General features: G+C 69.9%; 42 protein-coding genes and 1 riboswitch. Of the genes, 33 read left to right on the top strand and 9 right to left on the bottom strand.

Features of this window, described 5'->3' with window-relative positions; all coding sequences use genetic code 11:
- Positions 1 to 131 precede the first annotated feature (131 nt).
- Entirely contained in the window at positions 132 to 1,376 is a 1,245-nt protein-coding gene (locus ACIOJD_RS20380; protein ID WP_401915365.1) for a trypsin-like serine peptidase, read from the bottom strand.
- 361 nt (positions 1,377 to 1,737) lie between these two features.
- Between ACIOJD_RS20380 and ACIOJD_RS20375 the strand changes: the two genes are divergently transcribed.
- The 5 genes from ACIOJD_RS20375 to ACIOJD_RS20355 all read left to right on the top strand — a co-directional run bounded on the left by ACIOJD_RS20375 (position 1,738) and on the right by ACIOJD_RS20355 (position 10,022).
- On the top strand, positions 1,738 to 3,123 hold the full coding sequence (locus ACIOJD_RS20375; protein WP_401915362.1) for a diaminobutyrate--2-oxoglutarate transaminase family protein: 1,386 nt from the start codon (positions 1,738 to 1,740) through the stop codon (positions 3,121 to 3,123).
- Between the two features lie 32 nt (positions 3,124 to 3,155).
- Positions 3,156 to 5,078 (top strand): IucA/IucC family protein, encoded by a 1,923-nt coding sequence (locus ACIOJD_RS20370; protein WP_401915360.1) that lies wholly within the window; start codon positions 3,156 to 3,158, stop codon positions 5,076 to 5,078.
- A 41-nt stretch (positions 5,079 to 5,119) separates the two neighbouring features.
- The gene (locus ACIOJD_RS20365; RefSeq protein ID WP_401915359.1) at positions 5,120 to 5,935 is read left to right on the top strand and encodes a GNAT family N-acetyltransferase; all 816 of its coding nucleotides are present in this window, start codon (positions 5,120 to 5,122) and stop codon (positions 5,933 to 5,935) included.
- Between the two features lie 302 nt (positions 5,936 to 6,237).
- On the top strand, positions 6,238 to 8,013 hold the full coding sequence (locus ACIOJD_RS20360; protein WP_401915583.1) for an IucA/IucC family protein: 1,776 nt from the start codon (positions 6,238 to 6,240) through the stop codon (positions 8,011 to 8,013).
- 38 nt (positions 8,014 to 8,051) lie between these two features.
- The gene (locus ACIOJD_RS20355; RefSeq protein WP_401915356.1) at positions 8,052 to 10,022 is read left to right on the top strand and encodes an ATP-dependent DNA helicase; all 1,971 of its coding nucleotides are present in this window, start codon (positions 8,052 to 8,054) and stop codon (positions 10,020 to 10,022) included.
- Between the two features lie 154 nt (positions 10,023 to 10,176).
- Here ACIOJD_RS20355 and lexA read toward each other — a convergent pair whose 3' ends face one another.
- Positions 10,177 to 10,962, bottom strand: coding sequence for a transcriptional repressor LexA (gene lexA / locus ACIOJD_RS20350; RefSeq protein ID WP_401884364.1), 786 nt, complete (start codon positions 10,960 to 10,962; stop codon positions 10,177 to 10,179).
- Positions 10,963 to 11,458: 496 nt separating this feature from the next.
- Here lexA and nrdR point away from each other — a divergent pair, with 496 nt between their 5' ends.
- Entirely contained in the window at positions 11,459 to 11,968 is a 510-nt protein-coding gene (gene nrdR / locus ACIOJD_RS20345; protein ID WP_401915353.1) for a transcriptional regulator NrdR, read from the top strand.
- A 143-nt stretch (positions 11,969 to 12,111) separates the two neighbouring features.
- Entirely contained in the window at positions 12,112 to 15,021 is a 2,910-nt protein-coding gene (locus ACIOJD_RS20340; RefSeq protein WP_401915351.1) for a vitamin B12-dependent ribonucleotide reductase, read from the top strand.
- 113 nt (positions 15,022 to 15,134) lie between these two features.
- On the opposite strand, the gene ACIOJD_RS20335 is transcribed toward ACIOJD_RS20340, so the two are convergent.
- Positions 15,135 to 15,662 carry a TerD family protein gene (locus ACIOJD_RS20335; RefSeq protein ID WP_401915348.1) on the bottom strand — a complete coding sequence of 176 codons (528 nt, stop codon included), beginning with the start codon at positions 15,660 to 15,662 and terminating at the stop codon, positions 15,135 to 15,137.
- A gap of 245 nt (positions 15,663 to 15,907) precedes the next feature.
- Between ACIOJD_RS20335 and ACIOJD_RS20330 the strand changes: the two genes are divergently transcribed.
- The 5 genes from ACIOJD_RS20330 to ACIOJD_RS20310 all read left to right on the top strand — a co-directional run bounded on the left by ACIOJD_RS20330 (position 15,908) and on the right by ACIOJD_RS20310 (position 19,881).
- Complete coding sequence (locus ACIOJD_RS20330) at positions 15,908 to 16,513, top strand: YdbC family protein (RefSeq protein ID WP_401915347.1); 606 nt, start codon at positions 15,908 to 15,910, stop codon at positions 16,511 to 16,513.
- 33 nt (positions 16,514 to 16,546) lie between these two features.
- A complete protein-coding gene (locus ACIOJD_RS20325) occupies positions 16,547 to 17,209 on the top strand; it encodes a histidine phosphatase family protein (RefSeq protein WP_401915344.1) in 663 nt (220 codons plus the stop codon).
- Positions 17,210 to 17,320: 111 nt separating this feature from the next.
- Positions 17,321 to 18,187 carry an ADP-ribosylglycohydrolase family protein gene (locus ACIOJD_RS20320; protein ID WP_401915581.1) on the top strand — a complete coding sequence of 289 codons (867 nt, stop codon included), beginning with the start codon at positions 17,321 to 17,323 and terminating at the stop codon, positions 18,185 to 18,187.
- A gap of 226 nt (positions 18,188 to 18,413) precedes the next feature.
- A complete protein-coding gene (locus ACIOJD_RS20315; protein WP_401915341.1) occupies positions 18,414 to 19,124 on the top strand; it encodes a ribonuclease HII in 711 nt (236 codons plus the stop codon).
- Positions 19,125 to 19,242: 118 nt separating this feature from the next.
- Positions 19,243 to 19,881, top strand: coding sequence for a hypothetical protein (locus tag ACIOJD_RS20310; protein WP_401915338.1), 639 nt, complete (start codon positions 19,243 to 19,245; stop codon positions 19,879 to 19,881).
- Positions 19,882 to 20,004: 123 nt separating this feature from the next.
- Here ACIOJD_RS20310 and ACIOJD_RS20305 read toward each other — a convergent pair whose 3' ends face one another.
- Positions 20,005 to 20,634: a hypothetical protein gene (locus tag ACIOJD_RS20305; protein WP_401915335.1), complete on the bottom strand. Its 630-nt coding sequence runs from the start codon at positions 20,632 to 20,634 to the stop codon at positions 20,005 to 20,007.
- A 429-nt stretch (positions 20,635 to 21,063) separates the two neighbouring features.
- Here ACIOJD_RS20305 and ACIOJD_RS20300 point away from each other — a divergent pair, with 429 nt between their 5' ends.
- The 7 genes from ACIOJD_RS20300 (at position 21,064) to ACIOJD_RS20270 (ending at position 31,731) form a co-directional block, all read left to right on the top strand.
- On the top strand, positions 21,064 to 23,223 hold the full coding sequence (locus ACIOJD_RS20300; protein WP_401915332.1) for a RecQ family ATP-dependent DNA helicase: 2,160 nt from the start codon (positions 21,064 to 21,066) through the stop codon (positions 23,221 to 23,223).
- A 269-nt stretch (positions 23,224 to 23,492) separates the two neighbouring features.
- Positions 23,493 to 24,767, top strand: coding sequence for a DUF4192 domain-containing protein (locus ACIOJD_RS20295; RefSeq protein ID WP_401915329.1), 1,275 nt, complete (start codon positions 23,493 to 23,495; stop codon positions 24,765 to 24,767).
- A 182-nt stretch (positions 24,768 to 24,949) separates the two neighbouring features.
- Positions 24,950 to 25,714, top strand: coding sequence for an NUDIX domain-containing protein (locus ACIOJD_RS20290; protein WP_401915326.1), 765 nt, complete (start codon positions 24,950 to 24,952; stop codon positions 25,712 to 25,714).
- 234 nt (positions 25,715 to 25,948) lie between these two features.
- A complete protein-coding gene (locus tag ACIOJD_RS20285; RefSeq protein WP_401915323.1) occupies positions 25,949 to 27,727 on the top strand; it encodes an ATP-binding cassette domain-containing protein in 1,779 nt (592 codons plus the stop codon).
- Positions 27,728 to 27,887: 160 nt separating this feature from the next.
- Positions 27,888 to 28,775 carry a FadR/GntR family transcriptional regulator gene (locus ACIOJD_RS20280; protein WP_401915320.1) on the top strand — a complete coding sequence of 296 codons (888 nt, stop codon included), beginning with the start codon at positions 27,888 to 27,890 and terminating at the stop codon, positions 28,773 to 28,775.
- A 340-nt stretch (positions 28,776 to 29,115) separates the two neighbouring features.
- Positions 29,116 to 30,666, top strand: coding sequence for an RNA polymerase sigma factor (locus ACIOJD_RS20275; protein ID WP_401915318.1), 1,551 nt, complete (start codon positions 29,116 to 29,118; stop codon positions 30,664 to 30,666).
- Positions 30,667 to 30,882: 216 nt separating this feature from the next.
- Positions 30,883 to 31,731 carry a S1 family peptidase gene (locus ACIOJD_RS20270; RefSeq protein WP_401915316.1) on the top strand — a complete coding sequence of 283 codons (849 nt, stop codon included), beginning with the start codon at positions 30,883 to 30,885 and terminating at the stop codon, positions 31,729 to 31,731.
- A gap of 86 nt (positions 31,732 to 31,817) precedes the next feature.
- On the opposite strand, the gene ACIOJD_RS20265 is transcribed toward ACIOJD_RS20270, so the two are convergent.
- Entirely contained in the window at positions 31,818 to 32,048 is a 231-nt protein-coding gene (locus tag ACIOJD_RS20265; RefSeq protein ID WP_401884342.1) for a hypothetical protein, read from the bottom strand.
- Between the two features lie 448 nt (positions 32,049 to 32,496).
- Here ACIOJD_RS20265 and ACIOJD_RS20260 point away from each other — a divergent pair, with 448 nt between their 5' ends.
- The 3 genes from ACIOJD_RS20260 (at position 32,497) to ACIOJD_RS20250 (ending at position 36,967) form a co-directional block, all read left to right on the top strand.
- Positions 32,497 to 34,623: a type IIA DNA topoisomerase subunit B gene (locus ACIOJD_RS20260; RefSeq protein ID WP_401915313.1), complete on the top strand. Its 2,127-nt coding sequence runs from the start codon at positions 32,497 to 32,499 to the stop codon at positions 34,621 to 34,623.
- A 209-nt stretch (positions 34,624 to 34,832) separates the two neighbouring features.
- Positions 34,833 to 35,378 (top strand): DUF485 domain-containing protein, encoded by a 546-nt coding sequence (locus ACIOJD_RS20255; RefSeq protein ID WP_401915311.1) that lies wholly within the window; start codon positions 34,833 to 34,835, stop codon positions 35,376 to 35,378.
- The gene (locus ACIOJD_RS20250) at positions 35,375 to 36,967 is read left to right on the top strand and encodes a cation acetate symporter (RefSeq protein WP_401915578.1); all 1,593 of its coding nucleotides are present in this window, start codon (positions 35,375 to 35,377) and stop codon (positions 36,965 to 36,967) included. The genes ACIOJD_RS20255 and ACIOJD_RS20250 overlap by 4 nt, the downstream gene beginning before the upstream one ends.
- Positions 36,968 to 37,070: 103 nt before the next feature.
- On the opposite strand, the gene ACIOJD_RS20245 is transcribed toward ACIOJD_RS20250, so the two are convergent.
- Both ACIOJD_RS20245 and ACIOJD_RS20240 read right to left on the bottom strand, forming a co-directional pair.
- Positions 37,071 to 37,748 carry a response regulator gene (locus ACIOJD_RS20245; RefSeq protein WP_401884336.1) on the bottom strand — a complete coding sequence of 226 codons (678 nt, stop codon included), beginning with the start codon at positions 37,746 to 37,748 and terminating at the stop codon, positions 37,071 to 37,073.
- Positions 37,745 to 39,571, bottom strand: a complete 1,827-nt coding sequence (locus ACIOJD_RS20240) for an ATP-binding protein (protein ID WP_401915308.1) — start codon at positions 39,569 to 39,571, stop codon at positions 37,745 to 37,747. Before ACIOJD_RS20240 ends, ACIOJD_RS20245 begins: the two co-directional genes overlap by 4 nt.
- Positions 39,572 to 39,738: 167 nt before the next feature.
- On the opposite strand from ACIOJD_RS20240, the gene ACIOJD_RS20235 reads away from it, so the two are divergent.
- The 5 genes from ACIOJD_RS20235 (at position 39,739) to ACIOJD_RS20215 (ending at position 45,968) form a co-directional block, all read left to right on the top strand.
- The gene (locus tag ACIOJD_RS20235; RefSeq protein WP_401915305.1) at positions 39,739 to 40,749 is read left to right on the top strand and encodes a LacI family DNA-binding transcriptional regulator; all 1,011 of its coding nucleotides are present in this window, start codon (positions 39,739 to 39,741) and stop codon (positions 40,747 to 40,749) included.
- A 224-nt stretch (positions 40,750 to 40,973) separates the two neighbouring features.
- Positions 40,974 to 42,323 carry an ABC transporter substrate-binding protein gene (locus tag ACIOJD_RS20230; protein WP_401915303.1) on the top strand — a complete coding sequence of 450 codons (1,350 nt, stop codon included), beginning with the start codon at positions 40,974 to 40,976 and terminating at the stop codon, positions 42,321 to 42,323.
- Between the two features lie 7 nt (positions 42,324 to 42,330).
- Positions 42,331 to 43,326: a carbohydrate ABC transporter permease gene (locus ACIOJD_RS20225; protein ID WP_401915301.1), complete on the top strand. Its 996-nt coding sequence runs from the start codon at positions 42,331 to 42,333 to the stop codon at positions 43,324 to 43,326.
- 18 nt (positions 43,327 to 43,344) lie between these two features.
- Positions 43,345 to 44,322: a carbohydrate ABC transporter permease gene (locus ACIOJD_RS20220; protein ID WP_401915299.1), complete on the top strand. Its 978-nt coding sequence runs from the start codon at positions 43,345 to 43,347 to the stop codon at positions 44,320 to 44,322.
- A 38-nt stretch (positions 44,323 to 44,360) separates the two neighbouring features.
- Positions 44,361 to 45,968 carry a glycoside hydrolase family 13 protein gene (locus ACIOJD_RS20215; protein WP_401915297.1) on the top strand — a complete coding sequence of 536 codons (1,608 nt, stop codon included), beginning with the start codon at positions 44,361 to 44,363 and terminating at the stop codon, positions 45,966 to 45,968.
- A 50-nt stretch (positions 45,969 to 46,018) separates the two neighbouring features.
- On the opposite strand, the gene ACIOJD_RS20210 is transcribed toward ACIOJD_RS20215, so the two are convergent.
- Positions 46,019 to 47,254 carry a citrate synthase gene (locus ACIOJD_RS20210; RefSeq protein WP_401915294.1) on the bottom strand — a complete coding sequence of 412 codons (1,236 nt, stop codon included), beginning with the start codon at positions 47,252 to 47,254 and terminating at the stop codon, positions 46,019 to 46,021.
- A gap of 87 nt (positions 47,255 to 47,341) precedes the next feature.
- Between ACIOJD_RS20210 and ACIOJD_RS20205 the strand changes: the two genes are divergently transcribed.
- Together ACIOJD_RS20205 and ACIOJD_RS20200 are read left to right on the top strand one after the other, a co-directional pair.
- On the top strand, positions 47,342 to 48,556 hold the full coding sequence (locus ACIOJD_RS20205; protein ID WP_401915292.1) for a citrate synthase: 1,215 nt from the start codon (positions 47,342 to 47,344) through the stop codon (positions 48,554 to 48,556).
- A 41-nt stretch (positions 48,557 to 48,597) separates the two neighbouring features.
- Positions 48,598 to 49,764, top strand: coding sequence for a CobW family GTP-binding protein (locus tag ACIOJD_RS20200; RefSeq protein ID WP_401915288.1), 1,167 nt, complete (start codon positions 48,598 to 48,600; stop codon positions 49,762 to 49,764).
- A gap of 10 nt (positions 49,765 to 49,774) precedes the next feature.
- Here ACIOJD_RS20200 and ACIOJD_RS20195 read toward each other — a convergent pair whose 3' ends face one another.
- Positions 49,775 to 52,225: a DNA topoisomerase (ATP-hydrolyzing) subunit A gene (locus ACIOJD_RS20195; RefSeq protein ID WP_401915286.1), complete on the bottom strand. Its 2,451-nt coding sequence runs from the start codon at positions 52,223 to 52,225 to the stop codon at positions 49,775 to 49,777.
- A gap of 273 nt (positions 52,226 to 52,498) precedes the next feature.
- Here ACIOJD_RS20195 and ACIOJD_RS20190 point away from each other — a divergent pair, with 273 nt between their 5' ends.
- The 4 genes from ACIOJD_RS20190 to ACIOJD_RS20175 all read left to right on the top strand — a co-directional run bounded on the left by ACIOJD_RS20190 (position 52,499) and on the right by ACIOJD_RS20175 (position 57,421).
- Positions 52,499 to 53,854, top strand: coding sequence for a M16 family metallopeptidase (locus ACIOJD_RS20190; protein ID WP_401915576.1), 1,356 nt, complete (start codon positions 52,499 to 52,501; stop codon positions 53,852 to 53,854).
- A gap of 17 nt (positions 53,855 to 53,871) precedes the next feature.
- Positions 53,872 to 55,254, top strand: coding sequence for a M16 family metallopeptidase (locus ACIOJD_RS20185; RefSeq protein WP_401915574.1), 1,383 nt, complete (start codon positions 53,872 to 53,874; stop codon positions 55,252 to 55,254).
- Positions 55,255 to 55,441: 187 nt separating this feature from the next.
- Positions 55,442 to 55,607, top strand: a riboswitch (cyclic di-AMP (ydaO/yuaA leader).
- A gap of 13 nt (positions 55,608 to 55,620) precedes the next feature.
- On the top strand, positions 55,621 to 56,397 hold the full coding sequence (locus ACIOJD_RS20180) for a M23 family metallopeptidase (RefSeq protein WP_401915283.1): 777 nt from the start codon (positions 55,621 to 55,623) through the stop codon (positions 56,395 to 56,397).
- A gap of 334 nt (positions 56,398 to 56,731) precedes the next feature.
- Complete coding sequence (locus tag ACIOJD_RS20175) at positions 56,732 to 57,421, top strand: GntR family transcriptional regulator (RefSeq protein WP_401915281.1); 690 nt, start codon at positions 56,732 to 56,734, stop codon at positions 57,419 to 57,421.
- The last annotated feature ends 250 nt before the right edge of the window (positions 57,422 to 57,671 follow it).

The following is a 57,671-nucleotide window of genomic DNA, read 5'->3' as shown; positions in this document are numbered from 1 at the left end:
GAATTTCTATCACACGTGCAAAGGATCGGAGAGCCTTCGACGGGCCTCGCGGCATGGCCGGGCCGTACGGGATTCTCGGGCGACGGCCGTGCGGGGGGTCTTCGGCTGTCGCGCCGAAGACCCCCGACAAGTCACCGGCCCGCGAACTTCTTGCTGACGCCGTCGTAGACACCCTTGGCCACATCGCCGAGACGCGGTCCGGCCAGCCAGCCGGCCGTGACCGGGCCGATCGAGGTGTTCGACACCAGGGCGGGCTTGCCGTCCTGTCCGTTCGCGACCCAGCCACCACCGGACGAACCGCCCGTCATGGTGCAGCCGACGCGGTACATCGACGGATCGCCGGCGGTCACCGACAGCCGGCCCGGCTTGTCCTGGCACTGATAGAGCTTCTGCCCGTCGAACGGGGCCGCCGCCGGGTAGCCGGTCGCCGTCATGCTGTCGATCTTCGGGGTGGCCGGAGCGTTGAACTCCACCGGAAGCGCCGAACCGACCGTCTCCTCCAGCGACTTGCCGTTGCCGCCCTTCTCCGGGGTGACATGGATGACCGCGAAGTCGTACGGAGCGCCCTGGCCGCCGGTCGAGGCGCCCTGGCTGATCCACTGCTGCGAGGTCTGTCCCCAGTCGGCCCACCAGACGCCGTGCGGGGCGATCTGCTCCTGGGGAGCCTTCTCCGACTCGGCCATCGACAGGCCTTCGTTGTTGTACGACGGCACGAAGGCGAGGTTGCGGTACCAGCCGCCCTTCTTGCCGGCGTGCACGCAGTGGCCCGCGGTCCACACCATGTTGGACTTGCCGGGGTTGGCCGGGTCCGTGACCACGGTCGCCGAGCAGACCATCGAGCCCTCGGGCCCGTCGAAGAACAACTTGCCCGACTCGGCGGCGCTCTCGCTGTACGGCGTCTTCACCGCCTGGGCATCGACGGGGGCGGGCGTCGGGTCACTGACGCCCGCGTCGTCCCAGTTCTGCTCGTCGTCCGCGGGCTTCTCGGGCGGCTGTTCAGCGTCCCGCATCCGGTCCTGGTCCCAGAGGCCCGCGATGATCGGATTGACGAAGTCCTTGGCCTCGCGCAGCCACTTGTCCCGGTCCCAGTTCTTCCACTCGCCGTCGCGCCACTTGTCCAGATCGAACCCGCGCTCCTTGAGCTTGTCCTTGAGCTCGTCGGGTATGACGATCTTGCCGTCCGAGGAGATGCCACCGCCGGACGCGGGGTCGGCGGAGTCGCTCGCCTGAGCCGCCGCGCCGTCCTCCTCCGGACCGCAGGCGGTCGCCGTCAGCGCGAGGACCGTGGCCAAGGAGGCCGCGGCGAGTGCGGGGGAGACTCTGCGCCGCGCGCTCCCCCTGCGGCGTGCGGCAAGCGTCGGGCGAATGGGTCGCATGGCGTGATCCCCCTGGGACTTCGGAACGATTCGGAACAAAGAGCGAGATGGTGCGTCCAGGTCCCGGAGCCGGGCCGGGACGCGGTCCCCCACTATGCCGGTGTGGTGGGGGACGGCGCGCGGCAGGGCCGCGGTTCCGTGCCCAGGGCGCCGAGTCCGTAATGCCCCAGCGGCCGGAGAGCAGGGCCCCGAACACCGGGCCCCCGGCGCCTTGTTCCAACGATCTTCGCACTGCCCGTGATCCCCGGCGGTCCGCGTCGTTGGTACGTACGGGGTCGGGGCAGCGTCCACCGTCGAACATTCGCCGGTCGGGCGCCGTACTGACATGCGACCGAACCGTGACAGCGGGAGGACCGAAGCCGTGGCCGTTACCGAACAAGCTCCGGCGGCGCCGACCGTCGCACATGAGGGCATCCTCCGGCGCCAGACCCAGCGCGAATCCGCCGCCCGTACGTACGCGAGGTCGCTGCCCATCGTGCCGGTGCGCGCCCGGGGCCTGACGATCGAAGGCGCCGACGGGCGGCGGTACTTGGACTGTCTCTCCGGGGCGGGCTCGCTGGCCCTCGGGCACAATCACCCGGTGGTTCTGGAGGCGATCAGAAAGGTGCTCGACTCCGGCGCCCCGCTCCAGGTCCTCGACCTCGCGACCCCCGTCAAGGACGCCTTCACCACCGAGCTGTTCGCCACGCTGCCGCGGCGGTTCGCCGAACACGCCCGCGTGCAGTTCTGCGGTCCGGCCGGTACGGACGCGGTCGAGGCCGCCGTCAAACTCGTCCGTACCGCCACCGGCCGGGGCGGCCTCCTCGCCTTCACCGGGGCGTACCACGGGATGACGGAGGGAGCCCTCGCCGCCTCCGGTGGCGCCCAGGACGTACGGGTGACCCGGCTGCCCTATCCGTACGACTACCGCTGCCCGTTCGGCGTCGGCGGGGAGCGCGGCGCCGAACTCGCCGCCCGCTGGACGGAGAATCTGCTCGACGACGCCAAGGGCGGCGCGCCCGCCCCCGCCGGGATGATCCTCGAACCGGTGCAGGGCGAGGGCGGGGTGATCCCCGCGCCGGACGACTGGCTGCGCGCCATGCGCCGGATCACCGCGGACCGGTCCATCCCGCTCATCGCCGACGAGGTACAGACGGGAGTGGGACGGACCGGTACATTCTGGGCCGTGGAGCACAGTGGGATCACGCCCGACGTCATGGTGCTCTCCAAGGCGATCGGCGGCTCGCTGCCACTGGCCGTGATCGTCTACCACGAGGACCTCGACTGCTGGCGGCCCGGGGCCCACGCGGGTACGTTCCGGGGCAATCAGCTCGCGATGGCGGCGGGCGCGGCCACGCTCGCGTACGTACGGGAGAACAAGCTCGCCGACCGCGCCGCCGTCCTCGGCGCGCGCATGCTCGGACAGCTCCAGGGTCTCGCCGTGAACCACCCGTGCGTCGGGGACGTCCGCGGTCGTGGTCTCATGATCGGTGTGGAACTCGTCGCCCCGGCCACCGGCGACCCTGCGCCGCCGGCCCCCGCCCTCGCCGCTGCCGTGCGGCGGGAGTGCCTCAGCCGCGGCCTGATCGTCGAACTCGGCGGGCGCCAGGGCTCGGTCGTACGGCTGCTCCCTCCGCTCACCCTCACCGACGAACAGGCGGTCGCGGTCCTCGACCGCTTCGCCGACGCGCTGGCCGCCGCCGAGCGTGCCGCGCTCCGGACGGGCGGGACCAGCTCGTCGTACGGGGAAAAAACCGGCGTGTCGTAACCCTCCCGCCCCCTCACAAGGAAGCCCCCTCCGTGAATCCCACTCCCTCACCCGATGTTCCCGAGACCGACGGCCGTCCGACCGCCGAGTCGGTGACGGTGCCACGGCAGCAGGCGGGCGGTCACGACGAACACCTACCCGCCGCCGCGGGCTCGTCGGCGGGCCCGGCCACGTCGTCCAACAGCTCTTCCGCCGGATCGCACGCGGGGCTTCGGGAGGCCGGACAGCCCGGACAGGCCGACCACCTCGACCACTCCGACCCGCAGAAGGCGGCCGACGCGGCGGCCACCGAGAATCTGCTGCGCTGCTGGGTCAGGGAGACCAACCTGCCCCGTCCCGACGGGAATGTGCTGCGCATCCCCCTGGACGCCAGCGGCACCGCCCTCCTCGTCCCGGTCCGGTACTGGTCGGACACCGGCTGGCACCGCTTCGGCACGCCGTTCCTGGAAGGTGCCCCCGACGACGCCCCCGCCGCGGAAGCCGTCACCGTCGCCGCGCTCCTCGGCCGCGAGTCGGGCCGCTACCAGGGTGCCGATCTGGTCGGCCGAGTCGCCAACTCCCTGGGCCACACAGCCGAATTCCTCGCCGACCGCCGCCACCGTCCGCAGGCGGACGCCGACGCGGACCTGTTCCTCACGGCCGAGCAGTCGCTGGTCCTCGGGCACCCCCTGCACCCCACCCCCAAGAGCAGGGACGGGCTCTCCGAAGCCGAAGCCCGGCTGTACTCACCCGAGTTGCGCGGCTCCTTCCCGCTCCACTGGATGGCCGTCGACCGGTCCGTGCTCGCGACCGACTCGGCCTGGACCGAGCAGGGGCGCCTCGTACCCGCCCATGTGCTCACGACCCGCCTCCTCGGCGACCTGCCCCTACCCGACGGCACCGTCCCGCTGCCCCTCCACCCCTGGCAGGCACGGGAGTTGCGGCACCGCCCCGCCGTCGCCGCGCTTCTCGACGCCGGTCTTCTCCATGACCTGGGGCCGCACGGAAGCCGCTGGCACCCCACCTCCTCGATCCGTACGGTGTACCGGCCCGGCGCCGCCGCCATGCTCAAGCTCTCGCTCGGCGTGCGTATCACCAACTCCCGCCGCGAGAACCTCCGTAAGGAACTCCACCGGGGCGTCGAGATCCACCGGCTGCTGCGCAGCGGCCTCGCCAAGGAGTGGCAGGCCGCGCACCCCGGCTTCGACATCATCCGCGACCCGGCCTGGCTCGCCGTCGACACCCAGGACGGCGAAGAGATCGGCGGACTGGATGTGATGCTGCGCCACAATCCGTTCGGCCCCGAGGACGACGCCGTCTGCATCGCGGGACTGACCGCTCAGCGCCCCTATCCCGGCCGTACGGGCACGTATTCGCGCCTCGCCGAGATCATCTCCGGGCTGGCCGCCCGTACCGGCCGCTCCGGAGGGGCCGTGGCCGCCGAGTGGTTCCTGCGCTACCTCGACCAGGTCGTACGGCCGGTGCTCTGGCTGGACGGCACGGCCGGCATCGCCCTCGAAGCCCATCAGCAGAACACGCTGGTGCTCCTGGACACCGACGGCTGGCCCGTCGGCGGCCGCTACCGCGACAATCAGGGCTACTACCTCCGCGAATCCCACCGCGCCTCCCTGGACCGCCGCCTTCCCGGCATCAGCTCGGTCAGCGACACCTTCGTCGCCGACGAGGTCACCGACGAGCGCTTCGCCTACTACCTCGGCATCAACAACGTCCTCGGTCTGATCGGGGCGTTCGGCGCCCAGGGCCTCGCCGACGAGCGGGTGCTCATCGCGGCGTTCCGCCAGTTCCTCGCCGGGGCGACCGCTCTCGGCTCGCCGCTGCCCGGCCAGCTCCTGGACACGCCCACCCTGCGCAGCAAGGCCAACCTGCTCACCCGGCTGCACGGCCTCGACGAACTCGTCGGCCCGGTCGACACCCAGTCCGTCTACGTCACCATCACCAACCCTCTTCGCCACTGAAGGATCGTGACCTGTCCGAACTGCTGAGAGGAGAGCGCCCGATGCCTCCCACCGACGCGAACACCGATGCTGATGCGGCTGCCGATGCGGATGCCGACTCCGACTCCGGCGCTGGATCAGACCCTGGCCCCGGATCGGACGCCTCAGCCGACTCCCCCTCGTACGGTGGCGCAAGCGCCGAGGACACCCTCGATCTGCCCCTGACCGAGGAGTTGGCCGCACTGTTCGCGGAGGGAGACCCGACGGCCGATCCCAGGGCCTGCGACGACGACCCCGAGCAGGCCGGTGAGCTGCTCGACGCCCCGGCCGGCTGGGGGCCGGTCACCACCCCCGCAGGTGTTTTCCAACTCGTCCCCGTCCGCGTCGAGCGCGATCTGACCCTGATCAGCCGGTGGATGAACGATCCGGCGGTGGACGCCTTCTGGGCGCTGGCGGGTCCGGAATCCGTCACCGCGCAACACCTGCGGCCTCAACTCGACGGCGACGGGCGCAGTGTTCCCTGTCTCGGCGTGCTGGACGGGGCCCCCATGAGCTATTGGGAGATCTACCGCGCGGATCTCGACCCGCTGGCGCGCCACTATCCGGCGCGCCCGCACGACACCGGGATCCATCTCCTTCTGGGAGGCGTCGCCAACCGGGGGCGCGGTGTAGGGACCACCCTGCTCAGGGCCGTCGCCGATCTGATCCTCGACCACCGTCCTCGCTGCGGCCGTGTCCTCGCCGAACCCGATCTGCGGAACACCCCTTCCGTGTCCGCCTTCCTCAGCGCCGGTTTCCGCTTCGCGGCGGAGGTCGACCTGCCCGACAAAAGAGCCGCCCTCATGATCCGCGAACGTGCCCTTCGCGATCTGCTGTGAGCGGTCCGCAGCAGCGCGCGCGCCACGTTCCCTCCGGTTCGCCGAATCCACCGCATTCACCTCCGTGTTCACCGCTCGACCATCATCGGTTCCCTCCCCGAGGAGTCCCTGTGCCGAAGTCCCCTGCCATATCCGGCTCCACCAGCTCCGCCGACGGCACCAGCCCCGTCACCGGCCCCGCCGACTCCAGCAGTCCCGCCACTTCCCTCAGTCCCGCCACTTCCGTCAGTCCCGCCACCTCCACCGGTCCCACCACCTCCGCTGGTCCCGCCGGTCCCAGCGGTTCCGCCGGGGCGGATGCCCTGTTCTGCCCGCCCGAGCTGAACGCGCGGACCTGGAACCGGTCCGCCGCCCGCCTCCTCGCCAAACTGCTCGGGGAGTTCGCGTACGAAGAGATCATCGAGCCGGTCCCGGGGACCGACGACGGCCACTACTCCCTCACGCTCGACGCCGACGAGACACTCACCTTCCGGGCCGGACGCGGTTCGTACGGCAGCTGGCGCGTCGATCCCGAGTCCCTCCGGTGCCAGGACGAGCCCTTCACCGACCCGCTGGACTTCCTGCTGCGGTCCCGTCGGCTGCTCGCACTCGACGGCCAGACCCTCGGCCATCTCGTCCGCGAACTCACCACTACGCTCGCCGCCGACGCCAGGCTCGACCACACCGCCCTCACCGCGGCGCGTCTCGCCGACCTGGACTACGCCGAACTCGAAGGGCACCAGACCGGCCACCCCTGGATCGTCCTCAACAAGGGCCGGGTCGGCTTCTCCGGCACCGACGCCGCGCGTTGGTCGCCCGAGGCCCGCACGCCCGCCAGGCTGCCCTGGATCGCCGTCAGCACCTCCCTCGCCGCCTACCGCGGCGTCGCCGCGCTGGACACCCCCGACCACCTGTACGCACTCGAACTCGACGCCGAGGTCCGCGAGCGCTTCGACTCCGTACTGCGCGACCGGGGCCTCGATCCGGCCGCCTACCTCTACCTCCCGGTGCATCCCTGGCAGTGGGACGAAGTGCTGGTGCAGCTCTACGCGCCCGCGATAGCCGAGGGAGCGATAGTCCCGCTCCCCACCGATGGTGACCTCCGGCTGCCGCAGCAGTCCATCCGTACGTTCCTCAACACCGCACGGCCCGACCGGCACACGGTCAAACTGCCCCTGTCGATCCTCAACACCCTGGTCTGGCGCGGGCTGCCCACCGAGCGCACACTCGCGGCCCCCGCCGTCACCGCGTGGGTCCACGCGCTGCGTGACGCCGACCCCTTCCTGCGCGAGGAGTGCGGGGTGATCCTGCTCGGCGAAGTCGCCTCCGTCACCGTCGAGCACCCGCTGTACGACCGCCTCCCGGAAGTTCCGTACCAATACAAGGAACTGCTCGGAGCCATCTGGCGCGAGCCCCTCCAGACCCGGCTGGCCCCCGGCGAGCGCGCCCGCACGCTCGCCTCGCTGATTCATACGGACCCGCGGGGGCGCGCGTTCACGGCGGAACTCGTCGAGCGGTCCGGACTCACTCCGTCCGACTGGCTCCAGCGGCTCTTCGCCGCGATGCTCCCGCCGCTGCTGCACTTCCTCTACCGCTACGGGACCGTCTTCTCGCCGCACGGAGAGAACGCGATCGTCGTCTTCGACGACCAGGACGTTCCGGTACGGCTGGCGGTCAAGGACTTCGTCGACGATGTGAACGTCAGCGCCCGTCCGCTGCCGGAGCACGATTCGATGCCCGAGGACGTGAAGGACATCCTCCTTACAGAGGAGCCCGCCTTCCTCACCCAGTTCATCCATTCAGGGCTCTTCGTCGGCGTCTTCCGCTACCTGGCGCCCCTGTGCCAGGAGCAACTGGGCGTGACGGAGGACGAGTTCTGGTCCCTCGTACGGGCGGAGATTCTGCGGTACCAGGCGCGCTTCCCGGAGCTCAAGGAGCGCTTCGAGACCTTCGACCTGCTCACGCCCCGCATCGAGCGCCTCTGCCTCAATCGCAACCGGCTCCATCTCGACGGATACCGGGACCGGTCCGAGCGGCCGCACGCCGCTGTGCACGGTACGGTCCCCAACCCGATCGCCGCCGTGCGGTCGAGCGAGTGACCATCGCTGTCAGTGCTGCCCCTTAGGCTGGTCGGGCTATGACGAAGCCATCACTTCCCGAGCTCCTCCACGCCGCCGTCAGCTCTGTCGGCGGCGTGGAGCGGCCAGGCCAGGTCGCGATGGCCGAGGCCGTCGCCGAGGCCATCGACACCCCGTCCCATCTGCTCGCCCAGGCCGGTACGGGCACCGGTAAGTCCCTGGGCTATCTGGTGCCTGCCCTGGCGCACGGAGAGCGGGTCGTGGTGGCCACGGCGACCCTGGCGTTGCAGCGCCAGCTCGTGGAGCGGGACCTTCCGCGTACGGTCGACGCCCTGCACCCCCTGCTGCGCAGGCGTCCTGAGTACGCCATGCTCAAGGGCCGGTCCAACTACCTGTGTCTGCACCGGCTGCACGAGGGCGTGCCGCAGGACGAGGAGGACGGTCTCTTCGACCAGTTCGAGGCGGCGGCGCCGACCAGCCGGCTGGGCCAGGACCTGCTGCGGATGCGGGACTGGTCGGACGACACGGAGACCGGCGACCGCGACGACCTGACACCCGGTGTCTCCGACCGGGCCTGGTCCCAGGTCTCCGTCTCGTCCCGGGAGTGCCTCGGGGCGTCGAAGTGCGCTTACGGAGCGGAGTGCTTCGCCGAGATGGCGCGCGAGCGCGCCAAGCTCGCGGATGTCGTGGTGACCAACCACGCGCTCCTCGCGATCGACGCGATCGAGGGCGCCCCGGTGCTTCCGCAGCACGAGGTGCTGATCGTGGACGAGGCCCATGAGCTGGTCTCACGGGTCACGGGGGTCGCCACCGGCGAGCTCACCCCCGGGCAGGTCCACCGCGCCGTGCGCCGCTCGGCGAAGCTGGTGAACGAGAAGGCGGCGGACGGTCTCCAGAGCGCCGCCGAGACCTTCGAGCGGCTGATGGAGCTGGCCCTTCCCGGGCGGCTCGAAGAGATCCCCGAGGATCTCGGCTATGCCCTGATGGCGCTGCGTGACGCGGCCCGTACGGTCATCTCGGCGCTGGGCTCGACCCGCGACAAGTCCGTGCAGGACGAGGACGTCGTACGGAAGCAGGCGCTCGCCTCCGTCGAGTCCATCCACGGCGTGGCCGAGCGGATCGCCAACGGTTCCGAGTACGACGTGGTCTGGTACGAGCGGCACGACCGGTTCGGGGCGTCCCTCCGTGTGGCCCCGCTCTCCGTGTCGGGGCTGCTGCGCGAGAAGCTCTTTGCCGACCGCTCCGTCGTGCTGACCTCGGCCACGCTCAAGCTCGGCGGGGATTTCAACGGTGTGGGAGCGTCGCTCGGTCTGGCGCCGGAGGGCACGGAGGGCGATGACGTCCCCCAGTGGAAGGGCATCGACGTCGGCTCTCCCTTCGACTACCGCAAGCAGGGCATCCTCTATGTCGCCCGCCATCTGGCCACACCCGGCAGGGAGGGCTCGCGCGACGACATGATGGACGAGCTGGCGGAGCTGGTGGAGGCGGCCGGCGGGCGTACGCTCGGTCTCTTCTCCTCGATGCGGGCGGCCCAGGCCGCCGCGGAGGAGCTGCGCGGCAGGCTGGACCTGCCGATCCTGCTCCAGGGCGAGGAGACGCTCGGCGAGCTGATCAAGTCTTTCGCCGCCGATCCGAAGACATGCCTGTTCGGCACGCTCTCGCTGTGGCAGGGCGTTGATGTGCCGGGGCCGAGTTCCCAGCTGGTGGTGATGGACCGGATCCCGTTCCCCCGTCCGGACGACCCGCTGATGAGCGCGCGCCAGAAGGCGGTGGAGCAGGCGGGCGGCAATGGCTTCATGGCAGTGGCCGCGACGCATGCGGCTCTGCTGATGGCCCAGGGCGCCGGACGGCTGGTGCGGGCGAGCGGCGACCGGGGGGTCGTGGCCGTACTGGACCCGAGGCTGGCCACCGCTCGGTACGGCGGCTTTCTGCGGACCTCACTGCCTGATTTCTGGTACACGACGGACCGTAATCAGGTACGTCGGTCTCTCGCGGCGATCGACGCCAAGGCGCAGGCCGACGGCCAGTAGCCCTCGACACGGTCTGTGGTCCCACGCACGCTCGGGGGTGCCACACGCGGTCAAGGGGCAGTGGCATCACAGGCAGTCAGCGCCCCCTACGCAAAAAGTCGCGGTACACGGAATTCCGGTGTGTACCGCAACTGTCTGCCAGGGGGACCGCTCTTCAGACGCGGCGCAGAACCGCCACCACCTTGCCGAGGATCGTCGCCTCGTCGCCGGGGATCGGCTGGTACGCGGAGTTGTGCGGGAGCAGCCAGACATGGCCGTCCTCGCGCCGGAATCGCTTGACGGTGGCCTCGCCGTCCAGCATCGCGGCCACGATGTCACCGTTCTCCGCGACGGGCTGGCGGCGGACGGTGACCCAGTCACCGTCACAGATCGCGGCCTCGATCATCGAGTCACCCACGACCTTCAGGACGAACAGCTCTCCGTCACCCACCAGTTGGCGGGGGAGCGGGAAGACGTCCTCGACGGACTCCTCCGCCAGGATCGGCCCACCGGCCGCGATCCGGCCGACCAGCGGGACGTAGGAGGCGGCGGGCTTCCCGGTCGTGTCCGTCTGCTGGGTGCTGGGCTGGTCCGAACCCCGGACCTCGTATGCCCTCGGCCGGTGCGGGTCCCGGCGCAGGAAGCCCTTGCGCTCCAGGGCCATCAGTTGGTGGGCGACCGACGAGGTGCTGGACAGGCCCACGGCCTGGCCGATCTCCCGCATGGACGGCGGGTACCCACGCCGCTGGACGGAATCGCGGATGACCTCGATGACCCTCCGCTGCCGGTCCGTGAGGCCCGAACTGTCCGCCCTGATTCCAGGAGGTCGGCCGGGCAGCGAGCGGCCGGGCTTGGGCCCCTCCGGGTTCGTGGCTGCGTCATTCATGGCATGCACCGGCTCGAGTCGGCTCTGGGAGCGGTCCTGGGCAGTGATGGTGGCGCTGTCTGCGGTGGTGGTCACGTCGGGCCCCTCTCGAAATGTTCTCCCTGGCTGGACAACGGTAGTAGCTTTCGAAAGGTTGCGCCAAACACACGTTCGAGTGAAAAATCGTAGAGTGTCTGCCGCAAGCGGCTGGCTGGGTGTATGGGCAGGAGCCGGGAGAGCGGGGCGGGAGTGGCCCGTCGCGGTACGGTCCGGGCGTCGCGCCACGGCGTTGTGGTGCCGGGTCCAGTCTTCCACCGGTCGGCCCGTGATCCCGGCCGCCGCGCCCTTCCCGTACCCTCGTGGCCGGTCCCCGCGGCCCTGCCGGCCACCTCCCCGACATGCGACACGCGTCGGGGCTTAGGATGCAGCCAAACCCCAGATCTAGTGGTTGGATTGCCGCAGCCTCCCAGAAGTTGTGGTCCCCGGTCTCTGGTGACCCAAGCCATCGCCTATGCTGGGGAGTGCTTCGAGGGGTTCTTTCCGGGCCCTGACGAGGCTATTTCGTCGCGCTGTGAAGGAGGGGTTGGGAACCATGCACTGTCCCTTCTGCAGGCACCCCGACAGCCGTGTCGTCGACAGTCGTACCACCGACGACGGAACGTCGATCCGCCGCCGTCGGCAGTGCCCCGACTGTGCCCGCCGTTTCACAACGGTGGAGACGGCCTCGCTGATGGTGATCAAGCGCAGCGGCGTGACCGAACCCTTCAGCCGTACCAAGGTCATCTCCGGTGTGCGCAAGGCGTGCCAGGGACGGCCGGTCACCGAGGACGCCCTCGCCAAGCTCGGCCAGCGGGTCGAGGAGGCGGTGCGCGCCACCGGGAGCGCCGAGCTGACCACCCACGACGTGGGGCTGGCCATACTCGGCCCACTGCAGGAACTCGACCTCGTCGCGTACCTGCGCTTCGCATCCGTGTACCGGGCGTTCGACTCGCTCGAAGACTTCGAGGCCGCCATCGCGGAACTGCGCGAGCGGCCCCCCTCAGAGGAATGCGGCGCCGACGGGACCCAAGGGGTCCCCGTGCCCGCCACCACCGCGGACTGACCGGCCGCCCCGGCCCGGCCGCTCCGCGGTGATCAAGACCTGTCACGGGCGCCTTCGGCGCGCCCGGGGCATCAGACACACACCCTGTGCCACGGGAAGAACATGGCACTTCAGGGCGTTTTTGTACGTATATGGGAGGCGGCATGACAGAGACGGCGAGCGGTCCGGCACGAGGTTCCCGAGCCAAGGGGACCAAGGCCAGCAAGGGGCTGCGCATCGAGCGGATCCACACCTCCCCCGGCGTGCATCCGTACGACGAGGTGGCCTGGGAGCTCCGTGACGTCGTCATGACCAATTGGCGCGACGGCTCGGTCAACTTCGAGCAGCGTGGCGTCGAGTTCCCCGACTTCTGGTCGCTGAACGCGGTCAACATCGTTACCAGCAAGTACTTCCGTGGTGCGGTCGGCACTCCGCAGCGCGAGACCGGTCTGAAGCAGCTCATCGACCGGATCGTGAAGACCTACCGCAAGGCCGGCGAGGACCACCACTACTTCGCCTCGCCCGCCGACGCCGAGATCTTCGAGCACGAGCTGGCGTACGCCCTCCTGCACCAGGTCTTCAGCTTCAACTCGCCGGTGTGGTTCAACGTCGGCACGCCCCAGCCGCAGCAGGTCTCGGCCTGCTTCATCCTGGCCGTCGACGACTCGATGGACTCGATCCTCGACTGGTACAAGGAAGAGGGCATGATCTTCAAGGGCGGGTCGGGCGCGGGCCTGAACCTCTCCCGGATCCGCTCCTCCAAGGAGCTGCTCTCCTCCGGAGGCAACGCCTCCGGACCGGTCTCCTTCATGCGCGGTGCCGACGCCTCCGCCGGAACCATCAAGTCGGGTGGCGCCACGCGCCGCGCGGCGAAGATGGTCATCCTCGATGTCGATCACCCCGACATCGAGGACTTCATCCAGACCAAGGTGAAGGAAGAGGAGAAGATCCGCGCCCTGCGCGACGCGGGCTTCGACATGGACCTGGGCGGCGACGACATCACGTCCGTCCAGTACCAGAACGCCAACAACTCGGTCCGGGTGAACGACGAGTTCATGAAGGCCGTCGAGGCCGGCGGCAAGTTCGGGCTGCGCGCCCGGATGACCGGCGACGTCATCGAAGAGGTCGAGGCCAAGTCCCTCTTCCGCAAGATGGCCGAGGCGGCCTGGGCCTGCGCCGACCCGGGCATCCAGTACGACGACACCATCAACCGCTGGCACACCTGCCCCGAGTCCGGCCGGATCAACGGCTCGAACCCGTGCAGTGAGTACATGCACCTGGACAACACCTCGTGCAACCTTGCCTCCCTGAACCTGATGAAGTTCCTCAAGGACGACGACAAGGGCAACCAGTCCTTCGAGGCCGAGCGCTTCGCCAAGGTCGTCGAGCTGGTCATCACGGCGATGGACATCTCCATCTGCTTCGCGGACTTCCCGACGCGGAAGATCGGTGAGAACACCCGCGCCTTCCGCCAGCTCGGCATCGGCTACGCCAACCTCGGCGCCCTGCTGATGGCCACGGGGCACGCGTACGACTCCGACGGCGGCCGCAGCCTCGCCGGCGCCATCACCTCGCTGATGACGGGCACGTCGTACCGCCGCTCCGCCGAACTGGCCGCGGTGGTCGGCCCGTACGACGGCTACGCCCGCAACGCCGAGCCGCACAAGCGCGTCATGAAGCAGCACTCCGACGCCAACGGCACGGCCGTCCGCGTCGACGACCTGGACAGCCCGGTGTGGGCCGCCGCCACGGAGACCTGGCAGGACGTTCTCCGCCTCGGTGAGAAGAACGGATTCCGCAACGCCCAGGCATCGGTCATCGCGCCCACCGGCACCATCGGTCTCGCGATGTCCTGCGACACCACCGGCCTGGAGCCCGACCTCGCCCTGGTCAAGTTCAAGAAGCTGGTCGGCGGCGGCTCGATGCAGATCGTCAACGGCACGGTTCCGCAGGCGCTGCGCCGCCTCGGCTACCAGGCGGAGCAGGTCGAGGCGATCGTCGAGCACATCGCCGAGCACGGCAATGTGGTGGACGCCCCCGCGCTGAAGACCGAGCACTACGAGGTCTTCGACTGCGCGATGGGTGACCGCTCCATCTCCGCCATGGGCCATGTCCGCATGATGGCGGCCATCCAGCCCTGGATCAGCGGTGCGCTGTCCAAGACCGTGAACCTCCCGGAGAGCGCCACGGTCGAGGACGTCGAAGAGGTCTACTTCGAGGCGTGGAAGCTGGGCGTCAAGGCGCTCGCCATCTACCGCGACAACTGCAAGGTCGGCCAGCCCCTCTCGGCCAAGAAGAAGGACGGGGAGAAGGTCGCGGAAAAGGTCGCGGAGAAGGCCGAGGAGGCCATCCGCGAGGCGGTCGAGAAGGTCATCGAGTACCGACCGGTCCGCAAGCGCCTGCCCAAGGGGCGTCCCGGTCTGACCACTTCGTTCACGGTGGGCGGCGCCGAGGGCTACATGACCGCCAATTCCTACCCCGACGACGGTCTCGGCGAGGTCTTCCTCAAGATGTCCAAGCAGGGTTCGACCCTCGCGGGGATGATGGACGCCTTCTCGATCGCCGTCTCGGTCGGGCTCCAGTACGGGGTTCCCCTGGAGACCTACGTCTCCAAGTTCACCAACATGCGCTTCGAGCCGGCCGGTATGACGGACGACCCGGACGTACGGATGGCGCAGTCGATCGTCGACTACATCTTCCGCCGTCTCGCGCTGGACTTCCTGCCCTTCGAGACCCGCTCCGCCCTTGGGATCCACTCCGCGGAGGAGCGCCAGCGTCACCTGGACACCGGTTCGTACGAGCCGTCCCCGGGTGATGACGGTCTGGACGCCGGGAACCTGGCGGCCCAGTCCGCGGCGAGCAGGCCGGAGACGCTCAAGCCGGTGTCCTCGGCCGGCACCAAGGCGAGCGTGATCCCGGCGCCCAAGGAGGCGCGCACCTCGGCCGAGCTGGTCGAGATGCAGCTCGGCATCAGCGCCGACGCACCGCTCTGCTTCTCCTGCGGTACGAAGATGCAGCGGGCCGGGTCCTGCTACATCTGCGAGGGATGCGGCTCCACGAGCGGCTGCAGCTGACCCGTTCCACGATGACGGACGCCCGAGGGGCGGTGAGCCGAGGTGGCTCGCCGTCCCTCGGGGCGTACCGCGCTGCTTCGCGACAGGCCCCGGGGCCGCGGGCGGCCCCGGGGTCAGGCGCCGCCCATCAGGGCACCGAAGGCCTGCGGGTCGGTGTCGAATCCCCGGACGGACGTGTGGAACCGCCACGCCCCCGACGAGGGGTCCCGGGTGAACTCCGCGACGGTGGCCGCCGTGGAGCCGGAGACGCCGTCGAAGTTGACCTCCGCCAGCTCCGTGTATCCCTCCAGGATGCGGATCCCGGGATTGGTTATGTCCCCGAACGTCCGCCGGCCGTCCCGCTGCTGAATGGCCACGCCCACCACCACGCGGGTGTAGACGGGCGCCAGCCGCTCCAGCTCCAGCGTCATCTCCTCGTCGGAGCCGAACCCCTGGCCGGTCCGGCTCTGCCGGTCCAGCGTGATGGTGCCGTCCGGCGACCGACTGTCGAAATGGACCAGATAGGCGGGCTTGCCGCTCGCGTCGTCCGCTGTGTAGGTCGCGGCGACGAGGTCGAGATCATGCGGGGTCGCGCCCAGTGGACTGGGGTCCCATTTGAGCGTGACCTCGATCTTCGCCACTCCTCTGTTGAGACTGCTCACCGGTCTTCCCCCTCTTCATAACCCTTCATGACCGGCCCGGATCTCCGAGCCTCGGACCCAAGGCTAGACCGGAGCACCGACAACACGCTCCGTGGTCGCCCCAGTTGATGTCACCTTGGCCGATAGTCGCCTTGGCCCGTGACGCGTTCGGTGCCGTCGTGGCGATCATCGTGCGGGCTGATCCGGGGCTGATCCGGGCTGTTGGAGCGTGACCGGCGCCAGGTCGGGCGCCGTACGATGGCGCGGTGCTGGTCAAGTGGATTCGCTGCACCGTGGTCGACCGTCGAGGGTTCGAACGCGGACAGCGGAAATGGGCGGGGTTGCTCGGTGAGCCGGGATTCCGGGGGCAGAGCGGGGGATGGAGCAGGGCGAGGCCGGGCGTGGCGCATGTTTTCACGTTCTGGGAGAGCCGTGCGTTCTACGACTCGTTCATGGCCCGCTCCCACGACCGGCTGGCCGCCTCGCAGTCGGGGACGTTCAAGGACAGTCAGGTCAAGCTGTTCGACTACCGCTTCGATGTGAAGACCGGCTTCGAGCCGCGGTTCACCGACGCGGATGTGGTCAGGGTCGCGCACTGCAAAGTGCGTGAGGACCGGGTCGAGCACTTCGCGCTGATGCAGGAGAAGGTGTGGAATCCCGCGATGGCGGGGTCGCCCGGGATGGTGCGCGGGCTGTTCGGTGAGGCGCCGGGAAACGAGTTCATCGTCTTGTCGATGTGGCAGTCTGCCGCCGAGCACGGAAAGTACCGGGTCGAACGGGTGGAGCGGCTGACCCTACGAGCCCAGACCGCCGCGGATGTGGCGGCGCTGGCCGGGGCAGTCGTCGATCTTGAACCGTCCTGGACGGTCTGAAACCGTTCTTCCGAACTGTTCTAGGGTCGTGGCATGGCAGCACGACCGCGGCGCATTGTCCTTGTCCGGCACGGCGAGTCGGAAGGGAACGCAGACGACACGGTGTACGAGCGGGAACCCGACCACGCCCTGGGGCTCACGAAGACCGGCTACCGGCAGGCCGAGGAGACCGGGGTACGGCTGCGCGAGCTGTTCGACCGTGAGCCGGTCAGCGTCTTCGTGTCCCCGTACCGCCGCACCCATGAGACGTTCCGCGCCTTCGGCCTCGACCCGGATCTCGTACGGATACGGGAGGAGCCGCGGCTGCGCGAGCAGGACTGGGGCAACTGGCAGGACCGGGAGGACGTACGGCTCCAGAAGGCCTACCGCGACGCGTACGGGCACTTCTTCTACCGCTTCGCGCAGGGGGAGTCGGGCGCGGACGTGTACGACCGGGTCGGCGCGTTTCTGGAGTCGCTGCACCGGAGCTTCCAGGCGCCCGACTCTCCGGAGAACGTACTGATCGTGACCCACGGACTGACCATGCGGCTGTTCTGCATGCGGTGGTTCCACTGGTCGGTCGCGGAGTTCGAATCGCTGTCGAATCCCGGCAACGCGGAGACACGGACTCTGCTGCTCGGTCCGGACGGCCGGTACACCCTGGACAGACCGTTCGAGCGCTGGCGTACCCCCGAGCCGTACGGCCGTACCGGATAAGCTGATAAGGCGATGACCGCTGACTCCACACCTGACCGGTATCTCCAGGCAGTCGACCGGACGCTCGATCGAAACCCCGACCGAGAGGTCGACCGTCGTTTCGAACGTGCCATGGCCAGCCTGCGCGGACTGGCCGTGGGGGACGCCCTGGGCTCCCAGTTCTTCGTACCGTCGAATTATCCGCTGCTGAAGCGCCGAGAGCTGCCGCCCGTCCCCTGGCAGTGGACCGACGACACCGAGATGGCCGCGTCGGTCGTGGCCGTACTGGCCGCGCACGGGCGTATCGATCAGGACGCGCTCGCGTCTTCCTTCTCCGAGCGCCATGACTTCGACCGGGGCTACGGCCCCGCCGTGAACCGGATGCTCCGGCTGATCCGGGAGGGTGGCGACTGGCGTGAGCTGGCCGCCGGGCTCTTCAACGGCCAGGGCTCCTGGGGCAACGGAGCCGCGATGCGGATCGCACCGCTCGGCGCCTGGTACGCCTCCGATCCGGAGCAGGCAACGCACCAGGCAGAGATCTCCGCGTACACCACCCATCAGCACCGCGAGGCCGTGGTGGGCGCCATGGCCGTGGCGGCGGCCGCCGCCCTGGTCGCGGCCCCGGCGGGGCCGCCCACTCCCGAGGCCTTGATCGAGGGAGTCCTGGCGCTGGTGCCGAGCAGCGCGGTGGGTGCCGGGCTGCGGCGGGCGGGGGACATGCTCGACTACGACGACGCGGGCACGGTCGCCGCCGTGCTCGGCTGCGGGCGCCGGACCAGCGCGCACGACACCGTGCCGTTCGCTCTCTGGTCGGCGGCGCGTGCGCTCGGTGACTTCGAGCGGGGCTTCTGGGCCACGGCCCGGGTGGGTGGCGATGTCGACACGACCTGTGCCATCGCCGGGGGAGTGGTCGCCGCGTCCGAGGCAGGGGCGCCGCCGGCGCACTGGCTGGAGCGGACGGAAGCGCTGCCGGACTGGCTGCCGACGACTGCTCCGTAGCCAGCTGATCGGTTCAGCCCTTCAGAGGCTCAACGGTTCAGAAGCTCAACGGCTCCTCGGTTCAACTGTTCTCCGGCTGAACTGTTCTGCGGCTCAGCCGCTCTCCTTCTCAACAGATCATCCGCTGAAAAGGAGAGCGGCCGGGACGACCGATCGGGCCGGTGTGAGAGAGCGCCGGTACCCGGTCTGTCGGGCCGCGTCCGGGCGGCGTAACCTTGCTGATGCCATGCCGTACGAACCACCCACGCACACCGTCGAGCGCTCGCTCCGTGCTACTACCGACGCCAGAATCATTGCCGGTGTCGACGAAGTCGGGCGCGGAGCGTGGGCCGGTCCGGTCACGGTCTGCGCCGCCGTCACCGGACTGCGCAGACCCCCGGCGGGGCTCACCGACTCCAAGCTGATCAGCCCCAAGCGCCGTACGGAGCTGGCCGGTGAGCTTGAGGGGTGGGTCACCTCGTACGCTCTCGGGCACGCCTCCCCGGAGGAGATCGACATCCTCGGGATGACAGCGGCGCTCAGACTCGCCGCCGTACGTGCCCTGGAGGCGCTGCCGGTACGGCCCGACGCGGTGATCCTGGACGGCAAGCACGACTATCTCGGGGAGCCCTGGCAGGTGCGTACGGTCATCAAGGGCGACCAGTCCTGCGTTTCGGTGGCGGCCGCCTCGGTGCTCGCCAAGGTGCGCAGGGACGCGATGATGGCCCAACTGGGCGTGGACACCGAGGAGTACGTTCCGTTCGCCTTCGGCGCCAATGCCGGCTATCCCTCGCCGGTGCACAAGGCGGCGCTCAAGGAGTGGGGACCGACAGCGCATCACCGGCTCTCGTGGTCCTATCTCGACGCGCTGCCCCAGTGGCGGCACCTCAAGAAGGTCCGCGTCTCCCCGGAGGCCGCCGAGATGGAAAGCGGGGGCCAGCTCGGCTTCGATTTCTGACCCGTCCGACCCCTGGATCCCCGATGACCTCCGCCTGTCCGCCCCCGGGCGCGGGCGAGGGCGCGAAGGCGCCCACCCGCCGATGCTTTTCGCACCGGTGTTTGATAGACAGTCAGTCATGCCTCTCATCCCTCAGGAGCCTCAGATTCACGAGAGAGCCCAGGGTCCCAGCGCCGCGCCGGCCACCGGCCGTACCGCGCCGACCCCTCGTCCTGTACCCGGTCCGCGCCCCGTCCCCGGGCCGCGCTCCGCGTCAGCACCGCGTCCCGGTCGTCCGGGTCCCGGTCCCGCGAGGCCCGCGCCGCCGGCGCAGCGCTCGCAGAGCCCCGCCGGGAAGCCCCAGGCTCCCCGGTCCACCACTCCTCCCGTCCCTCAGATACAGCTGATCCCGGCTTCGGCGGACGGGGCGCTCGACGCCGCCGATGAGGCGATCGACCTGCTGCTCGACGCGGGCCGGGCGCCGGGCGACATCCTGGTGCTCACCACCGGTGAGCAGCACCCCTGGGCGGCCCATGAGCTGTCCTTCGGCGAGAGCGCGTACTGGGCTCAGCACGACGCCGGCGACGATGTGTTCTTCGCCGACGCCGACGCTGTCGCCCGTGCGCGGTCCCGGCCCATCGTGGTCGTCGTCGTCAACGGCGGCGACGACGACGCCGTCGCCCGCGCACTGCCCCTGGCCCGGGAGCGGGCCGCCACGCTGCTTGTCGTGTGCGGTGACTCCGAGCGGGTCGACGCCGTGCTCGGCGCGGGCGTCTGAACCGTGCGACAGCCATAGGGCAGTCGCACATGCGAAAGCGTGTGTGCGTCGGATCCCGGCCGTGACCCGGCTGCCCCTCAGGGGGGTGGCCGGGCCGCTGTGGTCCTCCGGCTGTTCAGCCGCTCACCGGGCGGCCGTGCGGCGCAGTACCTCCACCGCGCCGCCACCACTGCGCAGCGGTGACGGGTCGGTGTCGGCCACCGTCTCCGACAGAGTCGCGGGCGGGGACGAGGAACTGGGACGACGGCCCCCGCGGCCTTCCCCCAGCACCTGCCAGCCACCGCGCGTGAGCGTGATGTACGCGCCGCACCGCAGTCCGTGCAGGGTGCACGCGTCCCGAAGCCCCCACATCCAGGCCCCGTCCTCCTGCGTCCAGCGTTCGTCGCCGTCGCGGCAGTAGAGCAGCACCGCTGTGCGTACGGGCGTGCGGCGGCGCAGATCGTGCGGGACGACGCGGCGCAGATGTGCCAGCAGCGCGTTACGGAACTCCCAGCCGTCCACCGGCACCGCACGCGGGACGAAGGAGGCGCTGGCGGAGAGCCGTTCCTCATGATCGAGTACGGCCACCACGGCGGTCCCCGGTGCCGGCCGGTGCCGGCTGTGCAGACCGCTGACGACTTCGCGGGGATCGCGCAGCAGCGGTATGCCCGCGGCCGCCCATTCGGCGGGTTCGAGCATCCTGGCGAGGTGGCTGACGGAGTCGGCCGGGGTAGTGATCGAAGTGGCTGCGGACGGAGCGAATCCGAAGGTCACGGTCCTCCCTTCGCATACGCGCCCACAGTGCGGGCAAGGTCGGATGGGGGCGCGCCGCGGCACAGCCTTCGCGGACCATTGTCGGACCGTGCGGGGGCAGTTCCAATTCTCGCTGCCGTACGGGCGTGCGGCAACGAGCAATTGACGTGGTCGGGCGGAATGCGCGGATATGACACTCATATCCCTGCCCAAAAGGGCTCGGCTGATGCCTCGTGTCACGCCTGAACGCCAAGGACCAGGGGAAACATCCCCGCTGCGCTCGAGTTGGGGCCGGCCGCACGAGGTCGCGGCGACGACTGCGACCGGCCACGGCGAGCCCGGTCGGCCATCTCCGTGCGCGGCTCGGCGCGTGGCCGGCGAACTGTCCGCGACCTGCGGTGACGTTGAGTGAAGTAGCTTATTGTCAGTGCTATCGGGTTGCATGGAGACATGGACAACCTGGAGCTCCGCGCTGAAGCCGATGCCATCCTCGCTGAGCTCGTCGGTGCCCCCGGCGGTTCGGCGCGGCTGCGGGAGGACCAGTGGCAGGCGGTGGCGGCTCTGGTGCGGGAGCGCCGACGTGCGCTGGTGGTGCAGCGGACCGGCTGGGGCAAGTCGGCGGTGTACTTCGTCGCCACCGCCCTGCTGCGGCGCCGTGGCTCCGGCCCGACGGTGATCATCTCTCCGCTGCTGGCGCTGATGCGCAACCAGGTCGAGTCGGCGGCGCGCGCCGGTATCCGGGCGCGCACCATCAACTCGGCCAACCCGGAGGAGTGGGACACCATCTACGAGGAGGTCGAGCGCGGCGAGACCGACGTTCTCCTCGTCAGTCCGGAACGCCTCAACTCCGTGGACTTTCGCGATCAGGTGCTGCCCAAGCTCGCGGCCACGACCGGTCTGCTCGTGGTGGACGAGGCGCACTGCATTTCCGACTGGGGTCATGACTTCCGGCCGGACTACCGCCGGTTGCGGGCGATGCTGGCCGAGCTTCCCGCCGGTGTGCCGGTGCTGGCCACCACCGCGACCGCCAACGCGCGCGTCACCGCCGATGTGGCCGAGCAGTTGGGTACCGGCGCCGGCGAGGCCCTGGTGCTGCGCGGCCCGCTGGAGCGGGAAAGCCTGCGGCTTGGAGTGGTCCAACTGCCGGATGCCGCGCACCGCCTGGCCTGGCTCGCCGAGCACCTGGACGAGTTGCCGGGCTCCGGGATCATCTACACCCTCACTGTCGCCGCGGCCGAGGAGGCCACCGCCTTTCTGCGGCAGCGCGGCTTCCGCGTGGCCTCGTACACGGGAAAGACGGAGAACGCCGACCGGCTGCAGGCCGAGATCGACCTGCAGGAGAACAAGGTCAAGGCGCTGGTCGCCACTTCGGCGCTGGGCATGGGCTACGACAAGCCGGACCTGGGCTTCGTGGTGCATCTCGGCTCGCCGTCCTCGCCGATCGCCTACTACCAGCAGGTGGGCCGTGCGGGGCGCGGTGTGGCCCACGCCGATGTGCTGCTGCTGCCGGGCAAGGAGGACGAGGCGATCTGGCGTTACTTCGCCGATACCGCTTTCCCGCCCGAGACACAGGTCCGCCAGACCCTCTCGGCTCTCACGGACGCGGGTCGGGCGCTGTCCGTACCGGCTCTGGAGGCGGCGGTGGATCTCCGGCGCAGCCGACTGGAGTCGATGCTGAAGGTGCTGGACGTCGACGGCGCGGTCAAGCGCGTGAAAGGCGGCTGGACGGCCACGGGAGCCGAGTGGGTGTACGAGGCTGAACGCTACGCGTGGGTGGCGCGGCAGCGGGCGGCCGAGCAGCAGGCCATGCGCGATTACGTGAGCACGTCCCAGTGCCGGATGGAGTTCCTGCGGCGGCAGTTGGACGACGAGGGTGCGGCCCCCTGCGGCCGTTGCGACAACTGCGCGGGAGCCTGGACCGATTCCGCGGTCTCGGCGGAGACGCTGACAGGTGCGACGAAGGAACTGGACCGCCCGGGAGTGGAGATCGAGCCCCGCCGGATGTGGCCGACCGGGATGCCCGCACTGGGCATCGACCTCAAGGGGCGTATCCCGGCCAAGGACCAGTGCTCCACCGGGCGCGCCCTGGGACGGCTCTCGGACATCGGCTGGGGCAACCGACTGCGCCCACTGCTGGCCGACAACGCGCCCGACGGGCCAGTCCCCGACGATGTCCTGCAAGCCGCGGTGGCGGTGCTCGCCGACTGGGCCCGCTCTCCGGGGGGCTGGGCGACGAATGCCCCAGATGCCTCTGCCCGGCCGGTAGGAGTCGTCGCCGTACCGTCCCTGGCCCGCCCGCAATTGGTCGGTTCCCTCGCCCAGGGAATCGCGGCCGTCGGCCGCCTCCCCTTCCTGGGCACACTGACGTACACCGGGCCGAGCGGCGCCCACGCGGCACGACGCAGCAACTCCGCCCAACGCCTCAAGGCACTGTCCGGCACCTTCACCGTCCCAGAGGAACTGGCAGCCGCCCTGGCCGCCTCTCCCGGGCCCGTACTGCTCGTGGACGACTCCACCGACTCCGGCTGGACCCTCGCGGTCGCTGCCCGACTGCTCCGTCAGGCAGGGAGCGAACGGGTGCTTCCGTTGGTCCTCGCCGCGGCCGGCTGAGCGCGGGTCCCGCGGGGGCGTCGCCGCGCGGACACCATGGGGCCGTAAGCCATGGTGGTCGGCGCGGATGCCGTTCACCGATTGACGGAGGGAACCCGAGGCGGGCGAGGACGAATGTCGGTCGATGCCCGGAGTCCCGGCGCGGTCTTCGTTGGTCATGCCCCCATGCAAGCCGATGGCTCCGACAATGCGTGAAGACGGCCGTCGACCTGTGGATAACGTTATCCACAGGGGTCGCGGGATCGGTCTCGGCGCGGGACGGTCGAGTCATGAACAAGCATCACGAACCGACCGGATCCGCCGACGAGCAGCAGATCACCCTGCGCAGTCCCGCGGAACTCGCCGACGCTCTCCCGTACTTGCTCGGGTTCCACCCCACCGACTCCGTCGTCATGGTCGCGCTCCACGGCGACCGAGGACGTTTCGGCGGGCGGCTCAGGCTGGGAATCCCGAGTTCGCCGCGGGAGTGGCCACCGGTGGCCGAGCAACTCGCCGAGTGTCTGATCGAAGGGAGCGAGAGGCGCGGCTCCCGGCCCGACGGCATCGTCGCCTTCCTCTGCCAGGACCCGGCGGACGGGGAGACGGGCCGACAGGTGATGGAGCGGCTGCGTCCGCTCGCGCAGCGGCTGCGCACCGCGTGCGGGAGTCTCGACGTGCCCGTGCATGAAGTGCTCTGTATCTCCGACGGCCGATTCTGGTCCTACTGCTGTCCCGACGTCCGCTGCTGTCCGCCGGAGGGGACCGGGCTGGCCATGGCCGGGACGTCGGTGATGGCCGCGGCTGCCACCTACGCGGGTGTCCGGGTGCGGGGATCGCTACGGGAGATGGAGGCACGGCTGGAGCCCTGGCGGAGCCCGGCCGCGGACGAGCAGGCGCGGGCCCTGGACGACGCGGGAGCCGCCCTCGTGCCCAGGATCCTGGCCGGCGGAAGCCGGGAGCAGGTCGGCAGGGAGACCCTGCGGCTCGCGCGCGAGCTCATCAAACGGCTGGGTGACGCATCGGGCGCGGGCGACCCCGACACGGACACCGAGGACGACCGGCTCATCGGCCATGACGAGGCGGCCGCCGTCATCCTCGGCCTCCAGGACAGGGAGACACGGGATCGCGCGGCGGAGTGGATGGAAGGCCCGGTGGCGGCACCGGCGTTACGGCTGTGGCGTGCCCTTTCACGGCGCTGCGTCGGCCCGTACGCGGAGCACGCCACGGCTCCGCTGACCCTGGCCGGCTGGGTGGCCTGGTCCACGGGTGACGAGCCCAGTGCCCGGGTTGCCCTGGGACTCGCCCTGCGGCTCGACCCTCAGTACGTCTTCGCTCAGCTGCTCCACCAGGCCTGCAACGAAGGACTGGACCCCGAGACGCTGCGCCACTGTCTGCGCAAGGAGCGTGGCGCCCGGGAACCGGGCGGGCGGCCCAAGCCCCGCGCGGTGCGCCCGCCCACAGGCCGCAAGGCCCTGCCGCCGAAAGTGCCGCGCCCCGGTACGACGGCCGCGCGCGATCGGGGCGTCCGGCGGACCGGCCGGCGCGGCACCAGGAGCGGGCGATGACGTCCGTGCCCCGGTCACTCGCGTAACGGACGGCCGACCCGCCCACCCCGACCGGGGCGCGGGACCCACGGGGAATCCGGGTCGGCGGACCGGCGCGCGAAGATCACGACGATGGCCGAGAAGTGGATGGCGAGGATGACGGAAGGAGTGTTTATCGTCAGGCAGACGACTATGATCACGGCATGTCGCCCTACGACCCGTCGGCCTACCCGGCTTTTGCTGTCACCGTCGATCTGGTCGTGCTGACCGTGCGCCGCCACGCGCTCTGCGCGCTGGTCGTACGACGGGGGGAGCCACCGTTCCAGGGGCGGTGGGCGCTGCCCGGCGGCTTCGTCCGGGGCGACGAGGATCTCGCCGGCGCGGCCGCGCGTGAGCTCACCGAGGAGACCGGACTCTGCGCGCACGATCCGCGTTCCCCGGCGCCGGGGAACGCGGCCCACCTCGAACAGCTCGCCACCTACGGAGATCCCGGGCGCGATCCCCGGATGCGGGTGGTCAGCGTGGCTCATCTGGCGCTCTCGCCCGACCTTCCCGCGCCCCGGGCGGGAGGCGACGCGAACAGTGCCCGCTGGGCCTCCGTCGTGGACCTGCTCCATCAGGAGGGCGGTTTCGCCAGGGAGGACGAGCAGCCCGCCCCGCTCGCGTTCGACCATGCGCGGATCCTCGCGGACGGGGTGGAGCGGGCCCGGTCCAAGATCGAGTACTCCTCGCTCGCCACGGCCTTCTGCCCGTCCGAGTTCACCGTCGGTGAACTGCGCAGGGTGTACGAGGCGGTGTGGGGCGTGGTACTCGATCCCCGTAACTTCCACCGCAAGGTGACGGGCACTCCGGGATTTCTGGTTCCGTCCGGGGGGACCACCACCCGGCAGGGCGGCCGGCCCGCCCAGTTGTTCCGGGCGGGCGGGGCGACCGTGCTCAATCCGCCGATGCTGCGGCCCGAGGTCTGACCGGTCTCCACGCCGGACGAACTCCCCGACGCCGGAAGCACCGGAGGAATTGGAGGAATCAGAAGGCCGGAAGGATCGGCGGGACCGAAGAATCAGAAGGCCGGAAGCACTCGGGACGTCCGGACATCCAACACCCAGACGTCCGACCCTCCCTTGCAAGTCCGACATGTCGCGTTATCTTGCTGCGGTACCCGCCCGGCCGCCGAGCGGTCTCACCTCCCCGCGAGAGAAGCGATGCTCCAGGCCATCGGACTGACCAGCACCCCCCGTCGAGACCTCACACCCGCCGTGGACGATCTGACCTTCGAGGCCCGGCCGGGTTCTGTCACGGCGCTGCTCGGTGCCGAGGGCGCGGGCAAGACCACCGTGCTCCGGCTGATGCTCGAACTCGAACCCGGCCGTGGTGTCACGTACTTCCGTGGCCGCCAACTCCATCGTCTCTCCCATCCGGCCCGCGAGATCGGGGTGCTCCTCGGCGATGTGCCCGGCCATCCCGCGCGCACCGCCCGGGGGCAGCTCCGGATGCTCTGCGCAGCCGCGGGCGTCCCCGCCGCCCGCGCCGACGAACTCCTCGACATCGTGGGCCTGAGCAGTATCCGCGGTGAGCGCCTCGGTGCGCTCTCGGCCGGTATGGACCGCAGACTCGGGCTCGCCGCCGCGCTGTTGGGCGACCCGCACACTCTCCTGCTCGACGCACCCTCCGCGGGGCTCTCGTCCCGCGAGAACAGCTGGCTGTTCGGGCTGCTGCGTACCCATGCCGATCATGGCGGCACAGTCCTGTACACCACCACCGATCCCAAGGAGGCCGCCAGGACCGCCGACCATGTCGTCACCATCGACGCGGGCCGCCTCGTCGCCGACCAGGACGGATTCGAGTTTGCCCGGACCAGGCTGCGCCCCCGCGTCGCGGTCAGGACGCCACACGCCGCACGCCTCGCCGACGCGCTGAGCCGCGAGGCCAGGGCGGGCAGGCGCTCCGTCGAAGTGGTCGCCGAGGCGGGCAGCAGGCTCACGGTCTACGGCAGCAGCTGCCCGGAGATCGGCGAAACCGCCTTCCGGCACGGCGTGCTGGTCCATCAACTCGCCGATGAGGTCGGCGATGCCGGCCCCGTCTGCGCGCAGGCGCCCGCGCCTGGCCTCGTGCCCGCCCCAGCCGCGGCTCCCGAGGCGAAGCCCCGGCCGGTCCGGGCAATGGCCCACGACCGGAGGCCGCTCGCGTCGCCGCCCTTGTCGCGTCCGGTCAGCAGCCCGTACTGGCCGGTGCGTTACGAACTCCGCCGCATGCTCGGCGTCCCCGTGACGTCACTGGTCGTGGCCGCCGTCCTGATCGCCTCGGTGGCTCTCGCCGTGCCCCTCGCCCGTACCGGCAGGACCCCGCTGCCCGAACTGCTCGCTGCCTGGCCCGCGCTCCTGCCCCTGCCGCCCGCTGCCCTCGGTGCGGGACTGCTCGGCGCGCTCTCGTTCGGCGACGAGTTCCGTTATCCCGCTCTCGCCGGGGCGCGGGGAACGGTTCCTCGTCGCCTCGGCCTCCTGCTCGCCAAGCTCACCGTGACGGCGGGCGCGGCCCTGCTGCTCGCGCTCCTGGCGGTGGCGGCGGACGCCGCCGCGCTGCGTCTTGTGTACGGTGCCGCCGCCGTCCCCGTACCGGCCAACTGGTCCGAGCTGACAGCAGGTTGGGCCGGGCTCGCCATCGGTTGCGCCTGGGCCGGGCTGCTGGGCGCCGGGGTCTTCCGGATCACCGTCGCCGGAATGGCCGCGGTCGTCGCCGTACCGACCCTGGTCGTACCCCTTCTGCAGAAGGGGCTTGCCGGTCCGTCCGCGCGTTCGGTCGTCGGACTCCCGGGCAGGCTCCGCGAGCTGGCCTGGCTGGAGTGGCCCCATCAGGCCGATCGCTGGCTGCTGGCCACGGCCAGACTCGTCGCCCAACCGGTCGCCGCGGCCCTGACGTTGTCACTGTCGGTCCTGCTCTGCGCATATCTGTTCACCGGCCTTCGCCGTAGGGCTCGTTGGTGACCGGGGAACGACCGGAGCGTGCCATCCTGTCCGCAACTCCCCTGAAAAAGCCCGCTTCTTTCCGATAAGGCGTCAATCGAGGGGTGAGCGCCGATCACCCTTTCGTGTGCTTTTCACCAAAGACCTCAAGGGTGATGGAAGCAACGCCGACAAAGGATGCGTGAGTACCCTTGCGCACACCATGATGACCGCCGCCCGCTCCGTCGAGAACGGCCTCGCCGACTCGGGCGAACTCGACCGCTACCCCTTCGCGGAGGCGCCCGTCGCCGACCGCATGGCCGCCCCCGTCTGGGACGGCGCAGACACCGATCTGGGCCGGGTGGGGCGGCGTACGACAAGCAGCCGTGGCCGCGGGCTCCACGGCCAACTCGTCCAACAGCTCGGTCAGATGATCGTCTCCGGAGACCTGGGTGCCGACCGGCCGCTCGTGCCCGAGGAGATCGGTCAGCGCTTCGAGGTCTCCCGCACGGTGGTGCGGGAGTCGTTGCGGGTGCTCGAGGCCAAGGGCCTCGTGAGTGCCCGGCCCAATGTCGGTACCCGGGTCCGTCCGGTGAGCGACTGGAATCTGCTGGACCCGGACATCATCGAATGGCGTGCTTTCGGGCCGCAGCGCGACGACCAGCGCCGCGAGCTGAGCGAGCTGCGCTGGACGATCGAGCCCCTCGCCGCGCGCCTGGCCGCCGGCCATGGCCGGGCGGACGCTCAGCAGCGACTTTCGGACATGGTGGGGATCATGGGGCATGCCCTTACGCAGGGTGACGCGATCACCTTTGCGAGGGCGGACGTCGAATATCACTCCCTGCTGATCCAGCTCGCGGGCAATCGCATGCTGGAGCACCTTTCGGGGATCGTCTCGGCGGCCCTCCAGGTCTCCGGCGGTCCGGTCACCGGATGCGACCGTCCCACCGATGCCTCGCTGGCCCACCATGCACGGATCGTCGACGCCCTTGCCACGGGCGACGCGCCCGCCGCGGAATCGGCCATGCGTCAATTGCTCACCGTGCAGCCGGAAGTGGAGCGCGTCGTCCCCGCACCGCGCGAGCACTGAACGCTGTCCCATGTCAGGGCGTACGGGGATGTACGCATCGTGTGTCGCCGGGCCCGCCGGGTCCGGCGACACGATTGTGGGCCTTTAGGGCCCACTCTGTAGGCTTTGCCGCATATGGGGTGTGACTCGGGCCACGTGGATTGGGCGTAACACTCTTCGAGGCAGTGCGATGACCTAAGAGGTGACAGCCGAGGAGGGAATACGACCGCCGCACGTGGCGCTGTATTCATCCCCGAGGTCCAACCCGCGCCGTCGGCGACATCCCCAGCCGCCGGTCGTCGGCTCAGGCCCGATCATGGGCGGAGCCGGAAGCCGTTTCCATCGTTCCGAGAGGTTGTTCGTGTCGGCCAGCACATCCCGTACGCTCCCGCCGGAGATCGCCGAGTCCGAGTCTGTGATGGCGCTCATCGAGCGGGGAAAGGCTGATGGGCAGATCGCCGGCGATGACGTGCGTCGAGCCTTCGAGGCCGACCAGATTCCGCCAACCCAGTGGAAGAATGTTCTGCGCAGCCTCAACCAGATCCTCGAGGAAGAGGGTGTGACGCTGATGGTCAGTGCCGCGGAGTCGCCGAAGCGCACCCGCAAGAGCGTCGCAGCGAAGAGCCCGGTAAAGCGCACCGCCACCAAGACTGTCGCGGCCAAGACGACCACGACCAAGACCGTCGCGGCCGCCACGGCCGCTCCGACGGCAGAGACCGTGGACGCCGCGGCCGACGATTCCGTCGCGCCCGCGAAGAAGGCGGCCGCGAAGAAGACCGTCGCCAAGAAGGCGGCGGTCAAGAAGACGGTCGCCAAGAAGGCGACGGCCAAGAAGACCGTGGGCAAGAAGGACGCCGACGAGATCATCGAAGGCGAAGAGCCGGCGGACGAGGTCCAGGGCGTCAAGGGTGACGAGGAGGAGCCCGAGGGCGAGAACAAGGGCTTCGTCCTCTCCGACGACGACGAGGACGACGCGCCGGCCCAGCAGGTCGCCGTCGCCGGTGCCACCGCCGACCCGGTCAAGGACTACCTGAAGCAGATCGGCAAGGTCCCGCTCCTCAACGCCGAGCAGGAGGTCGAGCTCGCCAAGCGCATCGAGGCCGGTCTCTTCGCCGAGGACAAGCTGTCCAACTCGGACAAGCTCGCGCCCAAGCTCAAACGCGAGCTGGAGATCATCGCCGAGGACGGCCGCCGCGCCAAGAACCACCTGCTGGAGGCCAACCTCCGTCTGGTCGTCTCGCTGGCCAAGCGCTACACCGGGCGCGGCATGCTCTTCCTGGACCTGATCCAGGAGGGCAACCTCGGTCTGATCCGCGCGGTCGAGAAGTTCGACTACACCAAGGGCTACAAGTTCTCCACGTACGCCACCTGGTGGATCCGTCAGGCGATCACCCGCGCCATGGCCGACCAGGCCCGCACCATCCGTATCCCGGTGCACATGGTCGAGGTCATCAACAAGCTCGCGCGCGTGCAGCGCCAGATGCTCCAGGACCTGGGCCGTGAGCCCACCCCGGAGGAGTTGGCCAAGGAACTCGACATGACCCCCGAGAAGGTCATCGAGGTCCAGAAATACGGCCGTGAGCCGATCTCGCTGCACACCCCGCTGGGCGAGGACGGCGACAGCGAGTTCGGAGACCTCATCGAGGACTCCGAGGCGGTCGTCCCGGCCGATGCCGTGAGCTTCACGCTCCTCCAGGAGCAGCTGCACTCGGTGCTCGACACGCTCTCCGAGCGTGAGGCGGGCGTGGTCTCCATGCGCTTCGGTCTCACCGACGGCCAGCCCAAGACGCTGGACGAGATCGGCAAGGTCTACGGCGTGACGCGTGAGCGTATCCGTCAGATCGAGTCGAAGACCATGTCGAAGCTGCGCCACCCGTCGCGTTCGCAGGTCCTGCGCGACTACCTCGACTAGGACTCGACCAGGACGTGTTGCGAAAGTAAGGCGAAAGCAGCGCCGTCCGCGGGACGCGCCGGGGTTTCCCCGGCCCGCTCCGGGGGCGTACGGAAGCACAGAGGAAGGCCCGGATGCCACCGTGCACCCGGGCCTTCCTCTGTGCGCCGGGTGCGGGCGCCGACCGTTTGGATGACTCTGGGTGAATCATTGCCAACCGGAGAGTCAGGAGCCTGTATGCGCCGTTCCTTTGCCCGAGTACTGGCGGGAGGGCTGGCCGTGGTCGCGGCGGGGGCCGTTCTGCCGCTTCTCGCGCCCGTTCCCGCCGCCGCCGACCGTGTGATCGTCGGTGGTGAGCCGGTGCGGGCCGCGGACAGTCCCTGGGTGGTGGCCCTGTCCAGCCGTGACCGGTTCGGCGGTACACGCGCGGGTCAGTTCTGCGGAGGCGTGGTGGTGGCGCCGACGAAAGTGCTGACCGCCGCGCACTGCATGGGCCGGGACGTCCTCGGAGCGGCTCCCGAAAAAGTCACTGACCTGCTGGTCATCGCGGGCCGTGACCGGCTGCGCGGCAGCGGCGGGCGCGAGGTCGCAGTGCGGTCCGTCCGCGTGCACCCCGCGTACGATCCGGGCACCAACGCATCGGATCTGGCCGTACTGACGCTGTCGCGGGCACTGCCCAAGGGGTACGCGATCGGCCCGGCGGAGGCAGGGGATCCCGCGTCCGAGCCGGGCGCCGACGCGACGGTCTACGGCTGGGGCGACACCACGGGGGAGGGGGACTACGCCGGTGCGCTGCGCTCCGCGCGTGTGTCGGTCCTGGCGGACTCCCACTGCGAGCGGGCGTACTCGGGCGGCTCAGCGGGCCGCTACGAGGCCTCCACGATGCTCTGTGCGGGCGATCCCGAGGGCAGGCATGACGCATGCCAGGGAGACAGCGGCGGGCCGCTGGTGGCCCAGGGACGGCTGATCGGGCTGGTCTCCTGGGGGAGCGGCTGCGGACGCGCGGACAGTCCGGGGGTCTACACCCGGATCAGCATGGCCGTGGGGCCGGTCGCGGAGGCGGTCGGGGCGCACGCCCCACGATGACGAGAACGGGCGGCCACTCCGCGGTGCGGGTGGTCGCCCGTCGGCCGGTACGGGACCGGCCCCTGGCTCGTCGTGGATGCGAGGTGTCAGTGCTCCTCTTCACCGCCGCCGGCCGGTACGGCCGTCAGTCGGTCGGTCTCATCCTGTATTTCCGCGGCGATCTTCTTGAGTTCTGGCTCGAACTTGCGACCGTGGTGGGCGCAGAAGAGCAGGTCACCACCGCTGGACAGGACGACGCGCAGATAAGCCTGGGCGCCGCAGCGGTCGCAGCGGTCAGCCGCCGTCAGCGGGCTCGCGGGGGTCAGAACAGTAGTCACGTCGCCTCTTCTCTAGCTCGACGAGCTGTCGTACCAGGGTCAACATCCAACCAGGCCGAAAACGTTCCCGCTCACGGCTTTTTCTCGAAACTTCTTTTCCGAGCCGGCTGGCTGCTGGCGGTTGGCGGCGAATGGGCCGTATTGCTGCGCTGGGCTCTGCTCTACGGGTTTCGCGTTGCTTGTCTTGGGGGCCTGTCCTCACCGGCTGGCTTGCCGGTTGTTGATGAGGACGTGCCCGGAGCCTAAATGGTTCATGCCTGGAAGGGAACGTGATGTGTGCGTCACTCCCCCGAGGGATCGAACACCTATACGACCTTCGACTAGCATGAGAATTCACGTGGGTGGCGTGACAACGGCTCTACCAGGCCTCTGTACCCTCTGACCGGTGACAGACGCCGGGCCCTTACCCCACGGGGCCCCATCCCAAATTCAGCGAGGAGCGAACCGCGTGACCGCCGATACGTCCGTGCCGTCCAGTGCGCTGTTGACCGCAGACCGTGACGGTTCCAACTACACCGCGCGGCACCTGCTCGTCCTTGAGGGGCTCGAAGCGGTCCGCAAGCGCCCCGGAATGTACATCGGCTCGACCGACAGCCGCGGCCTGATGCACTGCCTCTGGGAGATCATCGACAACTCCGTCGACGAGGCCCTGGGTGGCTACTGCGACCACATCGAGGTGATCCTCCACGAGGACGGCTCGGTCGAGGTCAAGGACAACGGCCGGGGTATTCCGGTCGATGTCGAGCCCAAGACCGGCCTCTCCGGTATCGAGGTCGTGATGACCAAGCTGCACGCCGGCGGAAAGTTCGGCGGCGGCTCGTACGCCGCGTCGGGCGGTCTGCACGGCGTGGGCGCCTCCGTCGTCAACGCCCTCTCCGCCCGGCTGGACGTCGAGGTGGACCGTAACAGCGCCACCCACTCGATCAGCTTCCGGCGCGGTGTCCCCGGAATGTTCACCGAGCAGGGCCCCGACGCCCCCTTCGACCCGGCGAACGGGCCGCTCAAGGGCAAGCGGGTGCCCAAGACGCGCACCGGCACGCGTGTCCGGTACTGGGCCGACCGGCAGATCTTCCTCAAGGACGCCAGGCTCTCCCTGGACACGCTCCACCAGCGCGCCCGCCAGACCGCCTTCCTCGTCCCCGGCCTGACCATCGTCGTCAGGGACGAGCGGGCCGCCGGTGAGAGCGAGGGCAACGGCACGGTCGAGGAGACCTTCCGCTTCGACGGCGGCATCAGCGAGTTCTGCGAGTACCTGGCGCAGGACAAGGCCGTCTGCGACGTGCTGCGGCTCACCGGAAGCGGCACCTTCAAGGAGACCGTGCCGGTCCTGGACGACCGCGGGCACATGACTCCCACAGAGGTCACCCGCGAACTCGGTGTCGATGTCGCCCTGCGCTGGGGCACCGGGTACGACACCTCCGTCAAATCCTTCGTGAACATCATCGCCACCCCCAAGGGCGGCACCCATGTGAGCGGATTCGAGCGTTCTCTGACCAAGACGGTCAACGAGGTGCTGCGCTCGGCCAAGATGCTGCGCGTCGCCGAGGACGACGTCGTCAAGGACGACGCCCTGGAGGGCCTGACCGCCGTGGTCACCGTGCGGCTCGCCGAGCCGCAGTTCGAGGGCCAGACCAAGGAGGTCCTCGGTACGTCCGCGGCCAACCGCATCGTCTCCAATGTCGTCGCCAAGGAGCTCAAGGCCTTCCTGACCTCGACGAAGCGCGATGCCAAGGCACAGGCCCGCGCCGTCCTGGAGAAGGCCGTCGCCGCCGCCCGTACGCGCATCGCGGCCCGCCAGCACAAGGAGGCGCAGCGCAGGAAGACGGCCCTGGAGTCCTCCTCGCTGCCGGCCAAGCTGGCCGACTGCCGCAGTGACGACGTGGACCGCAGTGAGCTGTTCATCGTGGAGGGGGACTCCGCGCTCGGTACGGCCAAACTGGCCCGGAACAGCGAGTTCCAGGCGCTGCTCCCGATCCGCGGCAAGATCCTCAATGTCCAGAAGGCCTCCGTGTCGGACATGCTCAAGAACGCCGAGTGCGGGGCGATCATCCAGGTCATAGGGGCGGGCTCGGGCCGGACCTTCGACATCGACGCCGCCCGCTACGGAAAGATCGTGCTCCTGGTCGACGCCGATGTCGACGGGGCTCACATCCGCATCCTGCTGCTCACGCTCTTCCAGCGCTACATGCGGCCGATGGTGGAGGCGGGCCGGGTCTTCGCCGCCGTACCGCCGCTCCACCGGATCGAGCTGGTGCAGCCCAAGAAGGGCCAGGACAAGTACGTGTACACGTACTCGGACAACGAGCTGCGGCAGACGCTGCTGGAGTACCAGCGCAAGAACATCCGGTTCAAGGACTCCATCCAGCGGTACAAGGGTCTCGGCGAGATGGACGCCGACCAGCTGGCGGAGACCACGATGGACCCGCGCCACCGCACCCTGCGGCGGATCAACATCGGTGACCTCGAATCGTCCGAGCAGATCTTCGACCTGCTGATGGGCAATGAAGTGGCGCCGCGCAAGGAGTTCATCACCAGCTCCGCGGCGACCCTGGACCGTTCGCGCATCGACGCCTGAGACCTGTCCCGGACGTCCGGACGTACGGCCTTCACCCACGGGTGGAGGCCGTACGCGCTACGCCTGTCAACGGGGCTCATCCCGCCTCCCGGGACAACCGTCACCTGAAGGGGTGAAGTCCGGGGAGAGCGGAACCAAGGATCTTCACACTCCGCCCATGCTTCTCGTCTACGCGGCCGAAACGGTTCGCCGACAAGGAGAGTTGACCGGTGGAGAAGCAGGAAGGGCGCGACGCCGCAGCGGTGCGGCTCGACGACCCGTGGTACGACGCGCTGGCCTCGGACTGGGGTGAGCCGGCCGGTACGGGCTCGTCCGCGACAACCGCCGATACCCGAACGGCCGTCGATACGAACGTGGTTGTCGAGACGCCCGGGGCCGCCGACATCTACGCGGAGGTCCAGCGCAGCGCCGCGTTCCAGGAGGTGCGCGGTCGCTACCGGCGGTTCGTCGTTCCCGCTTCGATCGCTTTCCTGGTCTGGTACCTCGCGTACGTCGTCGCGGCGACGGCGGCGCCGGGGTTCATGGCCCGGCCGGTCGCGGGGGCGGTGAATGCGGCGATGCTGGCGGGCCTCGGCCAGTTCCTCTCCACCTTCCTGCTGACCTGGGCGTACGGACGCCATGCCCGGCTGCACAGGGACCGCGCGGCGCTTGAATTGCGCTGGACCGTGTTCGACCGGAGGCGGGCCCAGGAACGGGTACCCGGCCGGGGGCTGGACCAGGAGACGACGTGGGGGAGCGGGGCGACCGACCGGTGAACGGCGGCCATCAGACCCTGGCGCTGCTGCTATTCAGCGCGTTTGTCGCGGTCACTCTCGGGATCACTACCTGGGTGGGGCGCAACAGGCATGGCTCCGCTGAGGAGTTCTACGCGGGCGGACGTCTCTTCTCCCCCATGGAGAACGGTTTCGCCATCGCCGGCGACTACATGTCCGCCGCTTCCTTTCTCGGCATCTCGGGTGTGATCGCCCTCTTCGGGTACGACGGCATGCTCTACTCGGTCGGTTTCCTCGTCGGCTGGCTGGTCGTGCTGCTCCTGGTCGCCGAACTCGTCCGCAACTGCGGGCGGTTCACCCTCGCCGATGTGGTCGCGGCCAGGATGCGGGAACGGCCGGTCCGGATCGCCGTCGGCACGTCCTCGGTCACCGTCTCCGTGCTCTATCTGGTGGCGCAGATGGTCGGTGCGGGGAGCCTGGTCGCGCTGCTGCTCGGCGGCACGAGCGAAGTGACGCGCGCCTGGACGGTGATCGGTGTGGGCGCGCTGATGGTCGTCTATGTCTCGCTCGGGGGGATGCGCGCCACCACCTGGATCCAGATCGTCAAGGCCGTTGTGCTGATGGCCGGTTCGGTCGCGCTGACCGTACTCGTCCTGGTCCGCTTCCGTTTCGATGTCAACGACCTGCTCAACACCGCCGTGGCACACAGCGGCCACGGCGCGAGGTTCCTCGCGCCCGGTCTGAGGTACGGCGGTGACTGGACCGCGCGCCTGGACTTCATCAGCCTGGGGCTGGCCCTCGTACTCGGCACGGCGGGGCTGCCGCACATCCTGTCCCGCTTCTACACCGTGCCGACCGCCCGCGCCGCCCGCCGCTCGGTCGTCTGGTCCATCGGACTGATCGGAAGCTTCTATCTGATGACGATCGTGCTGGGTTTCGGTGCGGCGGCGCTGGTCGGCTCCGACGCGGTGCGCACCTCGAACGCGGCCGGGAACACGGCGGTAGCGCTGCTCGCCGTCGATCTCGGCGGCGGGGCCGGATCGACGGGCGGAACGATCCTGTTCGCGGTGGTCGCGGCCGTCGCCTTCGCCACGATCCTCGCTGTCGTCGCGGGCATCACGCTGGCCTCCTCGGCCTCCGTCGCGCACGATCTGTACGCCTCGCTCAGGCGCGAACGCGCCACGCCGCGAAGCGAGGTCGCCGTGGCGCGGGTGGCCGCGACGGGCATCGGCGCGGTCGCCATCGCGCTCGGCCTGCTGGCCCAGGATCTGAACGTCGCCTTCCTGGTCGGCCTCGCTTTCGCGGTCGCCGCGTCCGCCAACCTGCCCGTACTGCTGTACTCGCTGTTCTGGCGGAACTTCACCACGCGCGGCGCGGTCTGGTCGGTGTACGGAGGGCTGATTCCGGCCGTCGTGCTGGTGGTGCTCTCGCCCGTGGTCTCGGGGGGCCCGACGGCGATCTTCCCCGGGGTCGACTTCCATGTCTTCCCCCTGGACAATCCCGGTCTGGTGTCCGTCCCTCTGGGCTTCCTCGCGGGCTGGGCCGGTACGGTCGCCTCCTCGGAGCCGCCCGACGAGGCGAAGCACGCGGAGACGGAGGTCCGGTCACTGACGGGCGCGGGGGCGGTCTGAGACGCTCGCCAGGGCCAGGGCCAGGGCCAGGGCCAGGGCCAGGGCCAGAGGCGGGGGCGGGGGCATCACGGGCCGGGGTCCTTCGCCGGGTTCGGGGCGGGGGTCAGACGCTCGCAGCCCACGCGTAGCGGTGTTCCGGGCGGCCCGTCTCGCCGTACCGGAGCGTGAGCCGCACCCGCCCGGTCTGCTCCAGCAGCTTCAGATAGCGCTGTGCGGTCTGCCGGCTCATCCCCGCCCGCTCCGCGATCTCGTGCGCCGAGAGCGGACCGTCGGCGGCCAGCAGGACCTGGCGTACCAGTTCCGCCGTGGTGGGGGAGTGGCCCTTGGGAAGGGCCGGGGCGGTCGCGGCGGACAGCGCCCCGAACATCCGGTCCACCTCCGACTGCTCCGCCTCGCCGCCGCCTTCCAGGGTGCGGCGCAGCCGCGCGTACGCCTCCAGCTTGGTGCGCAGTCCGGCGAAATTGAACGGCTTGACCAGGTACTGGAGTGCGCCCTGGCGCATCGCGGCCTGGACGGTGGCGACATCACGCGCCGCCGTCACCATGATCACGTCGGTCTGGTGGCCGAGCCGGCGCAGCTCCTGCACCACCGCGATCCCGTTCTCGTCCGGCAGATAGTGGTCGAGCAGGACGAGATCGATGGACTGCTCGGAGATACGGGTGATCGCCTCGGCGGCCGAGTGGGCCTGCGCCACCACCCGGAAGCCGGCCACCTTCGCCACATACGCCGTGTTGATCTCCGCGACCCGGACGTCGTCGTCCACGACCAGTACGTCGATCATTGTTTCTCCCCTGCCGTGGCCCGCTCGTGCGGGGTGTTCTGCCCGTGCGGGTCCTGCTCGTGCGAGTCGTTCTCGTGCGAGTCCTGCCCGTGCGGGGTGTCCCGCGCACAGGGATCGCCGGGATCCATGATCCCGTCCGGTCCTTCGGGCCGGCCCGGTTCGGACGGCCCCTCGGACCCCTCCGGTCGGTCCGGTCCCTCCGGTCTGCTCGCTTCGGTCAGCGCCTCCGGGAGCACGACCGTGAACTCGGCGCCACCGTCCGCCGACGCGCCGACCCGTACGCTGCCGCCCTGCCGCTCGGCCAGCCTGCGCACCATCGCCAGGCCGAGGCCGCGCCTGCCGTGAGCCGGTGGTTCCTTGGTCGACCAGCCCTCGGTGAAGACCAGTTCGCGCCGGTCCACCGCGACACCGGGACCACTGTCGGAGACCACGAGGACGACCGTACGGCCCTCGGCGCGCAGCTCCACCTCGATCCGCGGGTCCGCGGAGCCGGCCGCCGCGTCCAGCGCGTTGTCGACGAGATTGCCGACGACTGTGACCAGGCCCTGCGGATCCACCAGCCGGTCCGGCAGCAGGGAGCCGGGGGAGAGCCGCAGCGAGACGCCCCGCTCCGCGGCGACCGTGGCCTTGCCGACCAGCAGCGCGGCCGGCAGCGGATCGTGGATCCGCTCGGTGATCTGCTCGGCGGTGGCCCGGTGCACTCCGACGACCTCGGTGACGAACTCCACGGCTTCCTCGTGCATGTCCAGTTCCAGCAGCCCGAGGAGCGTATGCATCCGGTTGGCGTGCTCATGGTCCTGGGCGCGCAGGGCGTCGATCAGCCCGCGGGTCGCGTCCAGCTCCCGGCCGAGCCGTTCCAGCTCCGTACGGTCGCGAAGCGTGACAACGGCGCCGCCGTCGTCGGTCGGCATCCGGTTGGCGACCAGGACGCGGCTGCCCCGCACGGTCAGCAGATCCTCACCCAGCACCCGCCCGGTCAGCACCTCGGTGGTGCGCCCGTCGCCGAGCACCATGTCGAGCGGCTGCCCGATGGCGTCGGGACCGAGCCCCAGCAGCCGCTGCGCCTCGTCGTTCATCAGCCGGATCCGGCCGGCGCCGTCCAGTGCGACGACCCCTTCCCGCAGACTGTGCAGCATGGCCTCACGTTCGGTGAGCAGCGCCGAGATGTCGGAGAAGGCCAGGTCATGGGTCTGCCGCTGAAGCCGCCTGGAGATCAGGTACGCGGCGAGCGCCCCGACGGCCAGTGCCCCGCCCGCATAGGCGAGCAGTTCGGGGATCGAGGCGAGCAGGCGGTCTCGGACGCTGTCGTAGGCGATGCCCACCGAGACGGCCCCGACGATCTTTCCGGTGTCGTCGCGCAGCGGGACCTTGCCACGCGCGGAGCGGCCGAGCGTGCCGCTGTCGAGCTCCATGACGTGCTTGCCGGCGAGGGCCTCGCTGGGGTCGGTGGAGACGACCTGGCCGATCTGTCCTGGTTCGGTGTGCGACCAGCGCACGCCCCGCCTGTCCATGATCACCACGTACTCGGCGCCGGTGGCGCGGCGGATGCGGTCGGCCTCGGCCTGTACGGGGCCGTCGGCCGTGGGCCGGGAAGTCCGGAGGTCACGGGCGACCTGGGGCGTCGCGGTGGTCTCGGCGATCGCGAGGGCGCGGCTCATCGCCTGGTCGTCCAGTTCGTCGCTGAAGGGCGCGAGGAAGAGCCCGGTGGCCAGTACGGCGACTCCCGCGGCGATGGCGATCTGCATCAACAGCACCTGGGAGAAGACCCGGCGTGGCCAGCCGAATCGCCGTCGTCTGCCCGAGGTGCTCGGTCCGGCACTCATGTGTACGAACGGTAGATGGCCGAGCCCCCTTTCTGGAACTTTCCCCGTCACGGGAAGATCGGGGATCCCTGGGGCCGCCGGGCGTCGCCGCATGGCAGAGGCGTGCTTGTCGGATGCCTTGCGTAGATAAGCAAGTAGCTTGCGTTACTTGCGATACTCTTGCGTATATGACGCGACGACTTGCTCAGGTGGCGAAGAAGGTTGGGGTCAGCGAGGCCACGGTCAGCCGGGTGCTCAACGGCAAGCCCGGAGTCTCGCAGGCCACCCGGCAGTCGGTGCTGACCGCGCTGGACGTGCTCGGCTACGAGCGGCCGACGCAGCTGCGCGGCGAGCGCGCCAGGCTTGTCGGCCTGGTGCTGCCGGAGCTCCAGAACCCCATCTTCCCGGCGTTCGCCGAGGTGATCGGCGGGGCGCTGGCCCAGCAGGGCCTCACTCCCGTGCTCTGCACCCAGACCAAGGGCGGCGTCTCCGAGGCGGATTACGTGGAGTTGCTGCTTCAGCAGCAGGTGTCCGGCGTGGTCTTCGCCGGTGGCCTGTTCGCGCAGGCGGACGCCCCGCACGACCATTACCGGCAGCTTGCCGAACGCAGGATCCCGGTCGTCCTGATCAACGCGCCGATCGAGAACCTCGACTTCCCCTGTATCTCCTGCGACGACGCCGTCGCGGTCGAGCAGGCGTGGCGTCATCTGTCCTCGCTCGGCCACGAGCGCATCGGACTGGTGCTCGGCCCGTCCGACCATGTGCCGTCCCGGCGCAAGCTCGCGGCGGCGCTCGCGGTGGCTGGGGCGGCCGGTGTGGAGCTGCCGGACGAGCGCATCGAGCGGACCATGTTCTCCCTGGAGGGCGGGCAGGCCGCCGCGTCGCGCCTGCTGGAGCGGGGTGCCACGGGGATCATCTGCGCCAGTGACCCGCTGGCCCTGGGTGCGGTACGGGCCGCGCGCCGGCGTGGGCTCGGAGTACCGGGCGAGGTGTCGGTCGTCGGCTTCGACGACTCCGCCTTCATGAACTGCACCGAGCCGCCGCTGACCACGGTCCGCCAGCCCATCGAGGCCATGGGGCGGGCGGCCGTCGACATGCTGACCGCTCAGATCCAGGGGAGTGCGGTGCCGCCCGGCGAGCTGCTGTTCGAGCCGGAGCTGGTGGTACGGGGCTCGACCGCGCAGGCGCCGCGCGGCTGACGGAGAAGACCGTACGGACACGTGCGGACTTCTCCTCCATTCCGCTCTCGCTCGCCCTTTCCCTCCCTCCTCTCCCTCCCTCCTCTCTCCTCGGAATGCTGTCAACTATTTGCAATTTTGGCGCGACATATTGCTGCCGTCCCCTGGTTGATGGTTGAGTGAGCGCCGCCGCACAGCGAGCAGCTGTGGGTTTCCCGACGCTCTGCCCTAGAGGGGTCCCGCCGATGAGACGTTCTGGGTTCCGCCGCACCTGTACCGCAGCCATGGCCTCCGCGCTGGCCCTCACCGCAGTGGCCGCGTGCGGCTCGGGCAACGAGGACGCCGCCGGGGGCAAGACGCGTATCACCGTGAACTGCATGCCGCCGAAGAGCGCCAAGATCGACCGGCAAAGCTTCGAGGCCGACATCAAGGCGTTCGAGAAGACGCACCCGGACATCGACATCGTCGGCCATGACGCGTTCCCCTGCCAGGACCCCAAGACCTTCGACGCGAAGCTCGCAGGCGGCCAGATGGAAGACGTCTTCTACACGTACTTCACGGACGCCAGGCATGTCGTCGACATCAACCAGGCGGCGGACATCACCTCGTACGTGAAGGAGATGAAGGGCTACAACGACATCCATCAGTCGCTCCGGGACGTCTACACCGTCGACGGCAAGGTCTACGGAGTCCCGCGCACCAACTACTCCATGGGCCTCCTCTACAACAGGAAGCTCTTCCGGCTGGCCGGTCTCGACCCCGACAAGCCCCCGGCCACCTGGGCAGAAGTCCGCGCCGCCGCCAAGAAGATCGCGGACCTCGGCGAAGGCCGGGTCGGATACGCCGACTACAGCGCGCAGAACCAGGGCGGCTGGCACTTCACCGCCGAGATGTACTCACAGGGCGGCGATGTCGTCAGTGCGGACGGCAAGAAGGCGAAGGTCGACAGCCCCGAGGGGAAGGCGGTCCTCCAGAACCTCAAGGACATGCGCTGGAGCGACGACTCCATGGGCAGCAAGCAGTTGCTGATCCTCAACGACGTCCAGCAGATGATGGGTTCCGGCAAACTCGGCATGTACCTCGCCGCCCCGGACAACGTGCCGATCCTGGTCAAGGAGAAGGGCGGCTCGTACGAGGACCTGGCGCTCGCCCCGATGCCGGGCGGCAAGGGCACACTCCTCGGTGGCGACGGCTACATGTTCAGCAGGAAGGCATCCCCGCAGCAGATCGAAGCCGGCCTGAAGTGGCTGGAGTTCCAGACCAACGCCCCCGGTACCGGCCTCAACAACTGGCGGCGTGCCTCCGAGGTGAAAGCTCCGGTCGGACTTCCCGAGCCCCGGCTGTGGACCGGCGCCACGGACGCCAAGGACCAGGCGCTGAAGAAGCGTTACGCCAATGTCCCGGTCGGGAACTACCAGGCCTTCCTCGACGGCAGTCGGCAACTCACGGCGAAGCTGGAGCCGCCGAAGGCGCAGCAGATCTACTCGGTCCTCGACGGAGCGGTCTCCTCGGTCCTCACCAGGCAGGACGCCGATATCGACCGGCTCCTGAAGGACGCGCAGTCCAAGATCGACGGAATCCTGGCCCGAGGCTGACGCGGCGATGAAGACTGCCCGGACTCGGACCGCCCATGCGCCGAGGGTTCACCGGGGGCACGCCGCCGGCGAACCCTCGGGACCGGCCGCCGGTTCAGGGCCGCCCCCGGCAGAGCGGCGGCCGGTCGCCGGCCCCTTCCGCCGCGCGCTGTCCCATCAGGTGCGCGCCTACGGCTTCCTCATCGGCGGCCTGATCTGCTTCGCGCTGTTCTCCTGGTATCCGGCGATCCGCGCGGTGATCATCGCCTTCCAGAAATACACCCCGGGCGCGGATCCGGAATGGGTGGGGACCGCCAACTTCACCCATGTCTTCCAGGATCCGGAGTTCGGCACCGCCTGGCGCAACACGCTCACCTTCACCCTGATCGCCCTGCTGATCGGATTCGCGGTGCCGTTCGTGATGGCGCTCGTCCTCAACGAGCTGCGCCACGCGAAGTCGTTCTTCCGGGTGGTGGTCTATCTCCCGGTGATGATCCCGCCGGTGGTCAGCGCCCTGCTCTGGAAGTGGTTCTACGATCCGGGCGCCGGTCTCGCCAACGAGGGGCTGCGCTTCCTCCACCTGCCCACGTCGAACTGGACCAACGGCGCGGACACCGCGCTCGTCTCCCTCGTCATCGTCGCCACCTGGGCGAACATGGGCGGCACCGTCCTGATCTACCTCGCCGCGCTCCAGGGGATCCCGGGGGAGCTGTACGAGGCGGCGGAACTGGACGGCGCCAGTCTGTGGCAGCGGGTGCGCCATGTGACCGTCCCGCAGACCCGTTTCATCATCCTCATGCTGATGCTGCTTCAGATCATCGCCACGATGCAGGTCTTCACGGAGCCCTTCGTGATCACCGGAGGCGGCCCGGAGAGCTCCACCGTCACGATCCTCTACCTCATCTACAAATACGCCTTCCTCTACAACGACTTCGGCGGGGCCTGTGCCCTGAGCGTGATGCTGCTGATCGTGCTCAGCCTCTTCTCCGCCCTCTACCTGCGGCTCACCCGCACCGACGACTGAGAGGACCGCGGCCCGGCAATGACCCGACGTATCCCGGCCGTACGCAACCCCGCCGCGCGAGCCCCTTCCGCAGGCACCCCCGCGCGAGCCCCTTCCGCACGGGGGCCTGCCTCGCGAGCCCCGGCCGTACGCACCCTGGTGTCCCCGCTCGCGCTCGCGACCACTCGCGGCAGGGCGCTCTACTGGACCGTCTTCGGCGGTGTGGTCCTCGCCTTCGTCCTGGCCTTCCTGTTTCCCGTGTACTGGATGGCCTCCGGCGCGATGAAGTCCCCGGACGAACTGGTGCGGACGCCACCGACACCGGTCCCCGAGACCTGGCACCTCGGCGCGTACGCCGACGCCTGGGACCTGATGCGGCTTCCCACTCATCTGTGGAACACGGTGGTGCAGGCCACCGGCGCCTGGATCCTCCAACTCGTCTTCTGCACGGCCGCGGCCTATGCCCTGTCCAAGCTCAAGCCGGCGTTCGGCAGAGTGATCCTGGGCGGCATCCTGGCCACCCTGATGGTCCCGGCCCAGGCGCTCCTCGTACCCAAGTACCTGACCATCGCCGATCTCCCGCTGATCCACACCAGCCTGCTCAACGACCCGCTGGGCATCTGGCTGCCCGCCGTCGCCAACGCCTTCAACCTCTATCTGCTCAAGCGGTTCTTCGACCAGATCCCGCGCGACGTACTGGAGGCGGCGGAGATCGACGGCGCCGGAAAGCTGCGCACACTCTGGTCGATCCTGCTGCCCATGTCCCGCCCGGTGCTCGGCGTCGTGTCGATCTTCGCGTTGGTCGCCGTCTGGCAGGACTTCCTCTGGCCTCTGATGGTCTTCCCGGACACCGACAAGCAGCCCATCAGTGTCGCGCTCGTGCAGCTGTCGCAGAACATCCCCCTGTCGGTCCTGATCGCCGCCATGGTCATCGCCAGCGTTCCGATGGTGTTGATGTTCCTCGTCTTCCAGCGGCACATCATCGCCGGAATCAGCGCGGGCAGCGTCAAGGGCTGACCGGCACCAAGGGCCGAACATCTCGAAAGGAACACCGAATGGAAGGCTGTCCTGCGGAGCCCGTCGACACACTCTGGTGGCGTAACGCCGCCATCTATCAGATCTACGTACGAAGCTTCGCCGACGGTGACGGTGACGGCACCGGCGATCTCGCGGGCGTACGGGCCCGGCTGCCGTACCTCGCCGAACTGGGCGTGGACGCGCTCTGGTTCACCCCGTGGTACCTCTCGCCCCTCGCCGACGGCGGCTATGACGTGGCGGACTACCGCACCATCGACCCGGCCTTCGGCACCCTCGCCGAGGCCGAGAAGCTCATCGCCGAGGCGCGGGAGCGGGGCATCCGTACGATCATCGACGTGGTGCCGAACCATGTCTCCGACCAGCACGCCTGGTTCGGCGCGGCGCTGGCGGCGGGACCGGGCAGCCCCGAGCGCCGGCTGTTCCACTTCAGAGCCGGACGCGGCGAGCACGGCGAGATCCCGCCGAACGACTGGACTTCCGAATTCGGCGGCCCTGCCTGGACCCGACTCGACGACGGCGAGTGGTACCTGCATCTCTTCGCCCCCGAACAGCCCGACCTCAACTGGGCCCATCCGGCCGTGCGTCAGGAACACGAGGAAGTACTGCGCTTCTGGTTCGACCGGGGTGTCGCGGGCGTACGGATCGACTCCGCCGCGCTGCTCGCCAAGGATCCGGCGCTGCCGGACTTCACCCCGGGCCGTGACCCGCATCCGTACGTCGACCTGGACGAACTGCACGACATCTACCGCTCCTGGCGTGCCATCGCCGACGAGTACGGCGCGATCTTCGTCGGCGAGGTGTGGCTGCCCGACACCGAGCGCTTCGTACGCTATCTGCGCCCTGACGAGCTGCACACGGCGTTCAACTTCGCCTTCCTGTCCTGCCCGTGGGACGCGGACCGGCTGCGGAGCGCGATCGACGAGACGCTCGCCGAACACGCGCCGGTCGGCGCCCCCGCCACCTGGGTGCTCTGCAACCACGACGTGACCCGCACGGTCACCCGGTACGGACGCGAGGACAGCGGATTCGACTTCGCGGCCAAGGAGTTCGGGACCCCGACGGATCCGGAGCTCGGCACGCGCCGTGCGCGGGCGGCCGCGCTGCTCTCACTGGCTCTTCCGGGCGCCGTCTATCTCTACCAGGGCGAGGAACTGGGCCTCCCGGAAGCGGATGTTCCGCTCGACCGGATCCAGGATCCGATGCACGTACGCTCCGGCGGTACGGACCCGGGCCGCGACGGCTGCCGGGTACCGCTGCCCTGGGCGGCGGACGAGCCGTACGCCGGTTTCGGTTCGGTGGGCGAACCCTGGCTTCCGCAGCCGGAGTCCTGGCCTTCGTACGCGGCCGGTCTCCAGTCGGGCGATCCGGCCTCGATGCTCGCCCTCTACCGCGAGGCGCTGCGGCTGCGCCGCACCGAACCGGGCTTCGGGGCCGGGCGGATGAGCTGGCTGGACTCGGCGCCCGGCGTGCTGGCGTTCGCCCGTACCGACGGGCTGATCTGCGTCGTCAATCTCTCCGACGAGCCCGCCCGGCTCCCCGGCCACACGGCCGTCCTGCTCACCAGCGGTCCGCTGGACGGGGACGGGCGCCTGCCACGGGACACGGCGGTCTGGCTGCGGGGCTGACGCCGTATGTCCCGGCCCGGCCGCTCGACAAGGCAGGACCGACGCACACTTCAGGGCAGCGGCTGGGGCGGGCGGGGCCCGTGGTACTCCCCGCTCGGCCGCATCCGCAGCGGCCGCTCCTCGTACTCCTCCAGCGCGTGCGCGATCCAGCCCGCCGTGCGGGCCACGGCGAAGACCGTCTCGCCCGCCTCGGCCGGCATTCCGGTGGTCACCGACAGCACCGCCAGCGCCAGATCGACATTGGCGTGCAGCGGCACATGCCGGGCGGTGGTCGCCTCCACCTCCCGCGCCGCCGCCAGCACGGGTCCGGCGTCGGGAAGCTCTCCCAGTACGGTGAACAGCGCCTCGGCGCGCGGGTCCTGGCCCGGGTAGAGACGGTGGCCGAGGCCCGGCACCCGTCGGCCGGTCCGCAGGTGGTCCGCCACCACGGCGGCGGCGCTGCCCCGCTCCAGGACTTCGGTGAGCATCCGGTGGGCGAGGCCGCTGGCCGCGCCGTGCAGCGGCCCGTCGAGTGCGCCCAGGCCCGCGGAGACCACGGCGTACGGATGGGCGCGGGCCGAGGCGGCGACCCGTACGGCGAGCGTCGAGGCCGCCAGATCGTGGTCGATGAGGAGCGACAACGCCATGTCCAGGGCGCGGATTCCCGCCTCACCCGCCGGTCGCGCGGTCAGCCGGGACCACAGCCGCCGGGCCAGCCTGCCGTCGCCGTCGCGTGGCGGGCCGACCGCCGGGAGCGAGTCGACCAGCGTGGGGATGAGCGCGCGGGCGGTGCCCAGCACCGCGTCCCGGGAGAGGTCGAAGCGCAGCGGATCGACGGCCGCCCCCGCGATGGCGGCCACCCGCAGCCGCTCCGTGGAGCCGCTGTGCGCGGGCAGGGCGCCGACCGAGCGGCGGGCGGCGGCGAGTGACTCGGCGGGGGCGTCGAACCGGATCCCCGTCCGCAGGGTGCCCGTCCAGAGCCAGTCGGCGATCTCCTCGTAGTGGAAGCGCCGAGCCAGGTCGGTCGCGTCCACACCCCGGAAGTAGTAGCGGTCCGCGTCGATCAGCGTGATGCCGGTGCGGATCCGCTGGAAGGCGTCGCCGCCCGCCGGGGGTTCACGCCTGCCCCTGCGGACGAGCGCGTCGACCTCCTTGGCGTCGAAGGTGCTGCCGCGTCCCGCCGGTTCGCGCCGGCTGGCGAGCTGGCCCCGGCTGACGTACGCGTACACCGTCTCCGGCTTCACCCCGAGCCGCTCGGCGGCCTCCCGCGTGGTCAGCCGTTGCTCGTCCGCGATCTCGTCGTCCATATCCTCACCGTACATATATTGATTCAATCAATATTGACACTGGTCGAGTCAAGCATGGACAGTCTAATCAAGTCCAGGGAGGAAACCATGCCGATCAACGGGATCAGCGGAACAACCGACACAACCGGCACCACTGAGACGACCGGGACCGCGGGGAGGCCCTCCGGCCCCGGCGTACCGCGCGGACTCGCCGGCGTCGTCGTCACCGACACCGCGCTCGGGGACGTCAGAGGGCGCGAGGGCTTCTACCACTACCGCCAGTACTCCGCCGTCGAGCTGGCGGAGAGCCGCGGTTTCGAGGACGTCTGGCACCTGATGTTCCTCGGGGAACTGCCGGACGCGGCCCGGCGGGACGCCTTCACCGCACGCACCGCGGCCCTGCGCCGGCTTCCCGAGGAGGTCAAGACGGCCCTGCCCGTCATCGCCCGCTCCTCCGCCCGGTCCGGCCCGCTCTCCGGACTGCGGACCGCGCTCTCCCTCTTCGGCGCCTCGGCCGGACTGAGCCCGCTGTACGACATCGACGCCGACCGCCGCCGTACGGACGCCCTCGCCGCCTGCGCGGCCGTGCCGACGATGCTGACCGCGCTGTACCGGCTGGGCCGGGGCCTGGAGCCGGTCGAACCGCGCGACGATCTGCCGTACGCCGCCAACTACCTCTACATGCTGACCGGTTCGGAGCCGGATCCCGAGCGGGCGCGGGCGATCGAGCGGTACCTGATCTCCACCGTCGATCACGGTTTCAACGCCTCCACCTTCACCGCCCGGGTGATCGCCTCCACCGGCGCCGATCTCGCCGCCTGCCTGGCCGGCGCGGTGGGCGCGCTCTCCGGGCCGCTGCACGGCGGGGCGCCGAGCCGGGCCCTCGACACCCTCGACGCGATCGGGACCGTGGACCGTATCGATCCCTGGATCAGGGAACGGGTCATGGCGGGGGACCGGATCATGGGCTTCGGGCACCCCGTCTACCGCACCGAGGACCCGCGCTCCCGCATGCTGCGCACCATCGCCGAGGACTTCGGCGGCCCGCTGGCCGACTTCGCCGTCCAGGTCGAGACGCGGGTGGAGGCGATCCTCGCCGAGCTGAAGCCGGGCCGCGAACTGCACACCAACGTGGAGTTCTACGCCGGCGTGGTCATGGAGCTGTGCGGTCTGCCGCGCGCGATGTTCACGCCGACCTTCGCCGCGGCCCGGGTGGTCGGCTGGAGCGCCAATATCCTGGAGCAGGCGGAGGACTCCAAGATCATCCGCCCGGCGGCCCGTTACGTGGGACCGCCCCCGCCACAGCCGGTGCCGGCTGTCTGAGCGGGACGGAACCGACCCGACGCAGCACGGAGGCGCAACGCGTGAGCAGGAACCAGGCCCCACGGATCCCGGTGGTCGTCCTCACGGGCTTTCTGGGATCCGGCAAGACGACCTTGCTCAACCATCTGCTGCGCCGCCGCGCTGGCAACCGGATCGCGGTCATCGTCAATGACTTCGGCGCCATCGAGATCGACGCGATGGCGGTGGCCGGGCAGGTCGGTTCGACGGTCTCGCTCGGCAACGGCTGCCTGTGCTGCGCGGTCGACGCGAGCGAACTCGACGGCTATCTGGAACAGCTCACCAGGCCGTCCGCCCGGATCGACATCATCGTCATCGAGGCGAGCGGGCTGGCCGAGCCGCAGGAACTCGTCCGGATGATCCTCGCCGGCGACCATCCGAACACCGTGTACGGAGGGCTGGTCGAGGTCGTCGACGCGGCCGAGTTCGACGCCACCCGGGAGCGCCATCCCGAGATCGACCGGCATCTCGCGATCGCGGATCTCGTGGTCCTCAACAAGACCGACCGGGTGGGCAGGACGCAGCATGAGCGCATCCTCTCCGTCATCGGGGAGCTGGGCCCGGGAACACCGGTGGTCTCCTCCTCGTACGGACGGATCGACCCGGAACTGCTCTTCGACCCGGCTGTCCGCCCGGACGAGGAGGAGAAGGCGCGCCAGCTCTCCTTCGAGGATCTGGCCACCGAGGATCTGGACCCGGAGGACGGCCACGCCGACCATGACGGCCATCTCCACGCGGCGTACGAGAGCGTCTCGTTCACGGCGCGCGCTCCGATGAATCCGCGGCGGCTCATGGCCTTCCTCGACTCCAGGCCCCCAGGGCTCTACCGGATCAAGGGATTTGTCGACTTCGGCGCCGCCGACCCGGCCAACCGCTACGCCCTGCACGCGGTCGGCCGGTCTCTGCGTTTCCACCCGGCGCCCTGGGCGCGCGGCGCGGAACGGCTCACCCAACTGGTGCTGATCGGCTCGGGCATCGAAGGCGACGCCCTGCTCAAGGAGTTGGAGGCCTGCGAGGAGACAGGGCAACAGGACGCCGCCGCCGACGAACGCGGCATGTGGGGCGTCCTGCGCTACGTGCCCGACCTGTCCGAGCCGGGGCCCGGACCCAGGTCAGCGGACGAGCCGGAGCACAGGTCCGGGGACGAGGCCGGGTCCGAGCCCGAAGGCCCGGACCCGGACAGGCCGTAGCCTCCGTACGTCAGTGCGCGGGCCCGGCCAGCGTGTCGATCGCCGGAGCATACGGCGTACCCGAACCGTCCCGGCGCGGGTCCGGCTCCGGCAGCTCCACCGGTGAGCCGTTCTTCTGCGCGGCGCGGGCCGGGCCCGCCCCCGCCCAGGCCAGGACCAGCAGATCCTCGCCCTTCAGGAACCGGTGACAGCGCACCCCGCCCGTCGCCCTGCCCTTGCGCGGGTACTGGTCGAACGGGGTGAGTTTCGCCGTACGCACGGAGTCGTCCAGCGTCCCGTGCGAGCCGGTGAGCGTGAAGACCACCCCGTCGGCCGACGGATCCACGGCCGTGAAGGAGATCACCGCGGCGCCCTCCGTCAGCTTGATTCCCGTCATGCCTCCGGCCGCCCGGCCCTGCGGCCGTACCTGCGACGCCTGGTAACGCAGCAGTTGGGCGTCGGAGGTGATGAAGACCAGGTCCTCCTCGCCCGTCCGCAACTCGACGCCGCCGACGATCCGGTCGCCCTCCTTGAGGGAGATGACCTCCAACTCGTCCTTGTTGGCCGGATAGTCGGGCACCACCCGCTTGACGACGCCCTGGAGCGTGCCCAGCGCGAGGCCGGGGGACGACTCGTCGAGCGTGGTCAGACAGACCAGTTCCTCGTCCCCTTCCAGCGCGAGGAACTCGGAGACCGGCGCCCCGCCCGACAGGTTCGGTGCCGAGGCCGTGTCCGGCAGCTGCGGCAGGTCGATCACCGCGATCCGCAGCAGCCGGCCGGTGGATGTCACCGCGCCGACATCGCCACGCGCCGTCGCCGGCACGGCCGAGACGATCGCGTCGTGCTTGACGCGCTTGCCGTCGCTGCCTTCCAGCGGCTCGCCGTTGACCGTACGGGCCAGCAGGCCGGTCGAGGAGAGCAGCACCCGGCACGGATCGTCCGCGACCTCCAGCGGCACCGCGGTCACCGCGGAGCCGGCGGACTCCAGCAGGACCGTGCGCCTCGGCGTGCTGAACTTCTTCGACACCGCGGCCAGTTCGGTCGAGACCAGCTTGCGCAGCTCGGCGTCCGACTCCAGGATTCCGGTCAGCTCGTCGATCTCGCCGTTGAGCCGGTCGCGCTCGCTTTCCAGCTCGATCCGGTCGAACCGGGTGAGCCGGCGCAGCGGCGTGTCCAGGATGTACTGCGTCTGGATGTCGCTCAGCGAGAAGCGCTCGATCAGCCGCTCCTTGGCCTGCGCCGAGTTGTCACTCGACCGGATCAGCCGGATGACCTCATCGATGTCGATGAGCGCGACAAGAAGTCCCTCGACCAGGTGAAGCCTGTCGCGCCGCTTGGTACGCCGGAACTCGCTGCGCCGGCGCACCACCGTGAACCGGTGGTCCAGATAGACCTCGAGCAGCTCCTTGAGACCCAGCGTCAATGGCTGGCCGTCCACCAGCGCCACATTGTTGATGCCGAAGGACTCCTCCATCGGCGTCAGCTTGTAGAGCTGTTCCAGCACGGCCTCGGGCACGAAACCGTTCTTGATCTCGATGACCAGGCGCAGGCCGTGCGCGCGGTCCGTGAGGTCCTTGACGTCCGCGATACCCAGCAGCTTCTTGGCCGAGACCAGGTCCTTGATCTTCGAGATGACCTTCTCCGGACCGACCGCGAAGGGCAGTTCGGTGACCACCAGGCCCTTGCGACGAGCGGTGACATCCTCCACCGCCACGGTGGCCCGGATCTTGAAGGTGCCCCGGCCCTTCTCGTACGCGTCCTTGATGCCGGTCAGGCCGACGATCCGGCCACCGGTCGGCAGGTCGGGACCCGGCACGAAACGCATCAGCGTCTCCAGGTCCGCGCCCGGGTGCTTGATCAGGTGGCGTGCGGCCGCCACGACCTCGCCGAGATTGTGCGGCGGCATGTTCGTCGCCATGCCGACCGCGATCCCGGAGGTGCCATTCACCAGCAGGTTCGGATACGCGGCGGGAAGCGTGACCGGTTCTCGCTCCTGGCCGTCGTAATTTGACTCAAAATCGACGGTGTCTTCATCGATCGACTCGGTCATCAGTGACGTGGCGTCAGCCATCCGGCACTCGGTGTACCGCATGGCGGCCGGTGGGTCGTCATTGCCGAGCGAGCCGAAGTTCCCGTGTCCGTCGACAAGAGGCAGCCGCATCGAGAACGGCTGTGCCATCCGGACCAGGGCGTCGTAGATCGACGCGTCTCCGTGCGGGTGCAGCTTGCCCATCACCTCACCGACGACGCGGGCGCACTTCACATACCCGCGGTCGGGGCGCAGGCCCATCTCGTTCATCTGGTACACGATGCGGCGGTGTACCGGCTTCATGCCGTCACGGGCGTCCGGCAGGGCGCGGGAGTAGATCACCGAGTACGCGTACTCGAGGAAGGAGCCCTGCATTTCATCGACCACGTCGATGTCGAGAATCTTCTCCTCGAAGTCCTCCGGCGGCGGGGTCTTCGTGCTGCGGCGGGCCATCGCTGCTGCGGCTCCTTCACAGGTTTCTGTACGACAACTTCTGGAACTGACGCGGACCATTGTGGACCGCGCCACCGACAACGCTGACCTCGACCCGTCGTTGAGAGTGCGTCGCGCGTGTGCCGCACGACGGACGGCGAGTGTGGCAGCGGGTGTGACACAGGGGGTGACGGCGGATGTGCGGTACGGCCGACGGCACGGGAACTTCGCCAGGTGTCAGCACGCTTGCATACAGTGGCAGGACTTCTCCATATCGCGATCGAAGGGACGTACATGCCCATGGGTCACACGGCCACAGCGCAGGCCGGTACCGGCGGCCTGACAGCGACTGAGCACCGGCTGGCCAACGGCCTGCGCGTGGTGCTCTCCGAGGACCACCTGACCCCGGTCGCCGCGGTCTGCCTCTGGTACGACGTCGGCTCACGCCATGAAGTCAAGGGCCGTACGGGCCTGGCTCACCTCTTCGAGCACCTGATGTTCCAGGGCTCGGCGCAGGTGAAGGGAAACGGCCACTTCGAGCTGGTGCAGGGAGCGGGCGGCTCCCTCAACGGCACCACCAGCTTCGAGCGCACCAACTACTTCGAGACGATGCCCACCCACCAGCTGGAGCTGGCGCTCTGGCTGGAAGCCGACCGGATGGGCTCGCTGCTCTCCGCGCTCGACGAAGAATCCATGGAGAACCAGCGCGACGTAGTCAAGAACGAACGCCGCCAGCGGTACGACAACGTGCCCTACGGTACGGCCTTCGAGCGGCTGACCGCTCTCTCCTACCCCGAGGGGCACCCATACCACCACACCCCGATCGGCTCGATGGCCGACCTGGACGCCGCCACGCTGGAGGACGCCCGCGCGTTCTTCCGTACGAACTACGCGCCGAACAACGCGGTGCTGTCGGTCGTCGGTGACATCGATCCCGAGCAGACGCTCGCCTGGGTCGAGAAGTACTTCGGCTCCATCCCGTCCCACGACGGCAAGAAGCCGCCGCGTGACGGCGCACTCCCCGAGATCATCGGCGAGGAGCTGCGCGAGGAGATCCAGGAAGAGGTCCCGGCGCGCGCGCTGATGGCCGCCTACCGGCTGCCCCACGACGGCACCCGCGAGTGCGACGCCGCCGACCTGGCGCTCACCGTCCTCGGCGGCGGCGAGTCCTCCCGCCTCCACAACCGCCTGGTGCGCCGCGACCGTACCGCCGTCGCCGCGGGCTTCGGACTGCTGCGCCTGGCGGGCGCCCCGTCGCTCGGCTGGCTGGACGTGAAGACGTCCGGCGGTGTCGAGGTCCCGCAGATCGAGAGCGCGGTCGACGAGGAGCTGGCCCGCCTCGCCTCCGAGGGGCCGACCGAGGAGGAGATGGAGCGGGCACAGGCCCAGCTGGAGCGCGAGTGGCTGGACCGGCTCGGCACGGTCGCCGGCCGCGCCGACGAACTGTGCAGGTTCGCCGTGCTGTTCGGCGACCCGCAGCTGGCGCTGACCGCCGTCACGCGCGTGCTGGACATCTCGGCGGAAGAGGTGCGGGCCGTCGCCGCGGAGCGGCTGCGCCCGGACAACAGGGCGGTGCTGGTGTACGAACCGCTCACCGCCGCCGATGACGACGACGCCGAGACCGACGAGCACGAGGGGGCGGACCAGTGACCAACACTGCCGTGACCATGGACTTCCACCCACAGCCGACCGCCGGCGAGGCCAGGCCCTGGGCCTTCCCCGCCCCCGGCCGCGGCGCGCTCGACAACGGCCTGACCGTGCTGCGCTGCGACCGCCCGGGACAGCAGGTGGTGGCGGTCGAGATCATTCTCGACGCACCGCTGGAGGCCGAGCCCGAAGGGCTCGACGGCATCGCCACGATCATGGCGCGGGCCCTGTCCGAAGGCACCGACAAGCGCTCCGCCGAGGAGTTCGCCGCCGAGCTGGAGCGCTGCGGCGCCACGCTCGACGCGTACGCCGACCACCCGGGCGTACGGGTCTCCCTGGAGGTCCCCGTATCCCGGCTGCCCAAGGCGCTCGGGCTGCTCGCCGAAGCCCTGCGCGCCCCGGCGTTCGCGGACGGCGAGGTCGAGCGGCTGGTACGGAACCGGCTCGACGAGATCCCGCACGAGACCGCCAACCCCGGCCGCCGCGCCGCCAAGCAGCTCTCCAAGGAGCTGTTCCCGGCCTCCGCGCGCATGTCACGACCGCGCCAGGGCACCGAGGAGACGGTCGGGAGCATCGACGCCGCGGGTGTGCGCGCCTTCTACGAGGCGCACGTACGCCCCGCCACGGCCACCGCGGTCGTCGTCGGCGATCTCACCGGCGTCGACCTGGACGCGGTGCTCGCCGAAACCCTCGGCACCTGGACCGGCAACACCGCCGCTCCGCGTCCCGTCCCGCCCGTGACCGCAGACGACACGGGCCGGGTGGTGATCGTGGACCGGCCCGGCGCCGTCCAGACCCAGCTGCTGATCGGCCGCATCGGCCCGGACCGGCACGACCGGGTCTGGCCCGCGCAGGTGCTCGGCACCTACTGCCTGGGCGGCACCCTCACCTCCCGGCTCGACCGGGTGCTGCGTGAGGAGAAGGGCTACACCTACGGTGTACGGGCCTTCGGCCAGGTGCTGCGCTCCTCCGCTCCCACGACGCCGGGCGGGGTGACGGGCGCCGCGATGCTCGCCATCAGCGGCTCCGTGGACACCGCGTCCACCGGCCCGGCGCTGGACGACCTCTGGACGGTGCTGCGCACCCTCGCCGCCGAAGGCCTCACGGACGCCGAGCGGGACGTCGCCGTGCAGAACCTGGTGGGGGTGGCACCGCTCAAGTACGAGACGGCGGCGTCCGTCGCGGCCACGCTGGCCGACCAGGTCGAGCAGCACCTCCCGGACGACTTCCAGGCGCAGCTGTACGCGCGCCTGGCCGAGACCGGCACCGTGGAGGCGACCGCCGCGGCCGTCAACGCCTTCCCGGTGGACCGGTTGGTGACCGTGCTCGTGGGCGACGCCTCGCAGATCGAGGAGCCGGTCAAGGCGCTCGGAATCGGCGAAGTGACGGTCGTCACCGGCTGATCCGGCCTCAGGAGGGAACCCCGGCGCCACTCGTCGCCGGGGTTCCCGTGGTATGTCCGTTTTGTTGGAGAGGTTGCCCGTCTGCCCTGTGGCGATGCCAACAAAACCTTCTGACTGTTTGGCGAACGAAAGATGACGCGCTTAGCGTCGGTCCGGCTGTTCGCCAGTTGCGCCGCACCGCGGCATCGGACAGTCATCGCCGAGTCCCCGTCAGGCGCGAGCCTGGGGAGCCGGGGACCCACACAGTCCCTGGGGTGAATCGGACGCCTTCGCGCACCGGCGCGGAGGGGCCCGTAGGAGACCTTCCTGCTCCGAACCCGTCAGCTAACCCGGTAGGCGAGAAGGAAGGAAAGGACCAGCCATCTCATGGCGTTCACCCGTGCCACCGGGAAGCATCGTGCCCGGAGCAGTATGAGCCGCAAGGGCGCGAGCGTCGCCGGCGCCGCGACTCTCACCGCGACCGGAGTCATCGGCACCCTGGCCTCTTCCCCGGCACTCGCCTCCACCACGGACGTCCAGGCGGCCCAGCAGACCGGCCTGGCCCAGGCCATCAGCATCGACGAGTCCCTCGCGGGCACGGTCGACACCCAGGCCGAGGCCCAGCGCCAGGCCGCTGCCCGCGCCAAGGCACAGGCCGCGGCGGAGGCGGAGGCGAAGCGCAAGGCCGTCGCGCGTGCCGAGGAGATCCGTGCCGAGGAGGCCCGTGCGGCCCGCGAGGCCGAACGCAAGCGCCTCAACGCCTTCCAGCTCCCGGTCGCCGGCTCGTATGTCACCACCGGCTACCAGAGCGGCGGCTCCCTCTGGTCCTCCGGCAGCCACTCGGGCATCGACTTCCGCGCGGCGTCCGGCACTTCGGTCGTGGCCGTCGGCGCGGGCACCGTGGTCGAGGCGGGCTGGGGCGGCTCGTACGGCAACAACATCGTGCTCGAGATGAAGGACGGCACGTACACCCAGTACGGCCACCTCTCCTCGATCGGTGTCTCCGTCGGCCAGAGCGTCACCCCGGGGCAGCAGATAGGCCTCTCCGGCGCGACCGGCAACGTCACCGGGCCGCACCTTCACTTCGAGGCCCGCACGAGCCCGGACTACGGCTCCGACATGGACCCCGTCGGCTACCTGCGCGCGCACGGCGTGAACGTCTGACGGCTCGGGCGCCCGGCCTCCGGTCGCCCGGCCGGGCGCTGACCGCTCCGACCGACGGTCACGGCCCCGACCGAACCGTCCGGCCGCTCCGATCACCCCGCTCGTCCGAAGGCCCCGGCCCGTGCCGGGGCCTTCGTGCGCTTCCGCGCGGTCCGGGGCCTTCCGTGCGGTCAGCGGTCCTGCGCACGGTCCGGGCCCTTCTGTTTACGTCGCTCTGGCCAAAAGATATCCATGGATTCCGGCCTCCCATCGGAAATTCGTGCTGATTGCAATAGAGTCACGGAACAGGCGTCAATCGGCAGAGTTTCGCGCGGATTAAGTCGGAGGTTCGGACATGCGCATTCCCGCGCACTCGGTATGCACGGCGATCCGCGACGACATCGTCTCCGGTCTGTTCGAGCGGGGCAGCCGGCTCACCGAGGAACAGCTGGCACGGCGCTACGGCGTCTCCCGCGTCCCGGTGCGCGAAGCCCTGCGCACCCTGGAGTCGGAGGGCTTCGTGACCACCCGCCGCCATGCCGGCGCGTGTGTGGCCGAGCCTTCGGAGCAGGAGGCGGGGGATCTTCTGGAGGTGCGGCTGCTGCTGGAGCCGCTGGGCGCCGCCCGCGCGGCACAGCGCCGCACGGAGGCCCATCTCAAGGTGCTGCGTGGCCTGGTCAGGCTGGGGCAGGAGCGGGCCCGCAGGGGCCAGGGCGAGGATCTGCGCTCACTCGGCGCCTGGTTCCACGAGACGCTCGCCCAGGCGTCGGGAAGCCCGGGGCTGACCGCCCTGCTCACCCAGACCAGGCACAAGATCGCCTGGATGTACGTGGTCGAGCAGCCCGCCCACCCCGTGGAGTCCTGGGCGGAGCACGGCGCGATCGTGGACGCGGTGGCCCGTGGTGACGCGGAGCGGGCGCGGGCCATGACCGCCCTGCACGCGGAGCGCACGGCGGTCGCCCACCGGCTGCGGAAACCGGGCCAGGTCCGGGAAAGGGTGAGGCCTTCGCAACATGCCGTAAACACCGCGAGCGCCCGTACTTAACAATTCCGCCGTATACAAAGAACATCAATACGCAGGACTTATTTCCTGCTGCCCGCGAACGTGATTCGTGAACGTGATCCATACACGTTTTCCGTACGTTTTTTCCGTGCGAGCTGTCGGCACAAAAGACCGGAGCCGTGGGGGTGGGGGTTTTAGAACACCCCCCCCGCCCGCCCGGGAAGTCAAGGGGGGGGGGGGGGGAGAACGGGAAGGGGAGCCGGGTGGCGGCCCCCGCGGCCCCCCAAGCCCC

Source organism: Streptomyces sp. NPDC088116 (assembly GCF_044741745.1).
Lineage (GTDB): Bacteria > Actinomycetota > Actinomycetes > Streptomycetales > Streptomycetaceae > Streptomyces.
This window is presented reverse-complemented; position numbering and strand designations above follow the sequence as displayed.

Excerpts from the sequence above, each read along its gene's own strand:
- ACIOJD_RS20270 (WP_401915316.1), top strand. The coding sequence starts at position 30,883 with ATGCGCCGTTCCTTTGCCCGAGTACTGGCGGGAGGGCTGGCCGTGGTC.
- ACIOJD_RS20245 (WP_401884336.1), bottom strand. The coding sequence starts at position 37,748 with ATGATCGACGTACTGGTCGTGGACGACGACGTCCGGGTCGCGGAGATC.
- ACIOJD_RS20315 (WP_401915341.1), top strand. The coding sequence starts at position 18,414 with ATGCCGTACGAACCACCCACGCACACCGTCGAGCGCTCGCTCCGTGCT.
- ACIOJD_RS20310 (WP_401915338.1), top strand. The coding sequence starts at position 19,243 with ATGCCTCTCATCCCTCAGGAGCCTCAGATTCACGAGAGAGCCCAGGGT.
- ACIOJD_RS20365 (WP_401915359.1), top strand. The coding sequence starts at position 5,120 with ATGCCTCCCACCGACGCGAACACCGATGCTGATGCGGCTGCCGATGCG.
- ACIOJD_RS20320 (WP_401915581.1), top strand. The coding sequence starts at position 17,321 with ATGGCCAGCCTGCGCGGACTGGCCGTGGGGGACGCCCTGGGCTCCCAG.
- ACIOJD_RS20185 (WP_401915574.1), top strand. The coding sequence starts at position 53,872 with ATGGACTTCCACCCACAGCCGACCGCCGGCGAGGCCAGGCCCTGGGCC.
- ACIOJD_RS20240 (WP_401915308.1), bottom strand. The coding sequence starts at position 39,571 with ATGAGTGCCGGACCGAGCACCTCGGGCAGACGACGGCGATTCGGCTGG.
- ACIOJD_RS20380 (WP_401915365.1), bottom strand. The coding sequence starts at position 1,376 with ATGCGACCCATTCGCCCGACGCTTGCCGCACGCCGCAGGGGGAGCGCG.
- ACIOJD_RS20195 (WP_401915286.1), bottom strand. The coding sequence starts at position 52,225 with ATGGCCCGCCGCAGCACGAAGACCCCGCCGCCGGAGGACTTCGAGGAG.
- ACIOJD_RS20230 (WP_401915303.1), top strand. The coding sequence starts at position 40,974 with ATGAGACGTTCTGGGTTCCGCCGCACCTGTACCGCAGCCATGGCCTCC.
- ACIOJD_RS20285 (WP_401915323.1), top strand. The coding sequence starts at position 25,949 with ATGCTCCAGGCCATCGGACTGACCAGCACCCCCCGTCGAGACCTCACA.
- ACIOJD_RS20210 (WP_401915294.1), bottom strand. The coding sequence starts at position 47,254 with ATGGACGACGAGATCGCGGACGAGCAACGGCTGACCACGCGGGAGGCC.
- ACIOJD_RS20295 (WP_401915329.1), top strand. The coding sequence starts at position 23,493 with ATGAACAAGCATCACGAACCGACCGGATCCGCCGACGAGCAGCAGATC.
- ACIOJD_RS20175 (WP_401915281.1), top strand. The coding sequence starts at position 56,732 with ATGCGCATTCCCGCGCACTCGGTATGCACGGCGATCCGCGACGACATC.
- ACIOJD_RS20325 (WP_401915344.1), top strand. The coding sequence starts at position 16,547 with ATGGCAGCACGACCGCGGCGCATTGTCCTTGTCCGGCACGGCGAGTCG.
- ACIOJD_RS20340 (WP_401915351.1), top strand. The coding sequence starts at position 12,112 with ATGACAGAGACGGCGAGCGGTCCGGCACGAGGTTCCCGAGCCAAGGGG.
- ACIOJD_RS20220 (WP_401915299.1), top strand. The coding sequence starts at position 43,345 with ATGACCCGACGTATCCCGGCCGTACGCAACCCCGCCGCGCGAGCCCCT.
- ACIOJD_RS20215 (WP_401915297.1), top strand. The coding sequence starts at position 44,361 with ATGGAAGGCTGTCCTGCGGAGCCCGTCGACACACTCTGGTGGCGTAAC.
- ACIOJD_RS20205 (WP_401915292.1), top strand. The coding sequence starts at position 47,342 with ATGCCGATCAACGGGATCAGCGGAACAACCGACACAACCGGCACCACT.
- ACIOJD_RS20190 (WP_401915576.1), top strand. The coding sequence starts at position 52,499 with ATGCCCATGGGTCACACGGCCACAGCGCAGGCCGGTACCGGCGGCCTG.
- ACIOJD_RS20180 (WP_401915283.1), top strand. The coding sequence starts at position 55,621 with ATGGCGTTCACCCGTGCCACCGGGAAGCATCGTGCCCGGAGCAGTATG.
- ACIOJD_RS20225 (WP_401915301.1), top strand. The coding sequence starts at position 42,331 with ATGAAGACTGCCCGGACTCGGACCGCCCATGCGCCGAGGGTTCACCGG.
- ACIOJD_RS20300 (WP_401915332.1), top strand. The coding sequence starts at position 21,064 with ATGGACAACCTGGAGCTCCGCGCTGAAGCCGATGCCATCCTCGCTGAG.
- ACIOJD_RS20235 (WP_401915305.1), top strand. The coding sequence starts at position 39,739 with ATGACGCGACGACTTGCTCAGGTGGCGAAGAAGGTTGGGGTCAGCGAG.
- nrdR (WP_401915353.1), top strand. The coding sequence starts at position 11,459 with ATGCACTGTCCCTTCTGCAGGCACCCCGACAGCCGTGTCGTCGACAGT.
- ACIOJD_RS20290 (WP_401915326.1), top strand. The coding sequence starts at position 24,950 with ATGTCGCCCTACGACCCGTCGGCCTACCCGGCTTTTGCTGTCACCGTC.
- ACIOJD_RS20355 (WP_401915356.1), top strand. The coding sequence starts at position 8,052 with ATGACGAAGCCATCACTTCCCGAGCTCCTCCACGCCGCCGTCAGCTCT.